Genomic DNA, 55,171 nt, shown 5'->3' with positions numbered 1-55,171 from the left:
GCAGGAGGAGGGCGGCGAAGGCGATCCGGGCGCGGCGCAGCGGGCGGCCGTAGACGCGGGCGACGGTCGGGTCCAGGGTGAGGATGCCGTGCGCCTGCTCCACCGCCCTCGCCTCGGCCAGCGCGCCACCGGGGTCGGCGGCTCCGGCGCCCGCGAGGATCTCCACCACCTCGGCGGCCGGGCGGCCCTCCAGCAGGAGCATCGCGTAGGCGGCGCGGCCCGCGCCGGTGAGGCCGTTGAGCTCGCGCAGGAGCGCGACGTCGGACCTGGACACCACGACGGGCACCACCTCGACCGGCCCGAGCCGCCCCGACCAGGGCATGAGGCGCAGCCGCAGCACCCTGCGCAGGAACACGCGGCGCAGGCCCGCCTCGTCCAGCCTGCCGTGGCGGGCCACGGCGGCGGCGGCCAGCCGGTGCGCCCAGGCCAGGCGCCGGTCCTCGCCGCCGGTCGCGGGCAGGGCGAGGTAGCCGAGCAGGACCAGGTCCCGGTAGGGCTTGGCGAGGATCCGGTTCCCCCGTATGGACCGCCGCATCCCGACCTCACCATCCGTATCCGCATGCCTGCATATCGTGACTAGGAAGGTACGGCAGGCATTGCGGCCGCGAGGGCGTTATCAGGAAATCTCCGTCGGCGGCCTCAACGCTGAAACTTCAATCCCCGCCGCAGCGCCCACGCGCCCGACCTGCCAGAACATCAGCCGTCTTCAGCGTTGAAAGCGGATTTATCAGGGAATTGGGCCGGCCGCCGCGGAGGGTGGTTGTTGCCCTGCCGCGGGCTGGTGGACGGTACACGGCGAGAGACCGCCTCCGGAGTGAGAAGGAGAGCCTTCGATGAGGCACCGCTTATCCACCGTTTTCGCAGTCATCGTCCTTTCCACCGCGTCCATGGGCGCGGCGGCCCCCACCGCCCAGCCCGACCTCGACTCGACCGTCGTCCAGCTCATGACCGCCCGCAGCCAGGCCGAGGGCTCCAAACTCGCGGCCGCCGGCGCCGGCACCGAAGTCAACGTGCAGCGCCGCAGTTCACGGGGCGACTGGGTGTTCGGCTCCTCGGTGATCAAGGCGCCCAACATCGACGGCGCCTACCCCGAGGGCTGGCTGTTCGTCGCCCAGCGCACCGCCGCCGGATGGAAGGCCGGTCTGGACGGCACGCCCGAGTTCGCCGCCCTGGCCCAGCGGGCGCCCACCTCCGTGGTCAGCGACGGCGAGAAGCGTACCTTCGCCGCCAACACCAAGGCCCAGACCCAGGCCCAGGCCGCCCCCACCGGCCTGTCCCTGCCCTACCAGCAGGGCGCCTCCTGGAAGATCATCGGCGGACCGCACGGCTGGTCGGGCCAGCCCAGGCCGTGGAGCTCGATCGACCTCGACAGCCGGGCCAGCGACCGCAGCGTGCTCGCCGCGCAGTCCGGCCGCGCCTACTGGGTCTGCTCCAACGGCGGGCACATCCGCATCATCCACGACAACGGCTGGACCACCGAGTACTACCACCTGCTCAACGAGATCCGCCCCAACGGCACCCAGCTCCAGATGGGCGACTACCTCGGCCTGACCAGCACCCGCATCCCCTGCGGCGGCTCGGCGGGCAGCAACCACGTGCACTTCGCGCTGAAGAGCGGCTCCTCGTGGGTCCCGCTGCAGGACAAGACCATCGGCGGCTGGACCTACTTCGAGGGCTCCAGCGCGTACGGCGGCGGCGCCCGCAGAGGCACCACCACCCGCTACGTCGGCGACTGGATCCAGAACTACGGCACGGAGACCCCCGGCGGCCGCACGTTCGAGAACGCGGCCAACGTCGACGTCGCCGACCTGGGCCAGGCCGAGTCCCCGATCACGGTCACCGGCGTGCCGGGCAACGCCCCCGCCACGCTGAGCGTCTACGCCGACGTCCACCACGGCTGGCGCGGTGACCTGCAGCTCGACCTCGTCGGCCCGACCGGCGTGGTCTACCGGCTGCGCGATCCGGCACCGGCCGACGACGGCACGATCATCCACGAGACGTACACGAAGAACGCCGCCGACTCGCCCGCGAACGGCACCTGGCGGCTACGGGTCAAGGACGTCGACTCCAATCACTCGGGCTACATCGACGCGTGGAGCCTGACTTTCTGACACATGCGCTGTAAATTCGGGCTGATCACTCCTGAAACCGGGGAGTTGTCCCGATGGATCAGCATTTCGACCGCCTTCTCCGTGACGCGATCACCGCGCGCGGACTCAGCCTGGAGCGCCTGCACGCCCGCCTGTCCCAGCGCGGCATCAAGGTCAGCCTGGCCAGCCTCAGCAACTGGCAGCGCGGGAAGTGCCGCCCGGAGCGATCGCAGTCGCTCCGGGCGCTCCACGCGCTGGAGGAGATCCTCGCCCTGCCGGGCGACACTCTCATCGCCAGCCTGGGTCCGCCCAGGCCGAGGGGACGCTGGGTGAGCCATGTGCCGGGCGCGGTGCCGTACCGCGATCTGTGCCCTGAAGCGGGGAGCCTGCAGCGGCTCCTCGGCGAGATCAAGAACGTCACCGACGGACAGCTCGCGCTGCTGTCCTACCACGACCACATCACCACGGGGACGGACCGCGACGAGCGCTCGGTGCGCACCCGGGCGGTCTTCCAGGCCCGCTCGGACGGCGTGGACCGGCACGTGGCCATCCACTACAACGAGCGCTCGCACCTGCCCGAGGACTTCTCCGCGTCCTTCTGCAGGCTGGGACGGGTCAAGAAGGACGAGCCCGCCGGGCTGACCGCGCTGGAGCTGCTGTTCGACCGGCCCCTGGCGGCCGGGGAGACCTATGTGGTGGAGTACGAGTTCCGCTACAGGAAGCGCGGGCCGCAGGCGCTGTTCTACAACCGCTGGTTCCGCTTCCCGGCGCACGCGTACCTGCTGACCGTGCAGTTCGCGCCGGGGACGACGCCGGTGCGCTGCTTCCGCACGCACCAGCCGACGACCGCGACCCCGCCCGCCGACGTGGGCGAGTTACGGCTGAGCGGCTGGGACTCGGTGCACATCGCCGACGTCGAGGTACGGCCCGGCGTGCACGGCGTCCGGTGGGAGTGGGCCTAGCGTTCCTCGCGGGCCATGGCGGCGCGGTAGGCGCCGACCAGGGACGCGAGGATGACCAGGTCGAAGATGATCTGCGTGGCGACGAGCGCGCGGGCCAGCTGCCCGACCGCGTGCACGTCGCCGAAGCCGACGGTGGCGATGGTGGAGACGGTGAAGTACAGGGCGTCCGTGCGCGTGCGCAGGCCCGCGAACTGGGCCGGGTCGATCGTGGCCACCATGAGGTAGCCGAGGGCGAAGAAGATCGTCACCACGTACACCAGCAGCAGGAGCGTGCGCAGCCTGGCCTGCTTGTCGTGGTGGGCGACCGCGATCGTGTGCCGGCCGAACACCCAGACCAGCACGAGCACGCCGAGCATGAACAGCCCGGCCGCGCCCCCGAGCCGCGCCACGTTGGAGCCGTCGCCCAGCGGGACCAGGTAGTAAAGGGCGACGAGTCCGGCCATGATGGCCACGTGCTGAAGGGCGGTCAACAACCGGCGGCGTTCGGCCATGACTCACTGTGACCGCACGATGGCTCCGGCTTCGGGCGGGACACGCCGGGGTAGTGGAAAAACGTGAAGGTGCTCCTGCTCACGATGGGCAGCCGGGGGGACGTGCAGCCGTACGTCGCGCTGGCGCGCGGGCTGCTGGCCGCCGGGCACGAGCCGGTCGTGGCGGGGCCGCGGCGGTTCGGGTCGCTGGCGGCGCCGTACGGGATCGCCTTCGAGCCGCTGCCCGACGAGATGCTCGACCTTCAGGACCAGGTCAAGGGGCAGGGGGCGGGCGCGGCCATCACGGCGGCGCGCTCGGTGAAGCCGATGGTGCGCCGGGTGCTGGATGAGGAGGCCGCGCTGATCGAGCCGGGCCTCGACGTGATCGTCTACCACCCGAAGGCGCTCGGCGGGCCCTATCTGGCGGAGAAGGCCGGGATCCCGTCGCTGGCGGGGCTGCTCCTGCCGCTGTACGTGCCGACCGCCGCCTTCGCCTCCCCCATCCTCCCGGTACGGCTGCCGCCCGCCGTCAACCGGGCCACCTGGCGGGTCGCGGCGGCGGTCGAGGCGCCCTACCGCTCGGTGGTGCGCACGTGGCGGACGGAGGTCCTGGGCCTGTGCGAGGGCTTCCGCCCGGCGGCGGAACTGATCGCGGCCGGGCCGGTGCTGCACGCGTGGAGCCCCCGCCTGCTGCCTGCGCCCGCCGACTGGCCCCCGCAGGCGGATCCGATCGGCTTCTGGACCCTGCCCGCCGCCGGCGACTGGACCCCGCCCGAACGGCTGGCCGCGTTCCTGGAGGAGGGGCCACCACCGGTCTACGCGGGGTTCGGCAGCATGGTCGGGCGTGATCCGCGCGGTCTCGCGGCGACCGTCGTGGAGGCGGCGCGGCTGGCCGGGCGGCGGTCGATCCTGGCGACGGGCTGGGGCGGCCTGAGCCCCGGCGAGGACGGCGAGGACGTCCTGGTGATCGAGGAGGCGCCGCACGACTGGCTGCTGCCGCGGGTGGCCGTGGCCCTGCACCACGGCGGCATCGGTACCGTCGCGGCGGCCCTGCGCGCCGGGGTCCCGCAGGTCGTCCGCCCTTTCCTCGGCGACCAGCCGTTCTGGGCCGACCGCCTGCACCGGCTGGGCGTCGCGCCCCCGCCGCTGCGCGGGAGGCCGCGCGCGCCGGAGGTGGCCGCCGCGTTCACCTCCGCCCTGGAGCTGTCCGGTACGGCGGGCGCCGTCGCCGCCGAGGTGGCCACCGAGGACGGCGTGGCCGAGGGGGTCTCCCGCATCGAAGCCGTCGCGGCCCGCTAGGTTCATTCCTTCCTGAGGGCGGCGCGGCCCTCCGCGGCGCCGACGAAGCGCATCTTGCCCAGCGGCACCTCGGCCGGGCTCGGGTCGGGCGCCTGGCGGCGCTGCGGGCGCGGTCCGTCGCTGGGCAGGACGTACGGCCGCTTGAGCACCTCGTCCAGGATGAAGACGGTCTCCGTGGCCTTGACCGCGGGGATGCCGGCCAGGCGGTCGGTGACCAGGGTGTGCACCTCGGCCACGTCCGACACCCGCACCTGGATCATGGCGTCGTGCTGCCCGGTGGTGATGGCGCAGTACTCCACCTCCGGCATGCGGGCCAGTTCCGCGCGGAACTGCTTCCACATCTGCTGCCGCACGGTCACGAAGATGAGCGCGGTGATGCCGAGCCCGGCCCTGACGTGGTCGATCTCGGCGGTGAAGCGCTTGATGGCGCCGTCGGCGCGCAGGGCCTCGAAGCGGGTGTAGGCGTTCGCCCGCGAGATGCCCACCCGCTCGGCCAGCGCGGCGACCGAGATGCGGCCGTTCTCGCGCAGGACCTGCAGGATCTTCAAATGGACGGCGTCCAGCTCCAGGCCGATGCCGATCCGTCCAGAGCGCAACCCACTCTCTCCACCATTTCTGGAAATTTCCGCCACCAGTACCACACTCCTCGACAAACCGTCTCACCGACGTGACACGGGCTGGACGTTCTGCCGGACAATCCACGACAACTTTCACAGAATATCTGGAGGACCCATGGCGACCCGCTCGCAGACGGCGGCTGTACTGCTCGCCGGTGCACTCGCCCTCGCCGCCTGCGGAAGCGGCGGCTCCAAGACCCCCGCTGCCGGCGGCGCCGCGGCAGGCAAGACCCTCGTCATCGACACCTCCTTCGACCTCAAGACCGGCGACCCGGGCCGCACCTACGAGCCGACCGGCCTCATCATCGGCAAGGCGGCCTACGAGACACTTCTCACCTTCGACGGCCCCGACGTGACCAAGCCCGTCCCCGCGCTGGCCGAGTCGTACGAGCTGTCGCAGGACGGCAAGACGCTCACGCTCAAGCTGAAGCAGGGCGCGGTCTTCGCCGACGGCTCCCCGGTCACCGCCGACGACGTGGTCTTCTCGCTGACCCGCGTGCGCGACATGAAGGGCACCCCGTCGTTCCTGCTGGACGGCGTGGAGGTGGCCAAGGACGGCGACTCGACGATCAAGCTGACGTCGAAGACGGCCAACCCGGCGCTGCCGTTCATCCTGCCGAACCCGGCGCTCGGGATCATCAACAGCAAGGTCGCCCAGCAGCACGGCGCGACCACCGACGCCAAGGACAAGGCGGAGCAGTACCTGAACTCGGCCTCGCTCGGCTCCGGCCCGTACGCGATCGAGTCCTTCAACGTCAGCAGCCAGGTCGTGCTCAAGGCCAACCCGAAGTACTACGGGACCAAGCCCGCCTACGACAAGGTCGTCATCCGCAACGTCGAGGCGGCCACGCAGAAGCTGAACGTCCAGCGCGGCGACAGCCAGGTGGCGCTCAACCTGTCCGGCGACCAGGTCACCGGCATGCCGAACACGCTGCAGGTCAAGAAGACCGCCTCGGCCAACGTCATCTTCCTGCTGGCCAACCAGAACTCCGAGATCAGCAAGACCACCACGAACGCCAAGTTCGTCGAGGCCGTGCGCAAGGGCGTCGACTACGCGGGCCTGCTGGAGCTGGCCGGCGAGGGCTCGACGCAGGCGCCCGGCGTGATCCCGTCGCAGCTGCTCGGCGCGCTGCCCGCCGACCAGGCCGCCAAGCGGGACGTCGAGGGCGCCAAGGCCGCGCTGGCCGCCAGCGGGCTGTCCAACCCGAGCGTCAAGCTGGAGTACCCGAGCGAGCTGACCGTCAACGGCCTGTCCTTCCAGCCGCTGGCCGAGCGCATCCAGGCCAACCTCAAGGAGGTCGGCATCACGGTCGAACTGGCCCCCGCGCCGGTCGCCACCGCCCTGGACAACTACCGCAACGGCAAGGAGGAGATGGGCCTGTGGTACTGGGGCCCTGACTACCCGGACCCCAGCGACTACCTGGCCTTCCTGCCCGGCAAGACCGTCGGCCTGCGCGCCGGCTGGAAGCCCGGCGCGGCCAAGGAGATCGAGGCGGCCGGCGACAAGGCGGCGGCCACCATCGGCGACGACGCCCGCAAGACCGTCTACCAGGACGTCCAGACCAAGCTCAACGCGGGCGGCCCGTTCGTCCCGCTGATCCAGCCGAGCCAGAACATCGTGACCGCCGCCACGGTGACCGGCCTGGAGTACCACCCGGTCTGGACCGTCGACGTGGCCGACCTCGGCGTGAAGTGAAGACCACCGGCACCCGGGCCCGGCACCCCCTGGCCCGGTTCCTGATCCGCCGGATCCTCATCGCCCTGCTGCTGGCCTGGGGGATCACGCTGGTCACGTTCGTGCTGACCAACATGGTGCCCGGCGACCCCGTCGCCGCCAACCTGGGCCAGCGGGCGCTCGGCGACCCGGCGATCGTCGCGCAGTGGAAGGCCGAGCACGGCCTGGACAAGCCGCTGCCGGAGCAGTACGTGCTGCACCTGCAGGGCATCCTCCAGGGGGACCTGGGCACCAGCCAGCAGAGCCACCGCCCGGTCAGCGACGACCTCGCCGAGTTCGTCCCGGCGACGCTGGAGCTGGCCGGGGCGGCGATCCTGATCTCGCTGGTGCTGGGCGTGGCGTTCGGCGTCGTGGCGGCCCTGCGCCGCGACCGGCTGCCCGACCACCTGCTGCGGGTGCTGAGCCTGATCGGCATCTCGGTGCCCACGTTCTGGCTGGCGTTGCTCGCCTTCTACGTCTTCTTCTACCGCCTGCAGCTCACCCCGGGCAGCGGCCGCATCGACCCCGGCATGACCGCGCCCGGGCCGATCACCGGCCTGCACACGCTCGACGCGGCGCTGACCGGGCAGTGGGACGTCTTCGCCAGCGCCGTCGGCCACCTCATCACCCCCGCGCTGGTGCTGGCCCTCTACACGATCGGCCTGCTGACCCGCTTCACCCGCAGCGCGGTGCTGGAGGTGCTGGGCCAGGACTACGTGCGCGCCGCGCGGGCCAAGGGACTGCCGGGGCGGACGGTCCTGTTCCGCTACGTCCTGCGCTCGGCCCTGGTGCCCATCATCACCGTGGCCGGTCTGGCGTTCGGCTCGCTGCTGTCCGGGACCGTGCTGGTCGAGGCGATCTTCGCCTGGCCGGGCGTGGGCCAGTACGCGTACAAGAGCGCGACCTCGCTCGACCTGCCCGCGGTGATGGGCGTCGGCCTGGTGGTCGGCGTCGTGTACCTGGTCATCAACCTGATCGTGGACGTGTTGTACGGGATCATCGACCCGCGAGTGAGGCTGCAATGAGGCGTGCTCTGAGGCGTGACCCGCTCGCGCCCCGCAGGCGGCGCGTGCCCGAGGCGTGGCGGCAGCCGCTGGCCGTGGCCGGGGCCGTCATCGCGCTGGCCTGGCTGGTCATCGCGCTGGCCGCGCCGTTCCTGGCCCCGCACGACCCGCTCGCCCAGGACCTGCCCCGCCTGGCCGAGCCGGGCCCCGGGCACTGGTTCGGCACCGACCAGCTCGGCCGCGACATCCTCAGCCGCGTCATGTACGGCGCCCGCGTCTCCATCCCGCTCACCCTGCTCCTGGTGGCCATGAGCGTGCTGGTCGGCGGGTTGCTCGGGGCTGCCGCCGGATATTTCGGCAAGTGGGTGGGTGAGACCATCATGCGGATCGCCGACCTGGTCTTCGCCTTCCCCACGGTCATCCTGGCCATGGTCGTGGCCGCGGCGCTCGGGGCCAGCCTGACCAACGCGGTGCTGGCCGTACTCGTGGTCGCCTGGCCCGCCTACGCCCGCGTCACCCGCGGCCTCGTGCTCGGCGTGCGCGAGCGGGAGTTCGTGCTCAGCGGGCGGCTGCTCGGCTTCTCGCCCTGGCGCTCGCTGCGGGTGGACGTGCTGCCCAACGTGACCGGCCCCGTCCTGGTGCTGGCCACGCTCGACATCGGCACCGCGCTGCTGCTCCTGTCCGGCCTCAGCTTCCTGGGCCTCGGCGCCAAGCCGCCGTCGCCCGAGTGGGGCGCGATGGTCGCCTCGGGCGTGGAGGTCTTCGACTCCTGGTGGGTGGCGACCTTCCCCGGTCTGGCCATCCTGACCGTGGTGCTGGCCTTCAACTTCCTCGGCGACACCCTGCGCGACGCCCTCGACCCGCGCACGGCCCGCGCCATCAAGGAGCGCGCACTGTGAAGATCACCGACCTGAAGGTGGACATCCACGGACGGCAGATCCTCAAGGGCGTCTCCGTCTCCCTGCGGGAGGGCCGCGTCCACGGCCTGGCCGGAGAGTCGGGCTCGGGCAAGACCATGACCGGCCTGGCCGCCCTCGGCCTGCTCCCGCACGGCGCGAGCGCGACGGGCTCGATCGTCCACAACGACCGCAACCTGCTCGAACTGTCCGCCAAAGAGCTCAACAAGGTACGCGGCGGCGAGGTCGCCATGGTCTTCCAGGACCCCGCCACCAGCCTGCACCCCATGCTCACCGTCGGCAGACAGCTCACCGAGCACATGCGCCACCACCTCGGCCTGGGCAAGGCCGAGGCGCGGGCGCGGGCCGTCGAACTGCTCGGCAAGGTCCGCATCCCCGGCGCCGACGAGGCGTACGGGCGCTACCCCCACCAGTTCTCCGGCGGCATGCGACAGCGCATCGCCATCGCGATCGCGCTGGCCTGCTCGCCCCGGGTGCTGATCGCCGACGAGCCGACCACGGCGCTCGACGTGACCGTCCAGGCGGGCGTCCTGCGGCTGCTGCGCGGGCTGTGCGACGAGCTGGGGCTGGCCGTGCTGCTGGTCACCCACGACCTCGGGGTGATGTCCGCGGTGGCCGACGAGGTCAGCGTCATGAAGGACGGCCTGATCGTGGAGAGCGGACCCCGCTCCCACGTCCTGCGCACCCCCGACCACCCCTACACCCGCTCCCTCCTGGCCTCCCTGCCCGAGAGTCCGCTCGCCCCCGCACCCGACGAGGAGCGCTCATGAGCCTGCTCACCATCGACGACCTGGTCGTCGAGCACCGCTCCCCCGGCCGTCCCGTCGTCCGCGCGGTCGCCGGGGCCAGCCTCACGGTGCGCGCCGGTGAGGTCGTCGGCCTCGTGGGCGAGTCGGGATGCGGCAAGTCGACGCTGGCCAGAGCCGTCTGCGGGCTGAACCCGGTGACCGAGGGCGCCATCCGGTTCGAGGGGCGGCCGGTGACGCCGCTCGGGCTGCGGCGCCGTACGCTGACCGGGATTCAGATGGTCTTCCAGGACCCGTACGCCTCCCTCAACCCGCGCCGGCGCGTGGGCGACCAGATCGCCGACGGCCTGCGGGTGGCGCGCGGCAGCACCGCCACCCCTGCCGACCTGCTCGAACGCGTGGGCCTGCCGAGAGACTTCACCGATCGCCATCCGCACGAGTTCTCCGGCGGGCAGCGGCAGCGCATCGCGATCGCCCGCGCGCTGGCCGCCGAGCCCCGCCTGCTCATCGGCGACGAGCCCATCTCCGCCCTGGACGCCTCGGCGCAGGCGCAGGTGGCCCGCCTGATGCGCGACCTGGCCGTGGACTCGGGGGCCGGGCTGCTGTTCATCAGTCACGACCTGTCCGTGGTACGCCTGATCGCCGACCGGATCGCCGTCATGTACCTGGGCAAGATCGTCGAGATCGGCGAGACCGCCGAGGTGTGGGACAACCCCCGCCACCCCTACACGCAGGCACTCCTGAACGCGATCCCCCTGCCCGACGGCCAGGGCACCCTGCCGGCGGAGCTGCCCGGCGACGTCCCCGACCCGGCCGACCCGCCGGGAGGCTGCCGCTTCAACCCGCGCTGCCCGCACGTGATGGACATCTGCCGCGACAAGGAGCCGGACTTCGGCCCGGTCGCCTGCTGGCTCCACGAGCCCACGTGACCCCCACCCCCTACCCCGGGCCCGACCCCCTCAGGTCTGACGGACCGGGATCCGACACCCCGCGCCCCTCCAGACCCCCCGAGGGCACCTCCGCCGAAAGCGACCCGACCAGAAGCGGTCAGACGGAAGGCGGCCAGGCGGAGGGCAACCCGGCGAAGGGCGGCCTGGCCGGGGACGTACCCGCCCAGCGCGAGCTTCCCGAGAACGGTCCACCTGGCGGCGCGCTTCCCGTGGGCGGGCCCGGCCAGGAGCGTGGGCCGAGGCAGGACCGGCCGCTCGTGTGCGGGATGAGGCAGGGCGGGCTTGGCCAAGGGGCGGCTGAGCGGGTGGGGGCGGTGCGGGTCGCCATGGCCGCGGCCGAGGTGGACGCGCTGGTGCTGCGGCCCTCGCCCGACTTCCGGTTCCTGGGCGGGCGGGGCGAGGGGTTCCTGGTGGTCACGCGGGAGAACTACGCCGAGACGGCCGACCCCGGTGCGCTGGTCCCGGCCACGGCCCGCCGGGTCGGGGTGGATCCGGAGATGCGGGTGCGGGAGCTGTTCGGACTGTCGGTGGACGCCGAGCTCGTGCCGGCGGGAGCCGTTCTCGCGCCTCTGAGGTTGCGGAAGGACCCGGGCGAGCTCGACGCCGTAGCCCGCGCGGCCGCGGCGGCGGACGGGGTGGTGGCGCGGGCGCGGGAGTGGCGCTGGTTCGGGGCCACCGAGCGGGCCATGGCCCGCCACCTGCGGATGGCGATGTTGGAGAGCGGCTGCGAGGAGATCCTGGGCGTTCAGGTGGCGGCAGGGGAGCACTCCGCGATCCCCGCGCACCGCCCCACCGACCGGGTGATCAACCCGGGCGACGCGCTCCAGGTCGCCGTGCGCGGGCGGTGGGACGGCTACTGCGCCGAGGTGGCCAGGGTTCTCGCGGTGGCCGAGCCGCCGGAGGACTTCGACGCCCTGTACTCGGTGGTCCTCGCCGCTCAAACCGCCGCCCTCGACGGTGTACGGCAGGCCCTCCCCGCCGCCTCCGTCGCCAGGTCCGCCCGGTCGACGATCGAGGAGTCCGGCTACGGCCAGTTCGCCGCCGGCCACTACGGCAGAGGCGTGGGCCTGGCTGGCGACGAACCGCCGCACCTGTCCCCCTCCGACCCCACCACGCTGGCCCCCGGCATGGCGCTCTGCCTCGAACCGGCCGTCTACCTCCCCGACCTGTTCGGCGCCCGCCTCGCCGACGTGGCCGTCTGCACGGAGTCCGCCCCGCGCCTCCTCACCACCCCGCCCCCCGCCCTCCTCGTGCTCGACCGCTGACGACCCGGGGCGGGGTGCGCCTCTTCTCCCGGCGCCCTGTGGCACGCTGGTTGACGACGATCATCGGGGGGTGTCGTGGGCCAGTTCGTGCTGCTCATGCTCGTGCTGCTCGGGGCGCTGGTCACAGTGCCGCTCGGCGACCGGCTGGGGCTGCCGGCGCCGGTGCTCATGACGCTGTACGGCATCGTGCTGGCGGTGCTGCCGTTCGTGCCGAACGTGGACATCCCGCCGGAGCTCGTGCTGCCCGCCCTGCTGCCTCCGCTGCTGTACGCGGCGGCCAGCCGTACCTCGTGGCGGCAGTTCGCGGCCAACTGGCGGCCCATCTTCCTGCTGGCCGTGGCGCTGGTGTTCGTGACCACGGCGGCGGTCGCGGGGGTGGCGCACGCGCTGGTGCCCGGCCTGTCGCTGGCCGCCGCGGCGGCGCTGGGCGCGCTGGTGGCCCCGCCGGACCCGGTCGCGGCCACGAGCGTGGCGGGTTCGCTCGGGCTGCCCAGGCGGCTGGTGTCGCTGCTGGAGGGCGAGGGGCTGTTCAACGACGTGACGGCCATCGTGCTCTACCACGTGGCGATCGCGGCGGCCCTCACCGGCGGCTTCTCGTGGCCGGTCGCGGCGGGCGAGCTGGTGCTGTCGGCGGTGGTGGCGGTCGTCGTGGGGTTCGGGGTGGGGTGGGTGGCGGCCCGGCTGGACAGCCTGCTCGGCGACCCCACGTTGCAGATCGGGCTGTCGGTGCTGGTGCCGTACGCCAGCTACGTGCTGGCCGACCAGCTGCTCGGCTCCGGCGTGCTGGCGGTGCTGACCACCGCCTTCTACCTGCGCGAGAAGACCAGCGACGCCGACGACTCGATCGGCCGGCTCACCGGCGCCGCCTTCTGGCAGGTCGTGGACACGCTGGTGACCGGGGTGGCGTTCGGGCTGATCGGGCTGGAGCTGCACAACGTGCTCGGCACCGTGACCAGCAGGTTCGGCGAGGTGATGGTGTGGAGCCTGGTCGTGGTCGCCGTGGTCGTGGGGGTGCGGCTGCTGTGGCTGCTGCCGACCGCCTCGCTGGCCAGGCGCCTGCACCAGCTGCGCGGCGACGACTCCGAGACGCCGATGAGCTGGCGCGAGACGGTCGTGATGTGGTGGGCGGGCATGCGCGGCGTGGCCTCGGTGGCGCTCGCGCTGGCCATCCCGCTGGAGGTGCCGCAGCGCGACGTGCTGGTCTTCGTCGCGTTCGCGGTCATCCTCGCCACGCTGCTGGTGCAGGGCCTGACCCTGCCCTGGATGGTACGCCTGCTCGGCGTCACCTCCGACACCGAGGCGGAACGCGCCTTCGAGCGCAGGCTGGCCAAGCAGGCCGCGGGCGCGGCGAGGCAGCGGCTGAGGGAGCTCGTCGACACCGAGCAGGTGCCCGACGACATGGTGGAGATCCTCGGCCGCCGCCTGTCCGACATCGCGGTGCGGATCAGCCCCGAGCTGGCCGACGAGGAACGCCGCGAGGCGTTCGGCCAGCGCCTCGAGCGCTTCAAGATGGTGCGCCGGGTCAGCGACGAGATGATGTCGGCGGCCCGGCGCGCCGTCCTGGACGCGCGCCGTGAGCCGGACGCCGACCCGCAGGTGATCTCCCGCGTGCTGCGCCAGCTCGACCTGCGGAATCTGCGCTAGAGCGTGATCCACTCGGTGGAGGTGGTGACCTCGTCGAGGATCGCCTGGATCGGCTCGACGCCCAGCCCGGGTCCCGCGGGGACGTCGAGGTGGCCGTCGCGCAGCTCGAACGGCTCGGTGATGTCGGTCGCGTAGTAACGGCGCGAGCCCGAGGTGTCGCCGGGCAGCGTGAAGCCGGGCAGCGCGGCGAGCGCCACGTTGGCGGCCCGGCCGAGGCCGGTCTCCAGCATGCCGCCGCACCACACCGCGATCCCGTGCGCCCGGCACAGGTCGTGGATGCGGCGGGCCTCCAGGTAGCCTCCGATGCGGCCCGGCTTGATGTTGACGATGGAGCAGGAGCCCAGCGCGATCGCGGCCGCCGCGTGCTCGGCCGACTCGATGGACTCGTCGAGGCAGATCGGGGTCCTCAGCTGCTTGGCGAGCTGGGCGTGCTGGACGAAGTCGTCGTTGGCCAGCGGCTGCTCGATGAGCAGCAGTTCGAAGTCGTCCAGTTTGGCGAGCTGGCGGGCGTCCACGAGCGTGTAGGCGGCGTTGGCGTCCACCTGCAGGAGCACGTCGTCGCCGAAGCGCTCGCGCACCGCGCGCACCGGCTCGACGTCCCAGCCGGGCTCGATCTTCAGCTTGATCCGGACGTAGCCTTCGTCCAGGTAGCCCCCGACGGCCTCCAGCAGTTCGGGGATGGAGTCCATGATGCCGACGGAGACGCCGCACGGCACCCGGTCACGTTCGGCGCCCAGGAAGCGGCCGAACGACTCGCCGGACGCGCGCAGCTGGGCGTCCAGCACCGCGGTCTCCACGGCCGCCTTGGCCATCCGATGGCCCTTGATCGGCTCCAGGGCCCGGCCCACGCCGTACGCGTCGACCTCGGCGGGCAGCGACGGCAGCAGGAACCGCTTGATCACCTCTGCCGCGCCGTCGACGAACTCGGAGGAGTAGAGCGGCTCCGACATGGCCACACACTCGCCCCACCCCTCGGCGTCCGGTGTCACCACGCGCACGAGCAGCACGTCGCGCGAGGTCTCGGTGCCGAACGAGGTGCGGAACGGCGCCACCAAGGGCATCGCGATCCTGCGCAGCTCTACTCCTGTGATTTTCACGCCTTCTCCACTACGTAGTACTTCTTGTCATGAAATCCGGTGACCTTGCGGCCTTCGGCCAGCATGCCGCCCAGCACGTCGCGTACGGCATGCCGCCACGCCTTGGCCGTTCCCGGATCAACGCCGCGCAACCCCTCCACATCGGCGGGGATCGCCACCAGCACGACCGGCGCGTCCAGGTCACCGGGCACCGGCTTGCCGCCCTCGTTGCGCAGGGCCACCACCGTTCCCGTGGGGATGTCCGGCGCGTGCGGCTCCCGCCGTACCGCCGCCTCGACGTGCGGCGCGGTCAGCTCCCAGACGGCGAGCACCCGATCGGACTCGTCGCCCTGGTTGATCGCGTCGCCCATGATCCCGTAGAAGCTGGGCAGGTACTCGTGCGGCCTGGCCCCCAGCTTGGCGAGGTTGAAGTGCGCGTTGCGGCGCACGAGGGGGTCGTAGGTCCAGGAGATGCGCGTCAGCCCGCGCTCCAGCGCCCAGCGGCGCTGGTGCATCTTGAGCTCGAACCCTATGCCGCGCCCGACGGCCGCACCGGTGATGTGCGAGTGCAGTACGCCGCCGACCGCCATGAAGCCCACCGACGCGCCCACCAGTGTGGCGCCGTCGTAGGCGCCGGTGATGTAGTTGCCGGCGTGCGAGAAGGCCCGCATCAGCTCGACCGAGATGGGCTCGCCGCCCGGGTCGAAATGCCAGATATCACCGAACAGCGCGTGGACCTCTTCCAGGTCCGCGATCTCGTGAAGCTCCCTGATCGCGATCACGCATGCCCTCCGAGTCGTCCGTTGTCACGGCGACGGTAAACCATCGTGAGGACGCCTCGATTCGTGCCAGCCCACCAAGCACCCCCGCACCCTTGGTGCTCATGCCCAATGGCCCGATCTTCGTCGTGGCGGTGAGTGAGGCGCGGTCCGTACCGGGCCGGGGCGGACGACCTGGTCGGGTGTCGTGCGCGGGCGTTCGGCCCTCCGGCTCGGGACGGGGCGGTCGCGGCCTCTGGTCCGTACCAGGGATGTTTCGCGACCTGTACTGGTATCGGCCAGTTGCAGGGAGGATGATCCGATGCCGGCACTTCTCGATCAGGAGACCGTGTGCGCCTGAACCGTCCTGAGCCACCACCCTCCTCGTGACTCCCCTGCTCATCGCCGCTCCCGCCGCGGGCGGCACCCTCCGCCTCGCCTCCGTCGCCCGGCGGCTGAAGCCCCGCTCCGACGGCTTCCCGATCCCCTCCGTCGCGGGACTGGTCCGTACCAGCGAGAGCGTCCCCCAGGCCGAGGCCGTCAGGAAGGGCCTCGCCGGCTGCCCGCCGACCGGATCCAGGTGGACCTCGGTTCCGTCGTGGACGCCGGCCAGGTGGTGCTGCGCTGGGAGACCGCCTGCGGGGCCGCTTACCGTGTCGAGTCCTCCCCCGGACGGCACCGCCTGGACGCCGCGGCCGAGGTCACCGCGGGCGACGGCGGCGTGGACACGGGAGGTGGAGGTCAGGGCGGCCGCCAGACCCCGGTGGAACGGCCGTGGAACGGGATGTCACGCCCCTTCGCTGTGAAGACACGACATCAGTGAAAGGAGCAGGCGTGGCGTCACGATGGAAGACCTGGGCGGCGGCGCTGGCCGTCGCCGGGGCGGCCTCGGCCGTTCCCTCCCACCAGGCCGCGGCACAGGCGGACCCGCCCGTGCACGCGGTCTCCTGGGGCGCCAACCACTCGGGGCAACAGGGCATCGGTTCCCTCACCCCGGATCTCCGGACCACGTTCGGCGCGGTGAACCGGGCGGAGCTGCGCTTCGCCAAGGTCGCGGCGGGCGCGGCGCACGCCCTGGCCGTCGCCGGTGACGGCACCCTGTGGGCATGGGGCGCCAACGGAGACGGCCAGCTCGGGGACGGCACCACGACCTACCGGCCGAGCCCGGTCCAGGTGCCCGGCCCCACGAATGTGGTCGGCATCAGCGCGGGGTCCGGGCACAGCGTCGCGGTCACCGCCGACGGCGGCGTGTGGACGTGGGGCGACAACTTCGGCGGCCAGCTCGGCGACGGCACGACGCAGGACCGCCCGACCCCCGCCAGGGTCGCGGGGCTGCCCGGGGCCTTCGCCGTGGCCGCCGGGATGGACCACACCTTGGCGGTGCTCGGTGACGGCACCGTGCGTTCCTGGGGCAGGAACCTGTCCGGCAAGCTCGGCGACGGCACCACGACCAACCGGCTCACCCCGGTGCCGGTGCTCGGCCTGACGCAGGTCCGCAGCGTCTCGGTCGGACCCGAGCACAACCTGGCGCTGCGCGCGGACGGCCGGGTGTTCGCCTGGGGCAACAACAACCACGGCCAGCTCGGCGACGGCACCTTCGAGACGCGCGTCACGGCCCAGGAGGTGGGAGGGCTCCCGCCCATCGCGGAGGTCTCGGCCGGATTCTTCTACGCCCTGGCCCGCGGGGTGAACGGCGCCGTCTTCGGGTGGGGCTCGAACACCAGTGGCCAGCTCGGCGACGGCACGTTCACCGACCGGCTGCGGCCGATCCGTGCGCAGGCCGGGCCGGTGACGCAGATCTCCGCCGGTGACACGTCCGGGGCCGCGGTGCGGACCGACGGGCGGGTGGTGGCGTGGGGCGCCAACCACAGCGGCCAGCTCGGCGACGGCACGCTGACCGCGCGGCCGGCCCCGGGACTGGTCACGGGGCTGGCCAAGGTCCGCCAGGTCGCGGCGGGCGGTCAGTTCGCGCTCGCCGTCCAGGAGATCCCGCAGTTCGCCCTCAAGGTGAGCCCCGGCAGCGGAACCGCCGGTTCCGGCACCTCGATCACGGTGACCGTCGAGAACGTGCCGCGCAACGGCTTCTCCCCCACGGTCTCCCTGTCGATGTCCGGCCTGATCGCCGGCCTGGACTTCACGCTCACGCCGGAGACGCTGGGCCCCGGCGAGACCGCCGAGCTGACGATCGCGGGCTCGGGCGACGTCGTCTTCACCCCGCCGCGCAAGGTCGTCATCGGGATCCGGGGCAGCGCTCCCGGCGTGCCGGCCGAGCAGGCCGCCTTCATCCTGGTGGCCAGCGGCTGACCGGTGAAGCTCCGGCGGCGCCTGCCCGCCGCCGGAGCGGCTTCAGCGCTGCAGGCGGGGCACGGCCTCCAGCAGGGTGCGGGTGTAGTCGTGCGCGGGCCGGCCGACCACGGCCTCGGTCGGGCCGTGCTCGACGACGCGGCCTTGGTGCATGACCGCCACCGTGTCGCAGACGTAGCGGACCACCGCGAGGTTGTGGGAGATGAACAGGATCGACAACCCCAGCGTGTCGCGCAGCGAGCGGATGAGGTTGAGCACGGAGCCCTGGACGGAGACGTCCAGGGCGCTGGTGATCTCGTCGGCGACCAGCAGGTCGGGGCGGGCGCCGAGCGCGCGGGCGATGGCGACGCGCTGGCGCATCCCGCCCGACAGCTCCCGCGGGTAGCGGGAGGCGAGGTCCGCGGGCAGGGAGACGAGGCCGAGCAGGCGGGTCACCTCGTCGGGGCGGGCGGCCCTGGGCAGCTCCAGCAGCCCCTCGGCCACCGACTCGCCGACCTTCATGCGCGGGTCGAGGGAGGCGTAGGGGTCCTGGAAGACCATCTGCACCCGGGAGGCGCCGGTGATCCGCCCGGAGTACCGTACGAGGCCGCTGACCGCCTTGGCCAGCGACGACTTGCCGGAGCCCGACTCCCCCACCAGCCCGACGATGCCGCCGGGCGGCACCTCCAGGCTGACGGAGTCGACCGCGGTGAACGATCCGAATCGCACCGTCACATCAGTAAATTTCATGAAACCTCCCAGCAGGCCACCGTGTGCGCGATGCCGTACTCGGTGACCGGCGGCAACGACGTCGAGCAGCGATCGGTCGCCAGCGCGCACCGCCCGGCGAACGCGCACCCCGCCCCCACCAGCGCGGGCGCCGGCTGCGTGCCGGGGATGCTGGCCAGCGGCAGCGACCGGTCGGTCTCCATGTCGGGCAGCGAGTCCACCAGGGCCTTGGTGTACGGATGCGCCGCCCCCTTGGCCAGCGCCGACACGGGCAGCTCCTCCACCACCCGCCCCGCGTACATGACCACGACCCGGTCGCACAGCTCCCCCACGACCGCGATGTCGTGCGAGATGAACAGCGCCGCCGCCCCGCTCTCGTCGACCACTTCACGCAGAAGCTTGAGGATCTGCCGCTGCACGGTGACGTCCAGCGCGGTCGTCGGCTCGTCGGCGATGATCAGCTTGGGCGCGCCCATGAGCCCCATCGCGATCACCGCGCGCTGCCGCATGCCGCCGGACAGCTCGTGCGGATGGCACCGGGCCTGCTTCTCCGGCTCGGGCAGGTGCACGTGGCCGAGCCGGTCCACGGCCCGCCGGGCGGCCTCGGCGCGGGTGGCGCCCTGGTGCACGATCGCCACCTCGGCCAGTTGCCCGCCGACGCGCAGCGCCGGGTTGAGCGAGGCCATCGGGTCCTGGAAGACCATGGCCAGGCTCGTGCCGAGCTCCTTCTGGCTGAGCTCGGCGACCTCCCGGCCGTCCAGGCGCAGCGCGGCGTGCGTGACCGTGCCCGGATAGGGCACCAGCCCGCCGATCGCCGCCGCGGTCAGGCTCTTGCCGCTGCCGGACTCGCCGACGATGCCGACGATCTCGCCGGGCCGTACCGTCAGCGACAGGCTCCGCACGGGCGTGACGCCGCCGGGGAAGGTGACGGTCAGGTCCCGCACCTCCAGCACGGCCTGCGGATCGGGCGCGCCCGCCGGCTCCGGCGCGGCGAGCTCTTCCTTCCTCGCCGGTACGGCGGTGCGCGCCGCCCGCTTGGCCAGCGTGTCTCCGAGCAGGTTGAACCCGATGCCGGCCAGCGCGACCGCCACCGCGGGCCCGATCGCCACCTCCGGCGTGACGTAGATGCGGGCGAAGCCGTCGAACAGCAGGCGCCCCCAGTCGAAGTCCGGCGGCTGCACGCCCAGGCCCAGGAAGGACATGCCGGCCAGCCCCAGCAGCGCCCCGCCGAGCGCCTGGGCGAGGTTGAGGATGAGCGGTTCGGCGATGTTGGGCAGCACGTGCCGGCCCAGCACGCGCCGGCGCGGGACGCCGAGCATGCGGGCGGCCAGCACGTAGTCGGCCCCGGCGACGGAGGCGGCCAGCGTCTGGGTGAGCCGGGCGAAGCCGGGCGCGATGGCCACGCCGATGCCGAGGACGGCGCCGCGCGCCCCCATGCCGGACACGACCGCGGTGAACATCGCCAGCAGCAGTCCGGGGAAGGCGACCAGCGCGTTGACGGTGCCGGTGACCAGGCGGGCGCCACGCCGCGGCAGCACCGAGGGCAGCGCGCCGAGCACGATGCCGATGACGGCGCCGATGAGCGTGGCGGCCAGGGCCAGCGCCAGCGAGTAGCGGCCGGCCACGAGCACGCGGGCCAGCAGGTCGCGGCCCAGGTTGTCGGTGCCGAGCGGATGGGCGGCCGAGGCGCCCTGCAGGATGGCGCCGGCGTCGATCTTCTCCGCGGCCTCGCCCCAGATCGGCGGGCCGATGATCGCCAGCACCACCATGAGGGTGACCAGCACCGCCGAGACGACGGCGGCGGGAGTGCGTGGCATCAGGTCTCCTTGATGGAGGAGGTCGGGTCGAGCTTGCCGAGGATCAGGTCGACGGCGAAGTTGACGACCAGGACGATGGCGCCGTAGACGAGGATCACGCCCTGGGCCACGGGATAGTCCTTCTGGGTGATCGACTCGACGATCTTCAGGCCGAGGCCGGGCCAGGCGAAGACGTACTCCACCAGGACGCTGCCCGCGATCAGCGCGGTGAGCAGCAGGCCGCCGATGGTGAGGGTGGCGGTCAGCGTGTTCGGCAGCACGTGGCGCAGGTAGAGGCGGGCGGCGGGCAGGCGTTTGGCGCGGGCCAGCCGTACGTAGTCGGTGCCGAGCTCGCGCAGCGTCTCCACGCGGGAGATGCGGGAGATCATCGCGATCGGCCCGATCGCCAGCGCGAGGATGGGCAGCACGTACGAGGCGGGACCCGCCTTGCCCGCGGGCGGGAACAGCCCGAGGCCGATGGCGAAGACGGTGACCAGGCCGATGGCGTAGAGGAACTCGGGAACGGCCACCGCGGTGCCGGTGACCGAGGTGAAGGTGGCCTCCGTGCCGCGGTTACGGCCGTTCTCGGTCCTGATCGCCGCCCACATGCCGATCGGCACGGCCGCCAGCATCGCCACGACGGTGGCCAGCAGCGCCAGCCCGAGCGTGTTGGGCAGCCGGGTGAGGATCACCTGTCCGACCGGCTCGCCGGTCAGGAACGAGACGCCCATGTTTCCGGAGAACAGGTTCGCCACGTAGGTGGTGAACTGCTCCAGCAGGGGGCGGTCAAGCCCGAGCGCGGCCGTCCTGGCCTGCACCAGCTCGATCGGCGCGGCGGGGCCCAGCGAGGCGCGCACCGGGTCGCCGGGGATGAGGTGGATCATCGCGAACGACGCCACCAGCAGCACCCCCAGCGACACGATGAAGCGCACCAGATGCCGCAGCACTCAGCCTCCTTCGGTCAGGCGGATGGACGTGGGGATGAGGACCGTGGCGACCAGGTCGAACGTCGCGCCCTTGCCGGCCACGAGCACGGTGTTCTCGGTGACCGGGACCAGGTCGGAGTTGCCGAACAGCGCGGTCTCGGCCTCCAGCCAGAGCTTGCAGCCCTCCTCGCCCGGCTTGAGCTTGGCCTGGGCGATCAGCTCGGAGTAGCGGGCGTTGTCCAGGTGGGCGAAGTTGGCGCCCTTGGGCGCGGCCGGGCCGGACAGGAAGCCTTCGAGCTGCGAGGGCAGGAAGACGCCGATGGGCAGCCAGACCACGTCCCAGTCCTGGGTGGCGTTGAGCGACTCCGACATCTTGGTGTCCAGCACGCCGTTGAGCTTGACCTCGGCGCCGGCGCTCTTCCAGGCCGCGGCCACGTACTCGGCGGCCGCCTGGACGCCCGCGCCCCTGGTGGTGCCGTAGAGGTAGCGCAGCGTCAGCCGCTTGCCGTCCTTGACCCGGATGCCGTCGGGGCCGGGCTTCCAGCCCGCGGCCTCCAGCCCCGCGGCGGCCGCGGCGGCGTCGAAGGCGGGCACGTGGCCGGTGACGGTGTCGCCCTTGCACGGGCGGGGCTCCATGACCAGGCCGGTGGCGGGCCTGCCGGTGCCGCTGGAGGCGATCCCGGCCAGCTCCTTCAGGTTGAGCGCCTGGGTGAGGGCCTTGCGTACGGCCGGGTCCTTGGTGGGGCGATCCTCGCCCTGGTGGTAGAAGAACTGGCCGTTGCCCGCCATCGGGGTCTTCTTGAGCAGGCCGGGCGTGGCCTCCAGGCGGGTGCGGTCGGCGCCGTAGAAGACGGCCGCGTTGAGGCCCCCGGAGATCAGCAGGTTGGCGGAGGTCTGCTCGTTCGGCACGATCTTCAGCACGACCTTGTCGGGCATGCCCTCGGTGCTCGCGCCGCCGGGCGCCCACTTGTAGTCCTTGCGGCGGGTGAAGGTGTAGTGGTCGCTGGGCATCGACTCGCTCAGCACGTACGGGCCGCTGCCCGAGGTGGCGCGGGCGATGAGCGAACGGTCCTTGACCGCCTTGCCGCAGACGATGTACAGGTCCCGGGCGCTCTGCAGGATGAAGGCGAACGGCTTGTCGGTCGAGAACGTCACGGTCCCGGCCGCGTCGTCCGAGGTGGCCTTCATCCCGGGCGGCAGGAGTACGCCGTAGACGGGCGACTTGGTGGCCGGGTCGGCGATGTGGTTGACGTTCTGGGCCACGTCGGCGGCGGTGAGCTTGGAGCCGTCGGAGCAGGTGATGTCCTTGCGCAGGGTGAAGGTCACCGAGTCCGGCTTGACCTCCCACTTCTCGGCCAGGCCCGGGACGGTCCGCCCCTCGCGGTCGGTGCTGACCAGGGTGTCGTAGGCGAAGCCCAGCACGGTGTTGGTCACCGACAGGACGGCCGTCGCGGGGTCGAGCACTCCGGGGTCGGCGGAGATGGCATAGGTGAAGGTGCCGCCGGCCACAGGCCGGCCGGAGGGCGCTTGGGCCGTTCCGCCGCCGCACGCGGAGGCGAACATGGCCAGGCAGGCGAGCGCCGCGACTTTCTTCATACGGGACTCCGTGTGAGCGGGTGGGGGGGTTGGTCACCCACCTTCGTCCCTGCCCGGCGCGGGTTCTTCGTGCCCTGTGACGAAAACTACAGCCGCCCTCGTCCTAGGGCCCGAAGATCCGCATCTGGAGCATCACGGTGAGCCGGGCGTCCGGGTCGGCCAGGTCGAGACCGCTGATCTCGACCAGCCGCTTGAGCCGGTAGCGGAAGGTGTTGGCGTGCACGTGGACCTGCGCGCAGGCCAGGTTGACGTCGCCGAACGCGTCGAGGTAGGCCCGCAGGGTGGCCACGAGGTCGCTGCCGTGTTCCGCGTCGTGCTCCAGCAGCCGCTGGTACGGCCCGGTGGGCGTCTGTTCCTCCGCCGTCACGACGTCGGCCACCTGCATGAGCAGCGACTCGAAGTGCACGGTGGTGTAGCCGGCTGCCTGCCCGGAGGTGCCGCGGGCGCGCAGCACGCGCAGCGCCCGGTCGGCGTCGGCACGCGACCTGGCCACCTGGGCGAGGTTGGCGGCCAGCCGGCCCACGCCGATGTTGGCCTCGTAGCGCGGGCCCACCCGCGACAGGAAGCTCTGGGCGACCCGCACGGCCCGCTCCTCCTCCTCGCCGCCGGTGCTGAGCGGCAGCACCGCGTAGGCGACCGAGCCGACGAGCGCGGCGGCGGCCCGCGGGTGGATGGCGCCCACGTGCAGGGCGAAGGCGTCGCAGAAGCGCTGGCGGTCGCTCTCCCCGCGCGCGGGGTCGGCGTCGGTCAGGTCGGTGAGCTGGGCGGCCAGCACGCAGAGCCGTTCGGTGGCGACGCCCAGCCGGCCCGCCGCCTCGGCGGCGTCCGCGCCGCCGGCCAGCACGGTCGACAGCAGGTCGGCGCGCAGCCGCCGCTGGGTGTCGGCACCGGCGCGCTCGCGCAACAGTTGCAACGCGACGATCTTCGCGGCGTCGGCGAAGGCGCGCTGGCGCTGCTCGCTGAGCGGTTCGCGCACCGCCGCCCAGATCGAGCCGAGGATCTCGTCGCCCGACCGTACGGCGACCGCCGTCCTGTTGATGCTGGTGCCGTCGTGGAGCTCGATGTAGACCGGCTCGCGGCTCTGGTAGAGCTGCTTGAAGAAGCCGCGCTCGTCCAGCATGCGCTGGAAGCGCTCGGGCACCTGCAGGCCGAGCACGGTCTCGACGCGCCCGGGGTCGGCCTCGTCCTGCCGCCCGGAGTAGGCCAGCACCCGCGAGGAGCGGTCCTCGATGGTGACCGGCGCGTCCAGGAGCGCGCAGACCGCGTTGGCCAGCGCGAACAGGTCGCCCTGCGGCTCCTCGCCCGGCTCGTCGAGGTCGCCCTCGGCCAGCAGGGAGCGCAGCAGCGCCGCCACCTGTGACCAGGACGCCGCCCTGGTCAGCCCGAGTACGGCGATGCCGGTCTCCAGGACGGCGGCGCGTACCTGCTCGTCTACCTCGACCGGCACCTTGACCACGATCGCCGCCGCGGTCCTGGCTCGGTAGAGCAGGTCGCGGATGTCGCTCGCGGCATGGACGCCGACGGCCAGCAGGATGCCGCCCGGCGGTACCAGCAGCTCGTCGAGCGGGTCGTAGATGTGCACGCCGGTGACCTCGGTGCCGAGGTCGCCTGGCGACGCGGCCACTCCCATCACGGTGGTGCCGAGGTCGAGCAGGATGCGACCGAGGCTGGCGAGCGGGCGGTCGATCACCCGCTCACCATACGTCACCTCGGACATCAGACCCGCAACCGGTCCACCGCCACCCGCGCGGCGCGGCCGATCGCGGCGTCGGCGGCGGGGTCGCGCAGGCCGAGGCCGACGGTGCGCAGGAACACCGCGACGGCGTAGCGCCCGCCGTCGGGGAACTCCACCACGCCCGCCTCGTTGCGCACGCCCCACAGCGTGCCGGTCTTGCCGGAGACCTTGACCTCGTCGCCGAAGCCGGAGCTGAGCCGGTGCGGCCACACCTGGTTGCCCATGATGCGCCGCACCTCCTCGCAGGCCTCGGCGGGACCGGCCTCGTCGCGCCAGATCAGGCTGAGCAGCGTGGTGATCTCGCGCGGCGTGCCGGAGGTCGTGCGTTCCGGGTCGCGGATGGCCAGCGATCTGACCTGCTCCCCGGTCACCTTCTCCAGGTCGACCGGGCCCAGCTCCTGCTTGACCTGCTCGAACAGCTCGGCGCAGCCGCCGATGAGCCGGGTGCGCGACAGGCCCAGAGACCTGAGCGTGGCGTGCACCCGGTCCAGCCCCACCCGGCGCAGCAGCACGTCGGTGGCGGCGTTGTCGCTCATCGTCATCATGAAGTGCGCCAGGTCGCGCAGCGTCAGCGAGATGTCGTCGGCGCAGCCGGAGGTGCCGATGCCGCCGTCCTTGTCGGCCGCGGTGACCATGAGGCGCTCGGTGCGCTCCAGTTCGCCGGCCGCGGCCTGCAGGGCGTACTCCAGCACGATCGGGATCTTGAACACCGAGGCCAGCACCACGGGGTCGTCGGCCCCGAAGGCGACCTCGGCGTCGCCGTCCACCTCGCGCGCGTGGACGAACCCGGCGGCGCCGGCGGCGTCGAAGATCTCACGCACGCGGGACCGCCCGGCTGTTGTGCAGGTAGGCGGCGACGCCGTCGCGCATCACGAACGTGACCGTGCCGTGCATCCCGCCGTCCGCCTCGGCGGCGACGAAGTGATCGTCGCTCAGGTGGACGTAGCGCGTGGTCTTGCGGGTCGCGCCCATACTGGCCATGAACTGGCCGGGGATCTCGGTGATGTCCAGGCCGCCGTCCGCGCCGGTGACCTCCAGCGACAGGACCGGCCCGGTGAAGGTCCCGGCGTACGGCGTGGCGTCCACGGGCGACGGCCGCTCCGGGGGATGCGGCAGTCCCGGCACGTCGATCCCGGTCGTCTCGCGCAGCACCGGGAGCACCACGTCCTCGATGAGGCCGGCGAACGCGCCGCCGTTCGCGCTCATCGCGAGCACGACGTCGCTGCCGGGGACGATCCGCCACATCGTGCTCTGCCCGGGGGTGCCGCCGTCGTGGCCGAAGGCGCCCCAGTCGAACAGCTCGAAGCCCAGGCCCCACGCGGTGGCCAGCATCCCGGGCACGGTCGGCACCTCGGCCTGCGGCTGGCGCATGCCGGCCAGCGTCTCCTCGGCCAGCACGCGGGTGCCGTCCTCGGCCAGGCCGCCCGCGAGAGCCATGCGGCCGAAGCGGACCAGCTCGCGCGGCGCCAGGCACATGGTGGAACCGGCGGGCCCGTTGGAGCGGGGCATCTGCCACTTGGGGTAGACGACCTGGTCGGGGCCGATGTGCCCGGCGGAGGCGCGGAACAGCACGGCCTCCTCGCCGAACAACGCCGACTGGGTGACACCGAGCGGCTTGAACAGGTGCTCGGCCATCGCCTGCTCCCAGGTGATACCGCGCACCCTGGCCACGATCGCGCCGAGCACCGCGAACCCCGAGTTGCAGTAGGAGAACAGGGCGCCCGGGTCGTGCACCTTCGTGGTGCCGTGCAGGTAGGTCAGGTACTTGTCGAGGCAGTCGTCGCCGCGGCCGGTGTCCTCGAACAGGTCGCCGTCGAAGCCGCCCGTGTGCGTCAGCAGGTGCCGCACGGTGATCTCGGCCTCGTAGGCCAGCCCGAACTCGGGCAGGTAGTCGGTGACCGGCCGGTCGAGCTCGACCTTGCCCTCCTCGACCAGCTGCATGATCAGGGCGGCGGTCCACACCTTGGTCGTGGAGCCGACCTGGAAGACGCTGTCGGGCGTGGTCTCCACGCCGGTGTTCTTGTTGACGACGCCGGTGGCGGCCTCGTGGAGCTCGCCTCCCGCCCATACCGCGATCGCGGCGCCGGGCACGCCGTGCTTGGCCGCCGCCTCGTCCAGGCGCTTCTGCAGGTCCATGGTCAGCTCACCTTCGGGGTCGCGCGGGCGCCGGCGTGCACGTAGAGGGTTCCGTCGGGCAGCTCGAAGAAGACCGCCGAGAGCCAGTCGGGGTCGCCGGGGCGGCGGCCGACGAAGGTGACGTCGTCCACGGCGACCAGCGGGATCTCCTCCGGCTCCTGCAGGCCGGCCAGCGCGCCGGTCGACTCCATGAGCAGCGACGGCCCGCCGTCCTTGAGGCCGATCGTCAGGCGGGCGCCGGCCCGCTCGTAGACGCCGAGGTAGCGGGTGACGTCGACCTCGACCGGCTGCGCGGGCGGCCCGAGCGTGGGCGGCACCTCCAGGCCGTCGAGCTCGGCGAACAGCTCGGTGGCCACCGCGTGGGTGAACGCGCCGCTGTGGCCGCCGTTGGCCACCACGCACACGACCGTGCCGGTGCCCGGTACGACCCAGAGCATGGCGTGCTGGCCGATGGTGTTGCCGCCGTGGGAGACGACCTTCTGGCCGCTCCACTCGTCGAGGATCCAGCCGACGCCCCAGTGGGCGCCGAGCGTGTGCGGGTTGGGGATGGCGACCTGCGGCTCCCACATCGCCTGCGGGTTCTCCAGCAGCCCGCCTTCGAGGTGGGCGCGGCCGAAGGCGACCACGTCCGCGGGGCGGGCGCTGATGAGCCCCGCCGGGCCGCACGAGCGCATGAGGCCCCAGGCCGGGGCCGGCTCGCCGCCGTCCATGTGGCCCATGGCCGCGCGGAAGCGCAGCGCCTCCTCGGGCAGCGTGACCGCGTGAGTGAGGCCGAGAGGCTCGAAGATCTGCTCGCGCAGGGCCTCGTCCCACGTCTTGCCGGTCAGCTTCTCCACGATGCGCCCGGCCACGATGAACCCGGAGTTGCAGTAGGACTGGGTGGCGCCCAGCGGGTGGTTCTGCGGCAGGTCAGCGCAGGCCGCCACGTACTTCTCCACGCAGTCGTCGCCGCGCCCGGTGTCCAGGAACAGGTCGCCGTCGATGCCGCTGGTGTGGGAGAGCAGGTGGCGTACCGTGACCGTCCTGGTGACCTCCGGGTCGGCCACCTTGAACTCCGGCAGCAGCTCGGACACCGGCGTGTCCAGCGTCAGCAGGCCGCGCTCGGCCAGCTGCATCAGCAGCGTCGCCGTCCAGACCTTCGTCACGGAGCCGATCTGGAAGAGCGAGTCGGTCGTGCTCTCGACGCCGGTGCCGCGATGGAGCACGCCCGCGGCGTACTCGTGCAGCTCGCCGTTGTGCAGGTAGGCCAGGGCGGCGCCCGGGACCTCGTACTTCGCGATCAGTTCGGCGAGCCGCTGACCCATTGCTCCAGCCACGCGATGATCCTCTCGTTGTAGTCGTAACGGTGTGAGGGACGCCCCTGGACGATGAACAGGTGGGAGCCGCCCGGGTAACGAACCAGCCGGACCGGCACCTCCCGCTCGCGCAGGGCTTCGAACCACTGCTCGGCCTGTCCGACCGGGCAGCGTTCGTCGGCGTCGCCGTGCAGGATGAGCGTGGGCGTCGTGACCTCGCCCACGCGGGTGAGCGGCGACTGCGGCGCGGGGTCGCCCGAGCACTCCCACATCTTGAGGAAGTACCCCGCGTCGGAGGTTCCGGCCATGCTGGTCAGGTCGCTGACGATGCCGCCGGGGATCGCCGCCTTGAACCTGCCGGTGTGCCCCGTCAGGTAGCAGGTCATGTAGCCGCCGTAGCTGTAGCCGGTGACAGCGAGCCGCTCGGGGTCGGCCGTGCCGTCGGCCACCAGCTCGTCGACGGCCGACAGGAAGTCCTGGGCGTCGGCCACGCCCCACTCGCCGAGGGCGGCGGTGTAGAAGGCCTCGCCGTACCCGTCGCTGGCGCGCGGGTTGAGGGCCAGGACGGTCCAGCCGCGGGCGGCGAGCACCTGGTGGTAGAGGTGGACCCCGTCGAAGACGGGGGCCCAGGCGTTGTGCGGGCCGCCGTGGATGTCGAGCAGCAGCGGGCCGCCGTTGCCCTCGCCGGTCAGGAAGCCCTCGACGCGGGTGCCGTCGGGCGCGGTGAACACCCGGCTGCGCGGCGGGTAGAGCTCGACGTCGGCGAGGGCGAGGGCGGTCAGCTTCTCGCCGTCGAGGTAGACCTCCCCCACCGTGTACGCCGAGCCGGCCACGTAGGCCAGCCGCCCGCCGGCGACTCCGGCGCCGGAGACGCTGAGCTCGCCGCCCACGATCTTCTCCGCGGCCGCGGCCCCACCCCGGAGCCGGTACAGATGGGTGGCCCCGGCGTCGCGGGCGCAGAACAGCAGGTCGCCGCCGTCCAGCGCGGGCGGCGCGCCCGGGTAGCCGGGGCCGCCGATCATCACGTTCCTGTCCAGCCCGGTGACGATCTCCTCCTGGCCGTCCTCGCCGACGGCGAACAGCCGCGTGTGCCCGATCGGCCCGTCCTTGAACGCCGTCGCGACCAGCCTCTCGCCCAGCCACCACGCGCCCGTGCAGACGACGTCCTGGGTGGTCAGGCGCTTGGGCTCGCCGCCGGTGGCGTCCACGGCGTAGACGGCGCCGCTGGGGACGAGGTCGCGGTCGGGCTCCATGGACGTGGTGAACGCCAGCCGCTGGCCGTCGGGCGACCAGGTGGGCCCGCCGGCGTGGAAGTCGCCCTCGGTGACCTGGGTGAGCGCGCCGGAGGCGACGTCCACGACGAACACGTGCGCGGTCAGCCCGCGCAGCAGCCCAGGGCCGTCGGCCTTGTAGTCGAGCCGGTCGGCGACGATGGGGGCGTTCGGGTCGGGGCCGTCGGCCGAGGGTGCGAAGTGCGGCCCGCCGTACGCGATCCTGGTGCCGTCGGGCGACCAGACCGGCGCGCCGGCGCCGAGCGGCGCGGTGGTGAGCGCGCGCGGCTCGCCCCCGTCCATCGGCAGCAGGTGGATCTGCGGCTTTCCGTCCACGGGGCGGACGAAGGCCAGCGTGCCGCCGTCCGGCGACCAGCGAGGGAGGGTGCCGGTCGCCAGACGGCGCGGCTCGGACCCGGGGGCGGCGAGCCAGATCTGGGTGATGTTGTCGTCGGTGTCACGCTCGGCGGTGGTGAGCGTGTAGGCCACGGCGACCCCGCCGGGACGCACCTGCGGATCAGACGGTACGGCCAGGCGGTAGAGGTCGTCCAAGGAGAGACGGGGCATGGCCGAACGCTAGGCGACCGTCGCGGGCCCATGCTTCGGCCTTTGCGACAAACCACCGCCCCTGTGTTGTGCGCCACACCAACGCGGCGGGAATATCCGTTTGCCTCCCGTTGCTCATGTACGTCACTATGACGCTCATGTTCCGGCACGTTCACCCGATGACTCCCGCGATCGCCGCGGGTGTCTTCGAGCGTGCCTGCGACGGCCTGGAGCGCTGACCTCTCCCCGTAAGTCCTGACGGTGACCCGGCGGGGGGAGGTTGACCGGCCCGGCCACGGGTCACACATCCAAGGCTCTCGCGAACGGAACACGATCATGGCCAAGCAGGCCTACGTGCGGAACAAGCCGCATCTCAACATCGGCACGATGGGACACGTCGACCACGGCAAGACGACGCTGACCGCCGCGATCACGAAGGTGCTCGCCGAGCGGGGCGGCGCCACGTACACGCCGTTCGAGAGGATCGACCGCACGCCCGAGGAGGCGCAGCGGGGCATCACGATCAACATCTCGCACGTCGAGTACGAGACGGCCACCCGCCACTACGCCCACGTCGACATGCCGGGCCACGCCGACTACGTGAAGAACATGATCACGGGGGCGGCGCAGCTCGACGGCGCCATCCTGGTGGTCTCCGCGCAGGACGGGATCATGCCGCAGACCCGCGAGCACGTGCTGCTCGCCAAGCGGGTCGGCGTCGAGCACCTCGTCGTCGCGCTCAACAAGGCCGACGGCGCCGACCCAGAGCTGGCCGACCTGGTCGAGCTGGAGCTGTCGGAGCTTCTGGCCGAGCACGGCTACGCGGACGTGCCCATGGTCCGGGTCTCCGGGCTGCGGGCACTGGAGGGCGACCCCGAGTGGACGGCGTCGGTCGAGGCGCTGCTCCAGGCGGTGGACGACCACATCCCGGTCCCGGTGCGCTACGTCGACGCGCCGTTCCTCATGCCGGTGGAGAACGTGCTCACGGTCACCGGCCGCGGCACGGTCGTCACCGGGGCGATCGAGCGCGGCGTCGTGCGCGTCGGCGACACCGTCGAGGTCGTCGGCTTCGGCGAGACGTTCTCCGCCGTCGTGACGGGGGTGGAGACGTTCGGCAAGACGATGGAGCGGGGCGAGGCCGGGGACAACGCCGCGGTCCTGCTGCGCGGTGTGCGCCGCGAGCAGGTACGGCGGGGCATGGTCCTGTCCGAGCCCGGCACGCAGCAGGCGCGCAGCTCCTTCACCGCCCGCGTCTACCTCCTGACGGCCGAGGAGGGCGGCCGGCGCAGGCCGGTCGCCGACGGGTACCGGCCGCAGTTCTACCTGCGCACGACCGACGTGCCCGGCCGGATCGACCTGCCGGCCCCGGCCCAGCCGGGTGACACGGTCGAGGTCGAGGTGGAGCTCGGCAGGGCCGTCGCGCTGGAGGAAGGGCTCGGCTTCGCGATCCGCGAAGGCGGCCTGACGGTCGGCGCGGGCACGGTCGTCGCCGTGACCGGTTGAAGCATGGGACCCGTGGCGCCCCCTCACAGGCGTCGCGGGTCCCGTGTGCGCGAAGCGGGCTACGGCCGGATTCTGAGGAGGGAGCCCGGCCGTACCGCCGTGGCGAAGCGGACGGTGCGCGGCAGCACGTACACCTCCTCGGGCAGCGACGACTCCAGTGCGGCCCGCGCGGCGGCGTGCCGTTCCTGGGGGATGCTCTCCAGGGAGGCGCGGCGCGCGGCCGACCACAGCCAGTCCCAGACCTGGCCGCGCTCGACGCTGACCTCGAAGACGACCTCCTCGCACCGCACCCCGGCCAGCCCGTTGCCGGACAGCAGGTCGGCCAGCTCGCGTTCGGTGTTGAGGCGGTGGGTGAACGGCGCGCCGCCGGCCCCGGTGGTGAAAGGGGCCAGGGCGAGCGCCACCTGGCCGAGCAGGTCGGCCTCCGCGGGGCTGGGCTGGGCGAGGAGGCTGGCGGCCAGGCGGCCGCCGGGGCGCAGGAGCCCGGCCATCGCGCGTACGGCGGCCGCGGGGTCGGGCAGGAAGTACAGCATCATCCCGGCCAGCACGGTGTCGAAGCGCGCGGCGGGCAGCAGGATCGACGCCTGTTCGACGTCGCCGGACAGCACGGTGGCGTTGGACAGGCCGTGCCGTTCGATCTCGGCGTTGGCGACGGCGAGCATGCCGGGCGCCAGGTCCAGCCCGACGACCAGCCCGAGCGGGCCGACGGCGCGGGCGGCGGGGATCAGGCTGGCCCCGGTGCCGCATCCGGCGTCCAGGACGCTCTCGCCGCGCCGCAGACCCGCCTGGCGCACGAGCTCGGCGCCCACCGGCCCGAAGAAGGGCACGCCCACCCGCTCGTACGTCCCGGACGCCCGGTCGAAAACCCCGGCCATATAGGTCTTGGCGTCCACGCAGCAACCCCCAAACGCGCCGATCGAACCCCGCTAATGATCCACCTAACTGGGCACTTTTCAATGCTTGAGGTGGTTTGTCAACGGGCGATTCTGGCAGAACGCGGCGCCGCCCCCTTGGGCAGGCCGGCACGGGCGAGGTGAAGGAGGCTCGCGGGATCGTCCACGCCCAGGTGAGCGGCCAGAAGGTCGCGCGTGGGCGGGCTGTCGATGATCTGGCTGAGGGGATGAAGGGTATAGCCGCGCGTGGACAGCGTCAGCCAGAGCCGCATGAGCTCCCGCCCCCTCTCGACCTCGTCCCCCGGCGGCCCGACGAGCACCAGCGCCTCGCCGTCGTAGTCGAGCAGCCCCTTGCCGGCCGCCGCCAGAATCCTGGGCAGCCCGGCCCTGCGCAGGACGGGATGGACCGCCAGCGCCGCCCGCAGGCCGAGGGCCTCGGTCCTGGACAGCGCGAGCGCCCGGTCCGTCAGCCCGTCGAGGTCGTAGCGCCGATGCCGCGGCGTGAGCCGCAGCCACTCCCGCAGCTCGGCGGTGACCGCCGCGTCCCCGAACTGGTGCAGGTCCGCCGCGTGCAGCAGCACCGCCAGATCCCGGCAGGCCACCCGCCGCACCCCCGGCGCCAGGTCGCCGGGCAGCCGTCCCGGGTGATAGGGGCCGCGGTTGGAGCCGCGCCCGCGCACGTCCGCCGTCGTGAACTCCGTCCGGTACGGCCGCGCCGTCTCGTGCAGCACCCCGGCCCGAAGCGGCCCGGGATCGGCCCGGAACCCCACCCGCAGCCCCGCCGAAGCGCAGACGATCAGGCAGGTCTCCACGAACGCCCCGAGCCCGAGCCGCAGGTCGCGCCCGGTGGGGTCACTCACGGGCAGCGCCCGCTCCGGGTCCCAGCCGACGACCGCCCCGGCGCCCGTGTAGGTCAGCGTCCAGGGCTGGGTGTTGTGCGCGCTGGGGGCCCGCCAGAAGTCGGTCTCCAGCTCCCGCAACGCCTTCACAGCGCCTTCTCGTAGAACGTGTAGCCGTGCAGCGGCCGCCCGCCCATGGCCTGGAACTGGGCGGCGGAGCCGGGATTGCCACGTTCGACGTAGGTGCTGCGCAGCGTGTGATAGCCGCCCGCGATCAGCCCCCGGTGAAGCTCCCGCGAGAGCAGCCGCATGTGGCCGTGCCCCTGCTCGGCGGGGACGGTCCCCTTGATGATCAGGACGGCCTCGCGCCGGTACCGTCCCCGGGTGAGCAGCAGCCGGAGCTGGTTGACCAGGTGAAGATCGCCGCGAATGCGGGCCACGAACGCCGAGATGTCCGGCACGCACAGCACGAACGCCACCGGCCGGCCCGCCTTGGTCAGATACAGCAGCAGCGACTCGTCCAGCAGGAACGACAGCCCGTCGGTCTGCCGGGCGAGCTGCTCGGCGGAGATCTCCGTGTAGTACCCGAGCTGCGCGAAGGCGGCGTTGAGCATCTCCCGCAGAATCGGCAGCTGTTCCCCCAGCCGCCGCCGCTCCCCCCGATGGATCTCCAGCTCCTCGGCCGCCAGGCGGGCGTCGTCGAAGCCGAAGACCGGTTCGCCCGGCACGGGACAGATCCAGGTGTCGGCCTCGAACCGGCGCGCGAACCCGTGCTTCTCGTAGGCCGCCGGGTAGTAGGGGTGATTCCAGGCGCTGTCGATGAACCCGCGATCCCCGAACCCGGAGGTGATCACCCCGCCGCTCTGGTTGGGCAACAGCGAAACGGGCCCGAAGACGCTCTGCCGCCCCGCGGCCCGCCCCTCGGCCACGATCGCCTCGAACAGCTCCTCGGCCGCCTCCTCCTCGAACTCCGTCAGCCCGAACAGCTGCGTCCTCCCGCCCAGCTTGGCGTCGAACGCGGCGTCGGTGTGCAGGGTGGTCCTGGCCACGACCCGGCCGCCGCGGCGCAGGACGGCCAGCCGTACCCCTTGGCGGTGCCAGGCCCGGACCTGCGCGCGCAGCGGCGGCACGTAGCCCGAACCCGCCGGATAGACCCGATCGGACAGGGCCAGGAACTCCGCCAGGTCCCGGCGCGACTCGACGGTGCGCAGACTCACGCCCGCGTCACCGCCGGCCCGTCGCCGTCCTCGCCGGACAGCGGGGTGAACGTCGCGATGTGCGCCATGGGCCCGCCCTCGGCCCGCCAGACGCCGTTGGAGTAGCCCTCGGGCTCGGCGTTGTAGAGCCGGATGTATCCGCCGGTGGCGTTCCTGGTCCCGTCGGTCACCCACCGCATGAGCTCGCGGTGATGGCGGCTGCGCGCGAACACCAGCAGCGAGTCGCGGTCCTCGAAGAAGGCCAGGGTCCCGAGCGTGAACGGGAACTCCCAGTAGACCTTGTGCCAGCGGTACCCGCGCATGCGCTTCATGTCCCGCACCATGCGCACCCACGTGAAGGTGAGCGTGAGGATCGACAACGGCCCCCGATACCGCGTCGCCCCCACGAACATCGCCCCCGCCTGCCCTTGGGGCGGCGCCTTGCTGAAGTCGGTGGTCCTCATCAGTCCTTCACCAGCTAGCGAAAATGACCCACGAGCACCATATCCAGCAAACCACCGCACACCAGCCTCTCACTGATCGGGGGGCGAGGTCTGGTTGAGCTCGGCGAGCGTGACGAGCCCGTCGTCGAGCGCGCGGCCGACGAGTTCGCTCTTGGTACGCGCCGCCCGCCCCACGTTGGCGTACTTCACCCGGACCCGCGCGATGTAGGTGTCCACGGTCTTCACGGTGATGTTGAGCTTGGCGGCGACGAGTTCCTTGGACGAGGACACGAACCACGCCCGCAGCACCTCGGTCTCCCGCTGGGACAGGCGTGGCCGGCCGGGGTCGTCGTCGGCGATGAGCGCCCCGGACAGCGACGGCGCGGTGTAGGACTCGCCCCGCGCGACCGCCCGGATCGCGGGTACCAGGTGCTCGGGTCCCTCGCGCTTGGTCAGGTAGGCGAGCGCGCCCAGGTCCACGCACTTGATCGCGGTCGCGTCGTCGGTGTGCTGGGAGTACACGATCACGCGCCGGCCGCTGTCGACCAGCCGGCGCAGCTCGCCGAAGTCCGGCCGGCGCGGCACCAGCTCCAGGTCGAAGATCACGACGTCGGCGTCGGCGCCGGGTCCGGTCCAGACCTCGGCGAGCCGGTCCCCGGCGTCGATCAGAGCGATCTTCGGGTCGGCCCGTGAGCACCAGGAGTGGACGCCCGCGCTGATGGCCGCGTGATCATCGACGATCACCGCGGTGATCAACTCGCCACCTGCCATTGGGGCCTCCATCCAGACCGTGCCGCCGTCGTTCAACGCCTCGGCCCCCACGCCCGGCCTCACTGCCGGCCCGTCACACCGCCGAACGTGACCAGAAGCCGCGGCCAGCCTAGTGGCCACCGTCGGTGTCGGAGCCGTAGCGGGCCGTCCGTGGCTAACGGGCCATGAGCCGGGCCAGCCGGTCGTAGGCCGGGGATGAGGCCCCGGGCTGGGACTGCGCGGCCAGCCGGGCGATCTCCGGGTTGTGGACCGGGCGGGTCTCGGCGCGGCTGGGGTGGCGGGCGAACCACTCGCGGGTACGATCCGCGAGGCCGGGCAGGCGGGGGTCGTCGGGCGACCAGTCGTAGGCGGCGTCATGGTCGAGGTAGAGGGCGCGGAACTCGGGATGGGTCATGAGCTCGCGCTTCTCGGTGATCCAGACCAGGGCGTCCTCGGGCGAGGCCGTCTGCATGAGGATCCAGCCGTCGCGTTCCACCTCGACGGCGCGCTCGCTGACGCCGAGCTCGCGCAGGTCGTCGAGGTAGTCGGCGACCTGCGGGGAGACGAAGAGCCGGTCACCGCCGTGCAGCTGGGCGAGTTGCTCGCGGGACCGGGTCAGCTGCGTGATGCGGTCCTCGAGGTCGTGGTCGATCTCGGCGATGGCCGCCGCGAGCGCCTCCGGCCCCGCGTCGAGAAGGTCCCTGACGCGGGCCAGCGGCACCCCCGCGTGGGCCAGAGTCCTGATCTTGACGAGGGTGATGGCGTGCGCGGCGGAGTAGCGCCGGTAGCCGGAGGAGTCGCGGCCCGGCTCGGCGAGCAGGCCGCGCTCGTGATAGTGGCGGATGGCCTTGGTGGTCACTCCGGCGTAGTCCGCGAGTTGGCCGATCGTGAGCATGCCGGACATCCTTCCACCTCGGCATGGACGGGTCAGACCCGGCGGGTCAGGCGGCCGCCGCCGTTCCGGAAGCGCGCCCGCCCGTCCCGGACGTCGTGGAAGGAGACGAGCAGCAGCCGCAGGTACCCGTCGAACGTCTCCGGCGGGTAGCCGGCGGGCGCGAAGAGGCCCGGCCGGATCGGCACGTAGCGCTGCGGCGGGGCGGAGGTCGTGCCCCCGGCGAACTCGGTGAAGATACGCTCCTGCGAGGCGTCCGCCGGCTCGTAGGTCGTCCGCTCCTCGAGCTGGCCGTCGACGACGGTGACGTCGACGCGGAGCTGGTTGGAGCGGTAGGTGCCCACGTAGGGGGTGAGGTCGACGTCCTGCCGCGGCTCGGTGATCAGCTGGGGGATCCGGACGCCCAGGTGCTCGCTCAGGAGCCACCCCAGGAGCTGGTCCTGCAGCATGATCGCCGCCGGGTTGTTGCCGTAGGCGGCGAAGACCAGGTCGTGCTCGGGGATCACGCACAGGATGGAGACGCCGCCGGGCGAGGCGCCCGACATGGCCAGGACGGTCGTGTCGCCGAACGGGTACAGCACCCAGCCCAGGCCGATCGGCGGGGTGTTGGGGCTGCCCATGTCGTGGGAGATCCGCTGCATCAGCGCGGTCGACCCGGCCGACAGGACACGCGTACCGGAAGGCGACAGGCCTCCCGCCAGGTGGGTGCGTCCGAAGGCGAGCAGGTCGGCGATGGTGCCGATCGGGGTGCCGCCGGCCGGGCCCCAGGTGTCGGGCAGCGTGAACATGTTCGTGGGCCTGGGCTCCATGGTCTCCGGGTCGGGAAAGTGGCCGACGGCCGTGCTGCGCAGGATGGCCTGTTCGGCCGAGGTGCTGGAGTCCTTCATGCCGACGGGGGTGTAGACGTCGCGTTCGAGCAGGTCGGGGAAGGACAGGCCGGTCACCACCTCCAGCAGGCGGCCCGCGACGATCATGCCGCCGTTGGAGTAGCTGAGCTGCTCGCCGGGCTCGAACAGCGTGCCGCAGCCGCCGGCCAGGCCCTTGACGTAGGCGTCCAGGGCGTCGCGGCCCTTGTCGCCGGGGAAGTACAGGTCGGCGTCGATGCCGTTGGTGTGCCCGATCAGGTGCCGGACCAGGATCTTGTCCGCGGCCCCCGGTACGGCCAGCGCGAAGCCGGGCAGGTACCTCGTCACCGGCGCGTCGAGGTCGAGCAGCCCGCGGTCGACCTGCTGGAGGACCAGGGTGGTGGTCAGGACCTTGGTGACGGAGCCGAACAGGAATCCGGTCTCGGGCAGCATGGGCGCGCCGGTGGCGACGTTGGCGGTGCCGTGGGAGACGATGACCTGCTCGCCGGCCTGGTAGACGCCGGCGACGAACCCGGGGATGCCGGCGGACTCGCAGGAGGCGGCGACCTGGTCGCGGATCTGGGCTTCGATGGTGTGCGGCGTGTTGGTGTCCATGCAGAGCATCCTCGAAGCTTGCCCCTGGGGCAAGGTCAAGCCGTGAGGTTCAATCGCTTGACGCGGGCCCGCGCTGCAGCCACTGCCCGAACGTCCGGCGCGGGGGCCGCACCACCACGCGGCCGTGAACCTTCTGACCGGCCAGCTCCACCCGCAGGGTGACCGGCGCCTCGGGATTCCGCTGGTGCCTGACCTTGCTGTGCACCAGGTGCAGACCGTCGGTGTCGACCACGATGCCCGGCCGCGTGACCAGCGTCAGGGTCTTGCCCGTCATGCTCACGTCGATCCGCAGGGTGTCGTGCGTGATCACCGCGTCGGTGAAGTCGAGCGTGACGGCGCAATAGGTGACGGCGAGCTCCAGCCTGCGCGGCACCACCCAGCGTCCCGTGCGCTCGATCGCCCCGCTGTGGACCTGTTCGATCCGGACCAGGTCCTTGACCTCCGCGACGGCCGCACCGGCCGTGGCCGACACGGGCGGCAGGTCGGCGGTGAGCGGGGTCAGTTCGCTCAGGGTCCGCGCGGACAGGGCGGCCTCCAGGCGCTCGTCCAGCTCGTCCGCGCTCAGCAGCCCTTCCCCCGCCGCGATGCGGAGCACGTCCACCACACGGTCCCGGTCGGCATGAGAGGCTCGCAGCTCGGGCGTCGGGCGCTTCCCGGTGGGCGGAGTCTCTCTCGGCATGCTTCCATCCTGGTCCTGTCGAGCCGCTGCGCGCGACGCGACCCAGCCTAGCGGGGGCGGCTGTGGGCGGCCTCGGCCAGATCCGTCCACTCCCCGGCCGAGGAGTGGGGCACGACCACCCAGTCCTTCATCTCCCTGCCGTGCCCCGAAGGGTCGAACAGCGACGCCCCGGGCAGCTTGAGCGCGGTCGCGTGCTCGGCGGTATCTCTGACCAGCCGGAACACCATCGCGCCGTCACGTTGCAGGCTCGCGAACACCTTCCCCGCCCGGTCCTTGAGCGCCGGTCTCCCCATCATCCCGGAGATCCGCACGCCCAGATCGGCCAGTTCGGCGCCGACCTGCTCGAAATCCTCTTCCGCGCTCATCGTCAGTCGATCCCCAACTCCATGGCAGCGGCTCTTCCCGGTGATGCGATCGCCTCGGCCCCCGCCTCCCGGCAACACGGCGCTCAGGCTAGTCGTCGCCGGGACCCCGATCAAGGCGGGTCAGGCGTCACCGGAGGTCCGCGGGCCGCGGCTGCGGCGGTAGGACCTCTGGCGGCACGCGGGCGAGCAGTACGTCCGGCGGCGTCCGCGCGCGGGCTGGGCGAAGGGCTCTCCGCAGACGGCGCAGCGATCCGCCGGCACGGCTATTTCGTCACGCGGTGACGGTGTTTCATCACGGGCCGACCGGGCCGCGGCGACGAGATCCTGTGCCGGGACGAGCCCCCGCGGCGTGTGCCTGACCAGTTCGCCGTCGAGATCCGGGCATTCGCCGACGATGTCGTCGTCCGGGCACAGCAACAGGTGCAGCAGATAGTCCTGCGCGCTGCGCAGGTGCCTGATCCTCTCCTCGATCAGCCCGGCGTGGCGCCTCACCGTGTCCTGCCAGTGCCGGTTCCGGCTGCCCGCGGTGACGACTGACGCCTGTTCGAGCGGCATCGCCCCCGTCACGCAGCACAGGTACGCCAGCCCGATCCGGCGGAGCCCGGTCTCGGTGTAGACCCGGCGCCCGTTGACACGCGGCGGCTCGGGCAGCACCCCCTGGGACTCCCACCATCGCAGCGTCGAGGGGGCGAGGCCGTAGAGGGCGGCCGCCTGGCCGATCGAGACGCCGAGAGGCTCATCCATAGGGCCATTTGACATCAAGTCACCTTCACGTCTCAAGCTGGAAATGAGGTTAGGCATACCTAAGCCCCCGTGGTCCCCAGGAGGAACGACGTCTTGAGCACGACAACAGCAGATCCCCCGGCCGCGCTCGCGAAGGCCGGGGCCCTGGCGCGGCTGCTCGCCCCGGTCCGGACCCACCTCGTGGTGTGCGCGATCCTGTCGGCCTTGAGCGCGGCGGCGGGCATCGTGCCGTACATCGCCGTCGCCGAGATCGCGCGCGTCATGCTCGGCGACCCCGCGGGGGCCGCCGCCGCCATCTGGACCTGGGTGGGCGTCGGCGCCGCCGGCGCCGCCCTGTGGCTGCTGCTGCTCGTGCAGTCCTCGCGCGTCGGGCACTACGCGGACGCGGCGATCCTGCACGACCTGCGGGTGCGGATCGTCCGTCACCTCGGCGCGCTGCCGCTGGGCTGGTTCCGCGCCTCGGGCTCCGGCCGGGTCAAGCGGGCGATGACGGGCGATCTGGAGGAGATGCACGAGGTCATCGCGCACGCCCTGGGTCAGCTGACCGGAGCGGTCACGGTGACGGTCGTCGGCGCGGGATACCTGTTCCTCGTCGACGTCCCCATGGCGCTGATCGCGCTGGGCGTGCTGGGACTGATGGCGATCGTCTACCGCGTCTCCATGCGTTCCATGACGACCCACATGAACCGGCTCATCGCCGCCGACGCCCGCATCAGCGCGGCCAGTGTCGAGTACGCCGACGGGATCCAGGTGGTCAAGACGTTCGGCACCGGAGGCCGCGTCCTGCGCCGGTTCGACGACGCCGTGGACGAGCACACTCAGGCGTTCGCCGCGTGGGTCGCCGAGGTGCGCTACAGCTCGGCGACATCACGGCTGCTCGGCTCGGAGATGGCCGTCCTCGCCGTCGTGACCGCCGCCGGGCTGGCCTTCCTCAGCCACGGGTCGCTCGCCGTCGCCGACCTCGTGGCGTTCCTGGTCGTCGCGGTCGGGCTGCCGAACTCGATCCTCCCGGCCGTGAGCGCCGCCCAGGGCGTACGCAAGGGCCGGATGGGCGCGGCCAACATCGAGCGGCTGCTGTCGCGCCCGCCGCTGCCCGAGCCCGCGCGCCCGGAAAGGCCGCAGGGGCACGGCGTGGAGTTCGACCGCGTCACGTTCTCCTACGACGGGGTGACCAACGCGCTCGACGACGTCAGCGCCGTCTGCCCGCCAGGGCAGGTGACCGCGATCGTGGGCCCGTCCGGCGCGGGCAAGACGACGCTCGCGAGCCTGCTGCCGCGCTTCTACGACGTGACGGACGGCGCGATCCGGATCGGCGGAACCGACGTGCGCTCGATCCCGTCGGCCGAGCTGCTGGCGTCGATGTCGCTGGTGTTCCAGGACGTGGCGCTGCTGCGCGACAGCGTGGCGGAGAACATCCGCATCGGCCGGCCCGGCGCGAGCGACGCCGAGGTTCGCCGGGCGGCCGCCGACGCGCACATCCACGAGGTGGTCGAACGCCTGCCCGAGGGGTACGACACGCTGCTCGACGCGGGCGGCGGCAGCCTGTCGGGCGGCGAGCGCCAGCGGCTGACCATCGCGCGGGCGATCCTGTCCGGGGCGCCGATCGTCGTGCTGGACGAGGCGACGGCCGCGCTCGACGCCGACAGCGAGGCGGCGGTCCAGGACGCGCTGGCCACCCTGGCGATCGGCAAGACGGTGATCGTGATCGCCCACCGGCTGCACACGATCGCCGGCGCCGGCCAGATCCTCGTGCTCGACAGGGGACGGCTGGCCGAGCGCGGCAACCACGACGACCTGCTCGCGAGCGGCGGCCTGTACGCCAGGATGTGGGCCGCGCAGGAAGGGGCCCTCGCATGATCCGGCGGCTGTACCGGCTGTGGCCGGAGCCGAAACTGCTGGCCCGCCTGTGGCTGCTCACCGCCGCGCAGGCCGTCCTGCAAGGTCTGCTGCTCGGTCTGCTCGTCCCGATCCTGGACGCCGTCGTACGGCCGGAGCCCGACCTCACCGCGGCCACCCCCTGGCTCGTGCTCGGCGCGATCGGCGCGGTGGCGTACGCGGTGCTGAGCGTCATCGCCACCCCCGTCGGGTTCGCGGCGTCGGGCGCGCTGGCGGCGCAACTGCGGCGAGGGCTGATGCGGCACGTGAGCGCGCTGCCGCTGGGGTGGTTCACCGCCGAGCACAAGGCGCGGCTCGCCCGGGGCGTGACCGCGGACGTCGGCGACTCCGCGCACCTGGCCGTGACCGTCGCCGGTCCCGCGATCACCTCGACGCTGCTGCCCGCGACGATCGTCGCCGTGACGTTCGCCGTCGACTGGCGGATGGCGCTGCTGTTGTGCGCGATCGCGCTCGTCGCCTTCTGGGCGCTACGGCGTGCCGCGCGCATCGCCGAGATCGCCGAGATCGAGCTGGAACGGGCGTCGGCCGGGGTCGCCGGCCGGGCGATCGAGCTCGGTCAGGCCCAGCCGGTCCTGCGCGCGGCCGGGTACGCCGACGGCACGCCCAGGATGCGCGCGGCGCTCGTGGACCACCGCGAGACCTACCGTGACGGCATGCGCCGCGCCCGCCGGCCGTTCTTCGTCTACACCGGCGTGATCATGGGCGGCTTCGTCGCGGTGCTCGCGCTGGCGGCCGAGCTGGTGCTCAGCGAGCGTGTCTCGGTCCCCGAGGCGATCGCGCTGCTGGTGCTCGCCGCCCGTTTCCTGGAGCCGCTCGGCAACCTCATCGACCTCATCGGGGCGCTGCGCGCGATGACGAACAAGATCACACGCATCGAGGAGCTGCTGGCCACGCCCGCGCTGCCCGTGCCGGCCCGCCCGGTGCGCGGCATCGAGGCGGCCGACGTCGAGCTCTCGCGCGTCAGCTTCACCTACCCGGGCGGCCAGGCCCCCGCGTTGCGCGAGGTGTCGCTGCGCTGCCGGCCGGGCACCACCACCGCGCTGGTCGGCCCCTCGGGCTCGGGGAAGACGACGGTGACCCGGCTCATCGCCCGGTTCTTCGACGTCGACTCGGGACACGTGCGCGTCGGTGGCGTCGACGTCCGCGACCTCGATCCGGGCGCCCTGCTCGACGAGATCGCCATCGTCTTCCAGGACGTCTACCTGTTCGACGACACCATCGAGAACAACCTGCGCCTGGCGCACCCGGAGGCGACCTGGCACGAGCTGGAGGAGGCGGCCGCCGCGGCACGGCTCGACGAGGTGGTCGAGCGGCTGCCCGACGGCTGGCGTACCCGTGTGGGCGAGGCCGGCGCCCAGCTGTCGGGCGGCGAACGCCAGCGCGTCGCGATCGCGCGGGCGATACTCAAGCGGGCGCGCATCGTGCTCGTCGACGAGGCCAGCTCCGCGCTCGACCCCGAGAACGAGGCCGCGATCACCCAGGCCATCGCCAACCTCGGCGACGACCCCGGCCGCACGGTGATCGTGATCGCCCACCGCCCCGCGACCCTGGCCGCGGCCGATCATGTGGTCTCGCTCGACGAAGGCCGCGTCACCGAGACCGGCACGCCCTCGGAACTGCTGCGCACGGGCGGGGCGTTCGCGCGGCTGTCCCGGCAGTACGAGCGGGCACGGCACTGGCGCATCGCCCAGAAGGGACACCCGTCGTGAGGACGCGCCTGCCGGCCATCGTGCTCGCGGTGGCGCTCTCGCTCGCCGCCTGCGGCACCGCCTCGCCTTCCGCGCCCGAACCGGCCCGTGGAACGGTGACCGTGACGTCCGCGAACGGCGAGGTCACCGTACCCGTCACCGATTCCCGGATCTGGGCGCTGGACTACCAGACCGCGCTCAACCTGCTGGCGCTGGGCGTCGTCCCGGCGCACGCCGGGAAGTACGGCTACGACACCGACCCGTTCGTGTCCGCCGCCTACACGATCTTGACCAAGGCCGGGGTCGAGCTGGTCGAGCCCGGCAAGGCCGAACTCGTCGCCGCCGCCGGGCCGGAGCTCGTCGTCGGCCTGCCGAACACCGGCAGCGACACGATCGTCCCGCAACTGCGCGAGATCGCGCCGGTCGTGATCCTGCCCGGCCTGCCCGTGCTGGAGGACACGCTCGGCACCCTCGGCGCGATCACGGGACACCAGGCCGAGGCCGCCGCGGTGGCGCGGCGTCTCACAACGGCACGCACCGATCTGGCGCGCCGCGTCAAGGGCTCGGAGTTCGCGGGCGCCGCCGTATCGGCGCTGTCGGCGTGCGGCGAGAACACCTTCTGCGTGTACGGCAACGCGCGCGGCTTCGGCCCGATCCTGACCGAACTGGGCCTGAGGCGTCCCGCCCGGCAGGCGCTCAAGGGCAACGAGTGGGGATACGAGAACCTCTCGCCGGAGAACCTCGGCGAGCACAAGGCCGAGATCATCGTCGCGTTCGCCGGCTCGGTCTCCTTCGGGGCTCCGTCTCCGCTGGAGAACCGGCTGCTCGACACCTCGGGATCGCGGACCGGCGAGGTGGACTTCTCCGCGTGGTTCGGAGTCGGCCCGCTGAACCAGGTCTGGGTGCTCCGCGACCTCGACGCGCTGCTCTTCGGCGACGGGCGGGTGGCCGGCGCGGCGGACGGGCCGGCGCTGTGGGCCCAGGTCACCGGCGCCTCATGAGCCCAGGTCCGGCACGGTCCCGGGCGGCACGGGTGTCGTGGCTGGTTTTGGCCGTGTTCGCGCTGGTGGTTGTGGCGATCCTGAGTGTCGCCGTCGGGGCCAGGCCGATCGACGTCGCGGCGATCGCCGGCGCGCTCACCGGTTTCGACGGGTCGGGCGACCACCACATCGTGCGTGACCTCCGTCTTCCGCGCACGGCCGCCGGGCTGCTGGCCGGCGCCGCGCTCGGCGCGTCGGGCGCGCTGATCCAGGCGTTGACCCGCAATCCGCTCGCCGACCCCGGACTGCTCGGTGTGAACGCCGGGGCGGCGCTGTCCGTCGCGATCGGGATCGCCGTGTTCGGGGCCGGCTCGGCCGGCGGGTACCTGTGGTTCGCCTTCGCCGGCGCGCTGGCCGCGACGCTCGGCGTCTATCTGATCGGGTCGGCGGGGAAGGGAGCCGCCGATCCGATCCGGCTCACGCTCGCCGGTGTCGCGATGGGCGCGGTGCTGGTGGGCGTCACCTCGGCGATGATGCTGCTTCAGCCTCGCGTCTTCGACCACATGCGCGGCTGGAACGCGGGCACGCTCGCGGGCCGCGGCCCGGACGTGCTGCTCCCCGCGCTGCCCTTCGTGGCCGCGGGCCTGCTGCTGGCCCTCGTGGCCGCTCGATCGCTGAACGGCGTCGCCCTCGGCGACGAGGTCGCCTCCTCCCTCGGGGTGGCGGTCGGGCGCACGCGGGCCCTCGTGATCGTCGCGGTGACGCTGCTGGCCGGTTCGGCGACCGCGATCGCGGGCCCGATCGCGTTCGCCGGCCTGATGACGCCCCACGTCGCGCGGTGGATCACCGGTCCCGACCAGCGATGGATCCTCCTGCACACGATCGTCCTCACGCCGATCCTGCTCCTGGTGGCCGACGTGATCGGCAGGGTCGTGACCGCACCCGGCGAGGTGCCCGTCGGCATCGTCACCGCCTTCGTCGGCGCGCCCGTGCTCGTCGTCCTGGCCCGGCGCGCGAGGGCGAGCCGGCTGTGACCGAGGTGCGAGCCATGGCCGTGAACCTGTCGCTCCTGCTGCTGTGCGGCGCGGTCGTCCTATGGTCGCTGACCACGGGTGATCTCCGGCTCGGCGTCGACGAGGTCGCCGCCGCCCTGACCGGAGGGGAGGACCGCGTCACCCGTACGGTCGTGCTCACGTGGCGCCTGCCCCGCGCGGTGGCGGCCGTGGTCTTCGGCGCCGGGCTGGGCGTGGCGGGCGCGGTCTTTCAGTCGCTGACCAGGAATCCGCTGGCCGGCCCTGACGTCATCGGGTTCTCCAGCGGGGCCTACACCGGCGCGCTGATAGTGATCATCGGCGCCGGCGGCGGCTACCTCGACGTGGCCGCGGGCGCGCTGGCCGGCGGCCTGGCCACCGCCGTCGTGGTCTATCTGCTCGCCTTCCGCCGGGGCGTCCAAGGGTTCCGGCTCATCGTCGTCGGCATCGGAGTCTCCGCGCTCCTCACCGCGGCCAACACCTGGATGCTCCTGCGCGCGCAACTGGAGACCGCCATCGCGGGGGCGGTCTGGGGCGCCGGATCGCTGAACGGCATCGGCTGGGACCGCGCCGCTCCGGCCTGCCTCGCGACCCTCGCCCTGCTGATCGTTCTCAGCCGGTTCCAGCCGTCCCTGCGCATCTTGGAGATGGGCGCCGACACCGCGCGGGCCCTCGGCGTCCGCGTCGAAGGCAGCCGCCTCGCCCTTCTGCTCACCGCTGTCGTGATCACCGCCGCCGTCACCGCCGCGGCCGGGCCGATCGCCTTCATCGCCCTGGCCGCGCCACAGATCGCCCGCCGCCTCACCCGCGGCCCCGGAGTCACCCTGAGCGCCTCGGCGCTGACGGGAGCGCTGCTGCTGGCGCTCGCCGATCACGCGGCCCAGCACCTGATGCCGCGGGTTCTCCCGGTCGGCGTCGTCACCGTGATCGCCGGTGGCGGCTACCTGGTGTGGCTGCTGATCCGCGAACAGCGCCGCCGTTCCTGATCGCCCAAGACCGCCTGGGCCTTCAAAACGCCGACCGAATTCTCGATGAAGTCCGAACCTTTATCGCGCGGCTGCCATCCAACCCTACGAAAGATCCACATGAGAAGGGGGCTGATATACGTGCGGATCGCATGGGTGATAGCCGGAGCAGCGGTTGCCGGAATGCTCACGAGTCAGGCGGCGGTGGCCGAAAGCCGGTCGATTCCGAAAGACTTCCTGCTTTACGAGAAGCAGGCGCGCCAGGACGCCAAGAACAAGCACTGGTATGTCAACGAGGGCGAGGGACGCGAACTGGCCGAGGTCAACAACATTCAGTGCTCCAACGCCAGGCTCAAAGGCTGGGCCGACCGGCGTGACATCACTTTCAACCCGAAGAACGACGGCAACGAGAAAACCCACTCCTCGCGCGGCGAGCAGGTCTTCCTCTTCGCCGGCATTCCCGGGGCAGAGAAGATGATCAAGCAGATGCGCGAGCGGATGGCGCGATGCGAGGGCGTCAAGGTCGTCCTGGCGGCGATCGGCGACGGGGCGGTGGGCGGATCGCGCACGGTCAGGCAGGCGGGCGCGGTCACGCAGGTCCAGAAGTTCGTGGCGGTCCGCAAGGGTGCCGCGGTCGCGCTGTACTGGGACCTGCGCAACGACGCCAAGGCCCTGCGCACCCTCGCCCAGCACGGCGAGGACGCCGAGCGGATGGCCGCCAAGCTCTGCCGGATCGGCGGCTGCTGAACCGCACCGCGGGCGGCAAACGGCCTAGCGCGCCGGCAGCCTCCTGCCCTCCGGCCTGAAATGCCACGACACTGTCGCGAGAAGGAGAAGAAAGAGCGCCGGAAGCAGCTGATACCAGGCGTCGCCCGTGGCGATGTGCGAGAACATCCCTCCGGTGAACAGAAAGAACATGCCCGCGTACGCCCACTCCTTGAGCAGCGGATATTTGGGGAGCAGAATAGCCAGCGCTCCCAGGAGCTTCCACCCGCCCAGGAGGGTGAGAATGTAGACGGGATAACCCAGTTCCACGATCCCCCAGGCATAGGGAGGCGCCAGCGCCTCCCTGCCCTCGATCCTCAGAATCTGCTGAACTCCCGAACCGACGAGCCCCGATGCGAGCACAAGGGTGGAAACCCAGTAAACGATCCTTCGTGTCTTCGCCATATCGCATCGACTCCTCGCCGCTTTTGTTCGTGACTACCCGCGTCACGCTAGGGCGAGTCGATCGGCCGGCGCTTCTCGATTCCTGATCGATGCGACCGGTCGAGTCGCATTTCGGCGAAGACGGCTTCGATCACCCGGTCCACGGAGTCGCGGATCAGTGGTTCCCGGGTGATCAGGACCTTGAGGTACAGCGGACCCGACAGGATCGCCCTCGCCAGGTCGAGGCCGGGCGCCAGGTGCCCGCTGGTAGCGGGTGGCCTTCAGCCGGGCGACGATCTTGCCCGCCCGCGTCGTGATGAAGCGTTCGTTGAGCGCCGCGGTGGCCTTCGCCGGACTCGCCGCAGTGGCGTTCACCGGGCTGGTCGTGGCGGCCGTCGCCGCCGGGCTCGGACCGGGCGCGATCACCGTCGGATTGCTCGCCACCGCGCTTCAGCTGAGCTTCACCGTCCTGGCCTCCCAGCGGGGCCGAGGCGTGCGAACGGGTAAAAGGGCGTGGATGGAGCGCGCATTTGGCCACTGACCCGCGCACGCCGCCAACCGCACCCTGAGATGCCGGCGTTTCGGCATGAAACGCGGGTCAACAGAGGGAGAACGGCATGCGATCTCACCAACTCCTCCTCGCGTTCGCGCTGACGGCGGGCCTGGCCGTCGCGGCGGCGTCACCCGCCGACGCGACGGCCGCGGCCTCCACGTGCAGGGTGGAACTGAACTTCGTGGACGCCTACGACGTGGACGAGAACAACGGCGACGAGATCCGGATCAACCTCGCCGGATACATGTACCCCAGCGGCAACCGCTACGTCCCCATGAACAACGGTGACCGCGCCTACTCCGGCAACTTCGCCAACCCGTCCACCACCATCGGCACCACCGGATCAGCACTGTTCAGCCTGCGCGAGGTCACCCCGCCCGCCGTCGGCCAGGGCAAGCAGCTCGGCTCGGTCACCGCGTGGGGCTCCACCTGCGCCACGCTGTCCACCGGCCAGGTCACCTACGTCCCGCAGCACATCTTCGGAAGCGATTACTGGTACTACATGAGCCTGGTCATGACCGGCCTGTAGCCCCCGCCAGGACCGGGAGCCCGCTCAGGGCCGGCCGCCGAGCCACTCCCGGAAGGCCGGACCCGCGAGCCTGGCGTGCGGGCCGGGCAGGAACCCGCCCTCGGCGGCGATCTCGGCATCGGGCATGCCCGAGCCGTCGACGCCGACGACCTTGATGTTCCGGCGGGCGCCGAGGAGGGCGGCCGCCTCCGAGAGGATCTCCCTCCGGGGCCCGGCGATCTCGGGGATCGGCGTTCCCCGAGCGATCTCGCCGGGGTCGAGGGCCAGACCGGTCAGGTCCTCGGCCACGGTACGGCAGGCCACGAGTTGGGAGGGCAGGGCCGGGATGTAGGCGACGTCGCCCTGCCGCCAGTCCAGAAGCTGACCGACGAACTCGTGGAACTGCGCCGCCCGCAGCACACGGACGGGGAGCGGCCCGGACAGCAGATACTCCTCGTGCGCCTTCTTGGCGGCGAGAAACCCGGCGGTGGCCCTGCCGACCCCGATGATGGACGCCACGGTGATCCGGGCGACCCCCGCATCCTGCCCGTACGCGTGCAGGTTCCGGGCCGACGCACGGAAGAACTCCGTCGCCGCCTCCTGATCGGAGGTGTGCCACGAGGCGACGTCGACGATGACGTCCACTCCGGTGAGCGCCCCGGCCAGGCCCTCACCGGTGACGAGGTCCACGCCGGTGGCTCGTGACATCGGCACGACCTGGTGCCCCCGTTCGGTGAGGACGTCCACGACGTGGCGTCCCAGCCGCCCGGTCGCCCCTGCGACCGCGCACGTGGTGATGCTCATGCCGGGCTCCCTTCCCGGTCGCTGTAGTTCTGGCCCGGGGGCATGCCGGGGATCGGCTTGGCGATGAGCGCGGCCGGGGTGAAGAAGCCGATATGGGCGATCGCCATGATCAGCGTCCAGAGCGCCTTGTCGTCGTAGTGCGCGGACGCCTTGGCATACAGCTCGTCGGGAACGCGCTCCCCGGACGGGTTCGGGGTCAGGACCGCCTCCACCAGCTCCAGCGCGACCCGTTCCGCGCCGGTGAACAGGGTGGCGTCCCGCCAGGTCGCCACGGCGGTGATGCGCTCCTCCGGCTCCCCTGCCCGGCGCAGGTTGCCGGTTTCCCTGATGGTGAAGTAGGTACTGCCGAGCATCTGACCGGCCCGCAACTGCAGCAGGTGGATGGTGGCCTGCGGAACCGAGCCGTTCTCGATGACCTTGTGCAGGCCCGCGCCGACCTCCGCCATCTCGGGAACGAACGGGAGTGGGTTGGGCATGCGTGAACGGAGTTCGGTTGCCTCGGGTGTGGACATGATGAGGTGTTCCCTTCTTGTCGTGCCTCCTGGCGAACACGAGACGCCCGCGCCCCCGGCCCCGTAACGGACGAGGCCATGTGACATAGACCACCGATCGTGGGTGTTACACGGGGGTGGGGAGCGGCGTCCTGTGCGTGGGGCAGTACTGGGAAGGGAGCCGGGGATGAGTGATCACAGCGAGCGGCGGACGGAGGCGGCCGGGCCGTTCGATCCCGGCGGCCGCGCGGAGTCCGTGGACACGGCCACCGAGGCGTTCGTGACCCACCGCAACCTGCTGTTCACCGTCGCCTACGAGATGCTCGGTTCGGCCACCGACGCCGAAGACGTCCTGCAGGAGACCTGGCTGCGATGGGTGGACGTCGATCTCGCCACCGTGCGGGAGCGGCGCGCGTACCTGGTGCGGATCGTCACCCGGCAGGCACTGGACCGCCTGCGTACGCTCGGCCGGCGCAGGGAGTCCTACGTCGGGCCGTGGCTGCCGGAGCCGTTGCTGACCGCGCCCGACGTGGCCGAGGACGTCGAACTGGCCGAGAGCGTCTCGATCGCGATGCTGCTGGTGCTGGAGACGCTCCAGCCGGTCGAGCGGGCCGTGTTCGTGCTGCGTGAGGTTTTCGACCTGGACTACGACGAGATCGCCGAAGCCGTCGGCAGGAGCCCTGCCGCGGTCCGCCAGCTCGCCTACCGGGCACGGGCGCACGTCGCCGCACGCCGTCCACGCGGCATCGTCTCCCCGGCCGAGACCCGCGCCGCGCTCCACGCCTTCCAGCGAGCGGTCGAAACCGGCGAGCTGCAGAGCCTGCTCGATGTCCTCGCGCCGGACGTCGTCGCCCTGAGCGACGGCGGCGGCGTCAAACACGCCCTGCTACGTCCCATCGTGGGGGCCGCCGGCGTCGCCCGCCTGCTGGCCGTCGGCTGGTGGAAACACGACGGCGAAAGATCGGTCGAGGTGGTGCAGATCAACGGCGGCCCGGGGCTGCTCGTCCGGATCGACGGCGAGATCGACGGCGTGGTGGCAGTGCGCATGGAGAACGGCCACGTCACCGGCGCCTACCACGTCCGCAACCCCGACAAACTGTCCCGCGTAGAACAAGAAACCGTCATAAGCCGCTGAAACCCCGAACCGCCCGCCACGCCCCGACGGCAAGGAGAATCCCTGAGCCAACCCGTCACAGCGCCTTCGACACAGGGTGCTCGCGTTCGATCCGGTAGTCATCCACGAAAGCGAAGAACAGCTCCATCGGATTCACGTTCGCCGCTTCGGCCTCACGCTGGATCTCGACCGCCCAGCCAAGAGAACTATGTCGTCCAAGCTTCGTCCACAGCCACTCGGCGAAGGGACCACTCGGCCAGAAGTCGACTTGCTCGGTGACGCCGTGAACCTTGACGGCGACCTGATACCCGATCAAGACGGAGCCCAGGTCCTCGAGCGAGCGCACCCACGTCCCCGGACGGAGCCGAACCTCCTCAAGGAAATCGAAGACATCACTCAGCTCACCAAGTTCCCGCGGCCTGCGCTTCACCGCCTCAGCCTCTGACATGGGCCGAGCCTATCGGCGATCACATCAGCCACCAGTCATCAACCGACGCACCCAACCAGCACGATCACCTTACGGATGGACCGAAGACCAGGTCCGAGCGCGTCGCCATCATCATCGTTATCGAACATTCTCAATAACTTGTCAGGTGCAGCCGTTGGCCACCAGGTAGCGGATCGCTTCGACGATGTCGCGGCGCCGGTGCTTTTCCGGCCTGCCACTGCTGGGGGTCTGGCAGGCCGGAACCGGCAGCAGGCGTTCCAGCAGCGCCCATTCGGCCGCGCTGGTGTCGGAGGGGTAGCGGCGCCGTCGCATCATCGGCGCCTCAGCTGCCGACGGGGGCGGTGCCGTTGGCCAGTATGTCCAGGGTGGAGACCATCCTGGAGGCCTGGGCCAGCACGAATTTGGCCCACTTGTCGTCGGGATACTTCATCGCGTGCGGAGTGATCGTCCCGTCCAGCAGACGGCTGATCCGGGTCAGCGCGGTGGCGAGCTGGCCTTTTCGTAGGAGATCCAGTCAGCGGGGTCGGTGGGAAAGCGGTAACCGTCCCTGACTGTATAGATCAACGGAGTCAGGTGCTCGCGCGCGGCGACCTCTTTGATCCACAAGATGCCCTTGAGGACCTGGTAGGGGCTCAGCCCGGCCGGGCGGGCTTCGACCAGCGCCATCCTGACGCGTTCACCGCAGACATTCTTGGGCAGCCTGACCTGCCCTCGGCCGGAGGAGGTCATCGCCGCTCACTCGCCTCGCAACAGCGCGGCCAGGCCCTCGTCCATGCTGAGGTTGCCGGTGTCCACCGCGGTCTCGATCCAGTCGGTCGCGCCGCGCACCCGGCCAGGTTGGCGTGCACCCGCTCGATCTCTTCGGGCGTGAAGCTCCGGTCGCGGAGCAAGGGCACCACCCTGCCCGTGGCCGCCACGAACGCCGCGCAGGCGACCACCAAAGGCGATGTACTCCTGTCGGTGACGAACGCTCTGGCGGGCGTGCTCGATCGCCGAGCAGGTCTGGCGGGGCACCTCCTGTCGCCGCTCGTTGGCGACGCGGTGCGGGCGGTCGACCTGGGCGCGGTTGACCAGGTGCATGGCGGTGCTGTCTTCGACGACCCGGGCTACCACGGTGGGCTGGCGCAGCAGGTCGGTAGCCACCTGGGCGGCGACCTGCTCATCGGCCAGCAGGTCCGGCACCTTGTTGGCCTTCTCCTGCTCCGACCCCGGATGGTTGACCCGCTGGCCGACTACGCGTCTGTCGGCGTCCTGGGTCCAGCGCCGGCGGCCGCTGCGCTCATGCAGAGGCCGGATGGAGGATCCGCGCGTAGCGTTCGGCCTCGTCCTGGATGGCGGCCAACGCCTTATGCACGCTGTAGGAGACATCGTCCTGGCGATGCGGCTTGGGCCAGCGGGAGGCGACCCACCGGTGGTCCAGCAGGGTGCTCACCGTGATGTCGAGGTCCTCGGCGTAGAGCGCCAGCGAGTCACGTACCGACATCCAGTCCGCGTCCGGGCTAGCCTGTCCGCCGCCGTGCGGGTTCATCGGCTCGATTTCCAGCGTGTAGTCGCCCAGGCGAAGCTGGATCTGGCCTTGGGCCGCGATCTGCTTCAGGCCGTCGGCGACCAGCTCGTCATAGCGCTCGCGGGTCACCCTTCCCACCATGGTGCTCCTCGCGTCCCTCCTCGCTCCAGCGCCTCAACCGGCCACTAGCGCGAAGTCTCCACCTCACCACAGTGCGTGACAATGCCCTGGAAAGAGAGTTCTCGCCGCCCCGCCATACTCGGACAATGCGTGATCAACGATCCGATGAGAAGGCCGTCACAGTGACGCCTTCCTCATCGGCTCTGCGGCGCCGCCACCCCCGCGTCCGACACGCGGCCGAGAAGTAGATCGTCCCCACCGGATGATCCACGCCCTCAACCCAGAATCCCGCGCACTCCCGGCAGACCACCCGCCGCGCCGGCGACGGGTCCCGGATCGCCTCAACCCGACGCCGAGTGCGCACCCGCAACCACCGCTGTCGAGCTCGACATTGGTCCGAACAGAAACGGGCATCCCGCCGCATCCACCCTGGTAACGACGTCCCGCAGGTCGGGCAGTAACGCTCTTCCCCGACCGTCACACCCCCACACTGACGCGACGCTCACCATGGCCACCAGTCCGGACAGCGCCACATCCTGCTCCCAGCGTTCCGGGCTTATAGCCGCCGTCGAGGCTACGCGATCACTTCCAGGTTCGGCGACCCGCTCTCAGATGGGAGGCGATATCACCGTCCGGAACGTCACTGACACACGTCGTCCACGAGCGACCCGTCCAGTAGGGCCTGGATCGCTCTTGCGAGCCGCGATGCTGTGACGCCAGGCGTATCGGGCGGGTCCCGTCATGACACAGAGGCTGCCCGGGGCAAGACCTACCGAGACCTTTTTCTTCTCCGCGGAGTGGGTGAAGTCCATAAGACAAGGAGAGCCCAGGGATACGGCAGCGACGACTGGGCCAAAGCATGGCACGCAGTCGACGTGAGGGCTGATGCCTTGCCCGGGCTGATAGTCGTTGACGATCACCTGGTCTGCTTCCTGATCCATGATTCCTTCGCGGACCAGGCGTGCAGCCAGCTCTCCTGCCCAGGATGGCAGTGCTGGGGCGGTTGCGCTCGCGGAGTTCCGAGCCATGCCACGTCGGACGTAGTCGTAGTGATGGCCGTAATGCTGTACCCGACGCCGCAACTGTGTCGACCAGCTGGTGGCGTCAATGATCAACAGCAGGGACTCACAGGCTGGTGGAGCCAGCCAATCGGGGATGTATCGCAAGCCTGGGACCGAATCTGAAGGCTGCTCCGCTACGCCATCGCCGGGAACTAAGAACAGTTGATCGAAGGAATCGGACATGCCACGACAATAGCCAGCGCCACCCTGACGGGATCCCCGATCATCCAAAACTCCGGTTGCCGGCAGCCGGACCGGCACAACCCCGAGATCAAAAGCTTGGGAACAGGCTCTAAGCTTGTTCTTTATCGTCCGGATTGTTGTGCTGAGCAGGGTTTGATCGTTTCGCGGACAGCAAGACGGCCTTGAGTGATCATGTGCGGTGTCGAGTCGCTGCTGATCACTACAAGGCCGTGAGGGTGAGTCTGCTGAACGATGCCGCTGGTGTCGAGTCCTTCAAGGAGCTGTCCCGCTTCCGCAACGACGTCTACGCCTGCCTCAAGGCGCGAGCCGATGCGTTGTTCGAGCTGGCTGATGCGCTGTTGTGCGAGCCGGGGCCGGTGCGCTCGACGGTAGATCTGACCTTGTCGCCGGAGTACCGGCGCGGGCATGGCGCCTTATACGGCGCGCTCAACCACGGCCGGATTGACGTGGCACAGCTCCGTGAGGTGCTGGCCGGGCTGCCGTTGCCGCGCTGGCCGGACGGGCGGATCGTGCTGGCGGTGGATGTGTCTCCGTGGCTGCGCTCGGACGCACCTTGCTCGGCCGAGCGGCTGTTCTGTCACGTGTACGGCCGGGCCAAGAGCGCCTCGCAGTTCATCCCGGGCTGGCCCTACTCCTTCGTGGCGGCGCTGGAGATGGGCCGCACCTCGTGGACGGCGCCGCTGGATGTGGTGCGGCTAGGGCCGGCCGACGACGCCACCGCCGTCACCGCCAACCAGCTCCGCGGCGTCATCGAGCGACTGATCACCGCCGGTCAATGGTGCACCGGGAACCCGGACGTGCTGATCGTGACCGATGCCGGCTACGACATCACACGCCTGGCCTACGTCCTGCGCGACCTGCCCGTCGAACTGCTGGGCCGTATCCGCTCCGATCGGGTGATGCGCCGCTCGGCACCCTCGCGCGAGGAGTTCCTGCTAAGGCGTGTTTCAAAAGGCCTTGAGGCTGGCCGCATGGAAGTGATCGACATACGACGAGGTCTCCGGTAAATGGTCCAACGACCAAGAAGCACCACATACCGGAGACCTCGTGGCCAGCGTAGCGG

General features: G+C 71.6%; 56 protein-coding genes (1 of these 56 cut by a window edge). 23 read left to right on the top strand and 33 right to left on the bottom strand.

What is annotated here, in order from left to right; translation table 11 throughout:
• On the bottom strand, positions 1–535 hold the 5' end (the start) of the coding sequence (locus ACIBI5_RS41730; RefSeq protein ID WP_397255411.1) for a hypothetical protein. Its footprint begins 1,265 nt before the window's first position; only the first 535 of its 1,800 coding nucleotides appear in the window; its start codon is at positions 533–535; its stop codon lies off the left edge, out of view.
• Between the two features lie 298 nt (positions 536–833).
• Between ACIBI5_RS41730 and ACIBI5_RS41725 the strand changes: the two genes are divergently transcribed.
• A complete protein-coding gene (locus ACIBI5_RS41725) occupies positions 834–2,111 on the top strand; it encodes a proprotein convertase P-domain-containing protein (RefSeq protein WP_397255409.1) in 1,278 nt (425 codons plus the stop codon).
• A gap of 53 nt (positions 2,112–2,164) precedes the next feature.
• Positions 2,165–3,052 carry a multiprotein-bridging factor 1 family protein gene (locus ACIBI5_RS41720; RefSeq protein ID WP_397255407.1) on the top strand — a complete coding sequence of 296 codons (888 nt, stop codon included), beginning with the start codon at positions 2,165–2,167 and terminating at the stop codon, positions 3,050–3,052.
• On the opposite strand, the gene ACIBI5_RS41715 is transcribed toward ACIBI5_RS41720, so the two are convergent.
• Positions 3,049–3,543, bottom strand: coding sequence for an ion channel (locus ACIBI5_RS41715; RefSeq protein ID WP_397255405.1), 495 nt, complete (start codon positions 3,541–3,543; stop codon positions 3,049–3,051). The two genes, ACIBI5_RS41720 and ACIBI5_RS41715, sit on opposite strands and share 4 nt — an antisense overlap.
• A 63-nt stretch (positions 3,544–3,606) precedes the next feature.
• Between ACIBI5_RS41715 and ACIBI5_RS41710 the strand changes: the two genes are divergently transcribed.
• On the top strand, positions 3,607–4,821 hold the full coding sequence (locus ACIBI5_RS41710) for a glycosyltransferase (protein WP_397255403.1): 1,215 nt from the start codon (positions 3,607–3,609) through the stop codon (positions 4,819–4,821).
• Positions 4,822–4,823: 2 nt separating this feature from the next.
• On the opposite strand, the gene ACIBI5_RS41705 is transcribed toward ACIBI5_RS41710, so the two are convergent.
• Entirely contained in the window at positions 4,824–5,417 is a 594-nt protein-coding gene (locus ACIBI5_RS41705; protein WP_246509277.1) for an Lrp/AsnC family transcriptional regulator, read from the bottom strand.
• A gap of 136 nt (positions 5,418–5,553) precedes the next feature.
• Between ACIBI5_RS41705 and ACIBI5_RS41700 the strand changes: the two genes are divergently transcribed.
• From ACIBI5_RS41700 to ACIBI5_RS41670, 7 genes are all read left to right on the top strand, one after another.
• Positions 5,554–7,134, top strand: a complete 1,581-nt coding sequence (locus tag ACIBI5_RS41700; RefSeq protein WP_397255401.1) for an ABC transporter substrate-binding protein — start codon at positions 5,554–5,556, stop codon at positions 7,132–7,134.
• On the top strand, positions 7,131–8,177 hold the full coding sequence (locus ACIBI5_RS41695) for an ABC transporter permease (RefSeq protein ID WP_397255399.1): 1,047 nt from the start codon (positions 7,131–7,133) through the stop codon (positions 8,175–8,177). Before ACIBI5_RS41700 ends, ACIBI5_RS41695 begins: the two co-directional genes overlap by 4 nt.
• Positions 8,174–9,055, top strand: coding sequence for an ABC transporter permease (locus ACIBI5_RS41690; RefSeq protein ID WP_397255397.1), 882 nt, complete (start codon positions 8,174–8,176; stop codon positions 9,053–9,055). Before ACIBI5_RS41695 ends, ACIBI5_RS41690 begins: the two co-directional genes overlap by 4 nt.
• Complete coding sequence (locus ACIBI5_RS41685; protein ID WP_397255395.1) at positions 9,052–9,843, top strand: ABC transporter ATP-binding protein; 792 nt, start codon at positions 9,052–9,054, stop codon at positions 9,841–9,843. The genes ACIBI5_RS41690 and ACIBI5_RS41685 overlap by 4 nt, the downstream gene beginning before the upstream one ends.
• Entirely contained in the window at positions 9,840–10,748 is a 909-nt protein-coding gene (locus ACIBI5_RS41680) for an ABC transporter ATP-binding protein (RefSeq protein ID WP_397255393.1), read from the top strand. The genes ACIBI5_RS41685 and ACIBI5_RS41680 overlap by 4 nt, the downstream gene beginning before the upstream one ends.
• Positions 10,745–12,034 (top strand): M24 family metallopeptidase, encoded by a 1,290-nt coding sequence (locus ACIBI5_RS41675; protein WP_397255391.1) that lies wholly within the window; start codon positions 10,745–10,747, stop codon positions 12,032–12,034. The genes ACIBI5_RS41680 and ACIBI5_RS41675 overlap by 4 nt, the downstream gene beginning before the upstream one ends.
• Before the next feature lie 75 nt (positions 12,035–12,109).
• Positions 12,110–13,678, top strand: a complete 1,569-nt coding sequence (locus ACIBI5_RS41670; RefSeq protein ID WP_397255389.1) for a Na+/H+ antiporter — start codon at positions 12,110–12,112, stop codon at positions 13,676–13,678.
• On the opposite strand, the gene menC is transcribed toward ACIBI5_RS41670, so the two are convergent.
• Together menC and ACIBI5_RS41660 are read right to left on the bottom strand one after the other, a co-directional pair.
• Positions 13,675–14,775 (bottom strand): o-succinylbenzoate synthase, encoded by a 1,101-nt coding sequence (gene menC, locus ACIBI5_RS41665; protein ID WP_397255387.1) that lies wholly within the window; start codon positions 14,773–14,775, stop codon positions 13,675–13,677. The two genes, ACIBI5_RS41670 and menC, sit on opposite strands and share 4 nt — an antisense overlap.
• On the bottom strand, positions 14,772–15,536 hold the full coding sequence (locus ACIBI5_RS41660) for a GNAT family N-acetyltransferase (protein WP_397255385.1): 765 nt from the start codon (positions 15,534–15,536) through the stop codon (positions 14,772–14,774). The genes menC and ACIBI5_RS41660 overlap by 4 nt, the downstream gene beginning before the upstream one ends.
• A gap of 556 nt (positions 15,537–16,092) precedes the next feature.
• Here ACIBI5_RS41660 and ACIBI5_RS41655 point away from each other — a divergent pair.
• A complete protein-coding gene (locus ACIBI5_RS41655) occupies positions 16,093–16,335 on the top strand; it encodes a hypothetical protein (protein WP_397255383.1) in 243 nt (80 codons plus the stop codon).
• Positions 16,336–16,346: 11 nt separating this feature from the next.
• A complete protein-coding gene (locus tag ACIBI5_RS41650) occupies positions 16,347–17,816 on the top strand; it encodes an RCC1 domain-containing protein (RefSeq protein ID WP_397255381.1) in 1,470 nt (489 codons plus the stop codon).
• Positions 17,817–17,858: 42 nt separating this feature from the next.
• Here ACIBI5_RS41650 and ACIBI5_RS41645 read toward each other — a convergent pair whose 3' ends face one another.
• The 9 genes from ACIBI5_RS41645 to ACIBI5_RS41605 form a co-directional block, all read right to left on the bottom strand.
• Positions 17,859–18,545 carry an ABC transporter ATP-binding protein gene (locus tag ACIBI5_RS41645; protein ID WP_397255379.1) on the bottom strand — a complete coding sequence of 229 codons (687 nt, stop codon included), beginning with the start codon at positions 18,543–18,545 and terminating at the stop codon, positions 17,859–17,861.
• Complete coding sequence (locus tag ACIBI5_RS41640; RefSeq protein ID WP_397255377.1) at positions 18,542–20,341, bottom strand: dipeptide/oligopeptide/nickel ABC transporter permease/ATP-binding protein; 1,800 nt, start codon at positions 20,339–20,341, stop codon at positions 18,542–18,544. The genes ACIBI5_RS41645 and ACIBI5_RS41640 overlap by 4 nt, the downstream gene beginning before the upstream one ends.
• Positions 20,341–21,267 carry an ABC transporter permease gene (locus ACIBI5_RS41635; protein WP_397255375.1) on the bottom strand — a complete coding sequence of 309 codons (927 nt, stop codon included), beginning with the start codon at positions 21,265–21,267 and terminating at the stop codon, positions 20,341–20,343. Before ACIBI5_RS41635 ends, ACIBI5_RS41640 begins: the two co-directional genes overlap by 1 nt.
• A complete protein-coding gene (locus tag ACIBI5_RS41630) occupies positions 21,268–22,842 on the bottom strand; it encodes an ABC transporter substrate-binding protein (protein WP_397255373.1) in 1,575 nt (524 codons plus the stop codon).
• A gap of 103 nt (positions 22,843–22,945) precedes the next feature.
• Positions 22,946–24,550 (bottom strand): PucR family transcriptional regulator, encoded by a 1,605-nt coding sequence (locus ACIBI5_RS41625; protein ID WP_397255371.1) that lies wholly within the window; start codon positions 24,548–24,550, stop codon positions 22,946–22,948.
• A gap of 8 nt (positions 24,551–24,558) precedes the next feature.
• The gene (locus ACIBI5_RS41620) at positions 24,559–25,398 is read right to left on the bottom strand and encodes a serine hydrolase (RefSeq protein WP_397255369.1); all 840 of its coding nucleotides are present in this window, start codon (positions 25,396–25,398) and stop codon (positions 24,559–24,561) included.
• A complete protein-coding gene (locus tag ACIBI5_RS41615) occupies positions 25,391–26,713 on the bottom strand; it encodes a serine hydrolase domain-containing protein (RefSeq protein ID WP_397255367.1) in 1,323 nt (440 codons plus the stop codon). The genes ACIBI5_RS41620 and ACIBI5_RS41615 overlap by 8 nt, the downstream gene beginning before the upstream one ends.
• A 2-nt stretch (positions 26,714–26,715) precedes the next feature.
• Complete coding sequence (locus ACIBI5_RS41610) at positions 26,716–28,029, bottom strand: serine hydrolase domain-containing protein (protein WP_397255365.1); 1,314 nt, start codon at positions 28,027–28,029, stop codon at positions 26,716–26,718.
• Positions 27,993–29,846 carry a S9 family peptidase gene (locus ACIBI5_RS41605; protein WP_397255363.1) on the bottom strand — a complete coding sequence of 618 codons (1,854 nt, stop codon included), beginning with the start codon at positions 29,844–29,846 and terminating at the stop codon, positions 27,993–27,995. Before ACIBI5_RS41605 ends, ACIBI5_RS41610 begins: the two co-directional genes overlap by 37 nt.
• Positions 29,847–30,161: 315 nt before the next feature.
• On the opposite strand from ACIBI5_RS41605, the gene tuf reads away from it, so the two are divergent.
• Positions 30,162–31,328, top strand: a complete 1,167-nt coding sequence (tuf, locus tag ACIBI5_RS41600) for an elongation factor Tu (protein WP_397255361.1) — start codon at positions 30,162–30,164, stop codon at positions 31,326–31,328.
• 59 nt (positions 31,329–31,387) lie between these two features.
• Here the strand turns inward: tuf and ACIBI5_RS41595 are convergent, their stop codons facing one another.
• From ACIBI5_RS41595 to ACIBI5_RS41550, 10 genes are all read right to left on the bottom strand, one after another.
• On the bottom strand, positions 31,388–32,221 hold the full coding sequence (locus ACIBI5_RS41595; RefSeq protein ID WP_397255359.1) for a class I SAM-dependent methyltransferase: 834 nt from the start codon (positions 32,219–32,221) through the stop codon (positions 31,388–31,390).
• Between the two features lie 80 nt (positions 32,222–32,301).
• Positions 32,302–33,210 (bottom strand): hypothetical protein, encoded by a 909-nt coding sequence (locus ACIBI5_RS41590; RefSeq protein WP_397255357.1) that lies wholly within the window; start codon positions 33,208–33,210, stop codon positions 32,302–32,304.
• Entirely contained in the window at positions 33,207–34,277 is a 1,071-nt protein-coding gene (locus tag ACIBI5_RS41585) for a hypothetical protein (RefSeq protein WP_397255355.1), read from the bottom strand. Before ACIBI5_RS41585 ends, ACIBI5_RS41590 begins: the two co-directional genes overlap by 4 nt.
• Positions 34,274–34,720: a DUF4188 domain-containing protein gene (locus tag ACIBI5_RS41580; protein WP_397255352.1), complete on the bottom strand. Its 447-nt coding sequence runs from the start codon at positions 34,718–34,720 to the stop codon at positions 34,274–34,276. The genes ACIBI5_RS41585 and ACIBI5_RS41580 overlap by 4 nt, the downstream gene beginning before the upstream one ends.
• Before the next feature lie 69 nt (positions 34,721–34,789).
• On the bottom strand, positions 34,790–35,470 hold the full coding sequence (locus ACIBI5_RS41575; RefSeq protein WP_397255350.1) for a response regulator: 681 nt from the start codon (positions 35,468–35,470) through the stop codon (positions 34,790–34,792).
• 154 nt (positions 35,471–35,624) lie between these two features.
• Complete coding sequence (locus ACIBI5_RS41570; RefSeq protein WP_397255348.1) at positions 35,625–36,344, bottom strand: MerR family transcriptional regulator; 720 nt, start codon at positions 36,342–36,344, stop codon at positions 35,625–35,627.
• 32 nt (positions 36,345–36,376) lie between these two features.
• Entirely contained in the window at positions 36,377–37,801 is a 1,425-nt protein-coding gene (locus tag ACIBI5_RS41565; RefSeq protein WP_397255346.1) for a serine hydrolase domain-containing protein, read from the bottom strand.
• Positions 37,802–37,850: 49 nt separating this feature from the next.
• On the bottom strand, positions 37,851–38,480 hold the full coding sequence (locus ACIBI5_RS41560) for a DUF1707 domain-containing protein (protein WP_397255344.1): 630 nt from the start codon (positions 38,478–38,480) through the stop codon (positions 37,851–37,853).
• A gap of 47 nt (positions 38,481–38,527) precedes the next feature.
• Entirely contained in the window at positions 38,528–38,845 is a 318-nt protein-coding gene (locus ACIBI5_RS41555) for a hypothetical protein (protein ID WP_397255343.1), read from the bottom strand.
• A gap of 120 nt (positions 38,846–38,965) precedes the next feature.
• Entirely contained in the window at positions 38,966–39,589 is a 624-nt protein-coding gene (locus tag ACIBI5_RS41550) for a MerR family DNA-binding transcriptional regulator (RefSeq protein ID WP_397255341.1), read from the bottom strand.
• 93 nt (positions 39,590–39,682) lie between these two features.
• Between ACIBI5_RS41550 and ACIBI5_RS41545 the strand changes: the two genes are divergently transcribed.
• The 6 genes from ACIBI5_RS41545 (at position 39,683) to ACIBI5_RS41520 (ending at position 46,896) form a co-directional block, all read left to right on the top strand.
• Positions 39,683–41,446, top strand: a complete 1,764-nt coding sequence (locus tag ACIBI5_RS41545; RefSeq protein WP_397255339.1) for an ABC transporter ATP-binding protein — start codon at positions 39,683–39,685, stop codon at positions 41,444–41,446.
• Entirely contained in the window at positions 41,443–43,194 is a 1,752-nt protein-coding gene (locus ACIBI5_RS41540) for an ABC transporter ATP-binding protein (RefSeq protein ID WP_397255337.1), read from the top strand. Before ACIBI5_RS41545 ends, ACIBI5_RS41540 begins: the two co-directional genes overlap by 4 nt.
• Positions 43,191–44,174: an ABC transporter substrate-binding protein gene (locus ACIBI5_RS41535; RefSeq protein ID WP_397255335.1), complete on the top strand. Its 984-nt coding sequence runs from the start codon at positions 43,191–43,193 to the stop codon at positions 44,172–44,174. The genes ACIBI5_RS41540 and ACIBI5_RS41535 overlap by 4 nt, the downstream gene beginning before the upstream one ends.
• A gap of 71 nt (positions 44,175–44,245) precedes the next feature.
• A complete protein-coding gene (locus tag ACIBI5_RS41530) occupies positions 44,246–45,187 on the top strand; it encodes an iron chelate uptake ABC transporter family permease subunit (RefSeq protein WP_397255333.1) in 942 nt (313 codons plus the stop codon).
• Between the two features lie 14 nt (positions 45,188–45,201).
• Positions 45,202–46,170 (top strand): FecCD family ABC transporter permease, encoded by a 969-nt coding sequence (locus tag ACIBI5_RS41525; protein ID WP_397255331.1) that lies wholly within the window; start codon positions 45,202–45,204, stop codon positions 46,168–46,170.
• Positions 46,171–46,332: 162 nt separating this feature from the next.
• Positions 46,333–46,896, top strand: a complete 564-nt coding sequence (locus tag ACIBI5_RS41520; protein WP_397255329.1) for a hypothetical protein — start codon at positions 46,333–46,335, stop codon at positions 46,894–46,896.
• Positions 46,897–46,920: 24 nt separating this feature from the next.
• On the opposite strand, the gene ACIBI5_RS41515 is transcribed toward ACIBI5_RS41520, so the two are convergent.
• Positions 46,921–47,319 (bottom strand): DoxX family protein, encoded by a 399-nt coding sequence (locus tag ACIBI5_RS41515; protein ID WP_397255327.1) that lies wholly within the window; start codon positions 47,317–47,319, stop codon positions 46,921–46,923.
• A 307-nt stretch (positions 47,320–47,626) separates the two neighbouring features.
• On the opposite strand from ACIBI5_RS41515, the gene ACIBI5_RS41510 reads away from it, so the two are divergent.
• On the top strand, positions 47,627–47,839 hold the full coding sequence (locus ACIBI5_RS41510) for a hypothetical protein (protein WP_397255325.1): 213 nt from the start codon (positions 47,627–47,629) through the stop codon (positions 47,837–47,839).
• A gap of 76 nt (positions 47,840–47,915) precedes the next feature.
• Positions 47,916–48,380: a hypothetical protein gene (locus ACIBI5_RS41505; RefSeq protein ID WP_397255323.1), complete on the top strand. Its 465-nt coding sequence runs from the start codon at positions 47,916–47,918 to the stop codon at positions 48,378–48,380.
• Between the two features lie 24 nt (positions 48,381–48,404).
• Here the strand turns inward: ACIBI5_RS41505 and ACIBI5_RS41500 are convergent, their stop codons facing one another.
• Positions 48,405–49,163, bottom strand: coding sequence for an SDR family oxidoreductase (locus ACIBI5_RS41500; protein WP_397255322.1), 759 nt, complete (start codon positions 49,161–49,163; stop codon positions 48,405–48,407).
• Positions 49,160–49,639: a carboxymuconolactone decarboxylase family protein gene (locus ACIBI5_RS41495; protein WP_397255320.1), complete on the bottom strand. Its 480-nt coding sequence runs from the start codon at positions 49,637–49,639 to the stop codon at positions 49,160–49,162. The genes ACIBI5_RS41500 and ACIBI5_RS41495 overlap by 4 nt, the downstream gene beginning before the upstream one ends.
• Before the next feature lie 202 nt (positions 49,640–49,841).
• On the opposite strand from ACIBI5_RS41495, the gene ACIBI5_RS41490 reads away from it, so the two are divergent.
• Positions 49,842–50,789: an RNA polymerase sigma-70 factor gene (locus ACIBI5_RS41490; RefSeq protein ID WP_397255318.1), complete on the top strand. Its 948-nt coding sequence runs from the start codon at positions 49,842–49,844 to the stop codon at positions 50,787–50,789.
• A gap of 55 nt (positions 50,790–50,844) precedes the next feature.
• On the opposite strand, the gene ACIBI5_RS41485 is transcribed toward ACIBI5_RS41490, so the two are convergent.
• The 6 genes from ACIBI5_RS41485 to ACIBI5_RS41460 all read right to left on the bottom strand — a co-directional run bounded on the left by ACIBI5_RS41485 (position 50,845) and on the right by ACIBI5_RS41460 (position 54,087).
• Positions 50,845–51,216 carry a hypothetical protein gene (locus tag ACIBI5_RS41485; protein WP_397255316.1) on the bottom strand — a complete coding sequence of 124 codons (372 nt, stop codon included), beginning with the start codon at positions 51,214–51,216 and terminating at the stop codon, positions 50,845–50,847.
• A 141-nt stretch (positions 51,217–51,357) separates the two neighbouring features.
• The gene (locus ACIBI5_RS41480) at positions 51,358–51,531 is read right to left on the bottom strand and encodes a transposase (RefSeq protein WP_397255314.1); all 174 of its coding nucleotides are present in this window, start codon (positions 51,529–51,531) and stop codon (positions 51,358–51,360) included.
• A 159-nt stretch (positions 51,532–51,690) separates the two neighbouring features.
• Positions 51,691–51,945, bottom strand: coding sequence for a hypothetical protein (locus tag ACIBI5_RS41475; RefSeq protein ID WP_397255312.1), 255 nt, complete (start codon positions 51,943–51,945; stop codon positions 51,691–51,693).
• A gap of 6 nt (positions 51,946–51,951) precedes the next feature.
• The gene (locus ACIBI5_RS41470) at positions 51,952–52,584 is read right to left on the bottom strand and encodes a DUF6192 family protein (RefSeq protein ID WP_397255310.1); all 633 of its coding nucleotides are present in this window, start codon (positions 52,582–52,584) and stop codon (positions 51,952–51,954) included.
• Positions 52,496–52,852: a DUF6192 family protein gene (locus ACIBI5_RS41465; protein ID WP_397255308.1), complete on the bottom strand. Its 357-nt coding sequence runs from the start codon at positions 52,850–52,852 to the stop codon at positions 52,496–52,498. The genes ACIBI5_RS41470 and ACIBI5_RS41465 overlap by 89 nt, the downstream gene beginning before the upstream one ends.
• Before the next feature lie 599 nt (positions 52,853–53,451).
• Positions 53,452–54,087 carry an alpha-ketoglutarate-dependent dioxygenase AlkB gene (locus ACIBI5_RS41460; RefSeq protein ID WP_397255306.1) on the bottom strand — a complete coding sequence of 212 codons (636 nt, stop codon included), beginning with the start codon at positions 54,085–54,087 and terminating at the stop codon, positions 53,452–53,454.
• A gap of 236 nt (positions 54,088–54,323) precedes the next feature.
• On the opposite strand from ACIBI5_RS41460, the gene ACIBI5_RS41455 reads away from it, so the two are divergent.
• Positions 54,324–55,115 carry a transposase gene (locus ACIBI5_RS41455; RefSeq protein WP_397255304.1) on the top strand — a complete coding sequence of 264 codons (792 nt, stop codon included), beginning with the start codon at positions 54,324–54,326 and terminating at the stop codon, positions 55,113–55,115.
• Positions 55,116–55,171 lie beyond the last annotated feature (56 nt).

The sequence above is a fragment of the Nonomuraea sp. NPDC050540 genome (assembly GCF_044457485.1).
Taxonomy (GTDB): domain Bacteria; phylum Actinomycetota; class Actinomycetes; order Streptosporangiales; family Streptosporangiaceae; genus Nonomuraea.
This window is presented reverse-complemented; position numbering and strand designations above follow the sequence as displayed.

What these genes read in the sequence shown, in the direction of transcription:
- ACIBI5_RS41570 (WP_397255348.1), bottom strand. Translation starts at nt 36,344, where the DNA reads ATGCTCACGATCGGCCAACTCGCGGACTACGCCGGAGTGACCACCAAG.
- ACIBI5_RS41565 (WP_397255346.1), bottom strand. Translation starts at nt 37,801, where the DNA reads ATGGACACCAACACGCCGCACACCATCGAAGCCCAGATCCGCGACCAG.
- ACIBI5_RS41715 (WP_397255405.1), bottom strand. Translation starts at nt 3,543, where the DNA reads ATGGCCGAACGCCGCCGGTTGTTGACCGCCCTTCAGCACGTGGCCATC.
- ACIBI5_RS41560 (WP_397255344.1), bottom strand. Translation starts at nt 38,480, where the DNA reads ATGCCGAGAGAGACTCCGCCCACCGGGAAGCGCCCGACGCCCGAGCTG.
- ACIBI5_RS41475 (WP_397255312.1), bottom strand. Translation starts at nt 51,945, where the DNA reads ATGACCTCCTCCGGCCGAGGGCAGGTCAGGCTGCCCAAGAATGTCTGC.
- ACIBI5_RS41615 (WP_397255367.1), bottom strand. Translation starts at nt 26,713, where the DNA reads ATGGACCTGCAGAAGCGCCTGGACGAGGCGGCGGCCAAGCACGGCGTG.
- ACIBI5_RS41640 (WP_397255377.1), bottom strand. Translation starts at nt 20,341, where the DNA reads ATGCCACGCACTCCCGCCGCCGTCGTCTCGGCGGTGCTGGTCACCCTC.
- ACIBI5_RS41540 (WP_397255337.1), top strand. Translation starts at nt 41,443, where the DNA reads ATGATCCGGCGGCTGTACCGGCTGTGGCCGGAGCCGAAACTGCTGGCC.
- ACIBI5_RS41550 (WP_397255341.1), bottom strand. Translation starts at nt 39,589, where the DNA reads ATGGATGAGCCTCTCGGCGTCTCGATCGGCCAGGCGGCCGCCCTCTAC.
- ACIBI5_RS41720 (WP_397255407.1), top strand. Translation starts at nt 2,165, where the DNA reads ATGGATCAGCATTTCGACCGCCTTCTCCGTGACGCGATCACCGCGCGC.
- ACIBI5_RS41605 (WP_397255363.1), bottom strand. Translation starts at nt 29,846, where the DNA reads ATGCCCCGTCTCTCCTTGGACGACCTCTACCGCCTGGCCGTACCGTCT.
- ACIBI5_RS41495 (WP_397255320.1), bottom strand. Translation starts at nt 49,639, where the DNA reads ATGCCCAACCCACTCCCGTTCGTTCCCGAGATGGCGGAGGTCGGCGCG.
- ACIBI5_RS41525 (WP_397255331.1), top strand. Translation starts at nt 45,202, where the DNA reads ATGGCCGTGAACCTGTCGCTCCTGCTGCTGTGCGGCGCGGTCGTCCTA.
- ACIBI5_RS41500 (WP_397255322.1), bottom strand. Translation starts at nt 49,163, where the DNA reads ATGAGCATCACCACGTGCGCGGTCGCAGGGGCGACCGGGCGGCTGGGA.
- ACIBI5_RS41470 (WP_397255310.1), bottom strand. Translation starts at nt 52,584, where the DNA reads ATGTCTCCTACAGCGTGCATAAGGCGTTGGCCGCCATCCAGGACGAGG.
- ACIBI5_RS41555 (WP_397255343.1), bottom strand. Translation starts at nt 38,845, where the DNA reads ATGAGCGCGGAAGAGGATTTCGAGCAGGTCGGCGCCGAACTGGCCGAT.
- ACIBI5_RS41515 (WP_397255327.1), bottom strand. Translation starts at nt 47,319, where the DNA reads ATGGCGAAGACACGAAGGATCGTTTACTGGGTTTCCACCCTTGTGCTC.
- ACIBI5_RS41460 (WP_397255306.1), bottom strand. Translation starts at nt 54,087, where the DNA reads ATGTCCGATTCCTTCGATCAACTGTTCTTAGTTCCCGGCGATGGCGTA.
- ACIBI5_RS41520 (WP_397255329.1), top strand. Translation starts at nt 46,333, where the DNA reads ATGCTCACGAGTCAGGCGGCGGTGGCCGAAAGCCGGTCGATTCCGAAA.
- ACIBI5_RS41680 (WP_397255393.1), top strand. Translation starts at nt 9,840, where the DNA reads ATGAGCCTGCTCACCATCGACGACCTGGTCGTCGAGCACCGCTCCCCC.
- tuf (WP_397255361.1), top strand. Translation starts at nt 30,162, where the DNA reads ATGGCCAAGCAGGCCTACGTGCGGAACAAGCCGCATCTCAACATCGGC.
- ACIBI5_RS41480 (WP_397255314.1), bottom strand. Translation starts at nt 51,531, where the DNA reads ATGATGCGACGGCGCCGCTACCCCTCCGACACCAGCGCGGCCGAATGG.
- ACIBI5_RS41630 (WP_397255373.1), bottom strand. Translation starts at nt 22,842, where the DNA reads ATGAAGAAAGTCGCGGCGCTCGCCTGCCTGGCCATGTTCGCCTCCGCG.
- ACIBI5_RS41505 (WP_397255323.1), top strand. Translation starts at nt 47,916, where the DNA reads ATGCGATCTCACCAACTCCTCCTCGCGTTCGCGCTGACGGCGGGCCTG.
- ACIBI5_RS41700 (WP_397255401.1), top strand. Translation starts at nt 5,554, where the DNA reads ATGGCGACCCGCTCGCAGACGGCGGCTGTACTGCTCGCCGGTGCACTC.
- ACIBI5_RS41725 (WP_397255409.1), top strand. Translation starts at nt 834, where the DNA reads ATGAGGCACCGCTTATCCACCGTTTTCGCAGTCATCGTCCTTTCCACC.
- ACIBI5_RS41485 (WP_397255316.1), bottom strand. Translation starts at nt 51,216, where the DNA reads ATGTCAGAGGCTGAGGCGGTGAAGCGCAGGCCGCGGGAACTTGGTGAG.
- ACIBI5_RS41645 (WP_397255379.1), bottom strand. Translation starts at nt 18,545, where the DNA reads ATGAAATTTACTGATGTGACGGTGCGATTCGGATCGTTCACCGCGGTC.
- ACIBI5_RS41575 (WP_397255350.1), bottom strand. Translation starts at nt 35,470, where the DNA reads ATGGCAGGTGGCGAGTTGATCACCGCGGTGATCGTCGATGATCACGCG.
- ACIBI5_RS41690 (WP_397255397.1), top strand. Translation starts at nt 8,174, where the DNA reads ATGAGGCGTGCTCTGAGGCGTGACCCGCTCGCGCCCCGCAGGCGGCGC.
- ACIBI5_RS41580 (WP_397255352.1), bottom strand. Translation starts at nt 34,720, where the DNA reads ATGAGGACCACCGACTTCAGCAAGGCGCCGCCCCAAGGGCAGGCGGGG.
- ACIBI5_RS41490 (WP_397255318.1), top strand. Translation starts at nt 49,842, where the DNA reads ATGAGTGATCACAGCGAGCGGCGGACGGAGGCGGCCGGGCCGTTCGAT.